47 protein-coding genes (1 of these 47 only partly in view) are annotated in these 57,103 nt (G+C 71.5%); 19 read left to right on the forward strand and 28 right to left on the reverse strand.

The genetic code is table 11. The annotated features are described in order from the left end of the window. A protein-coding gene (locus IPQ09_10235; protein ID MBL0194579.1) for a hypothetical protein crosses the window boundary here: on the forward strand, positions 1-91 show its 3' end. It extends 941 nt beyond the left edge of the window; 91 of the gene's 1,032 nt are visible here — the last part of the coding sequence; its start codon lies beyond the left edge, outside the window; the stop codon is at positions 89-91. Positions 92-118: 27 nt separating this feature from the next. Beyond that, positions 119-520, forward strand: coding sequence for a hypothetical protein (locus IPQ09_10240; GenBank protein ID MBL0194580.1), 402 nt, complete (start codon positions 119-121; stop codon positions 518-520). A 47-nt stretch (positions 521-567) separates the two neighbouring features. Here the strand turns inward: IPQ09_10240 and IPQ09_10245 are convergent, their stop codons facing one another. Further along, complete coding sequence (locus IPQ09_10245) at positions 568-1,728, reverse strand: patatin-like phospholipase family protein (GenBank protein ID MBL0194581.1); 1,161 nt, start codon at positions 1,726-1,728, stop codon at positions 568-570. 84 nt (positions 1,729-1,812) lie between these two features. Between IPQ09_10245 and IPQ09_10250 the strand changes: the two genes are divergently transcribed. Further along, positions 1,813-2,841 carry a DUF72 domain-containing protein gene (locus tag IPQ09_10250; GenBank protein MBL0194582.1) on the forward strand — a complete coding sequence of 343 codons (1,029 nt, stop codon included), beginning with the start codon at positions 1,813-1,815 and terminating at the stop codon, positions 2,839-2,841. A gap of 6 nt (positions 2,842-2,847) precedes the next feature. Here the strand turns inward: IPQ09_10250 and IPQ09_10255 are convergent, their stop codons facing one another. The 4 genes from IPQ09_10255 to IPQ09_10270 all read right to left on the reverse strand — a co-directional run bounded on the left by IPQ09_10255 (position 2,848) and on the right by IPQ09_10270 (position 6,576). Beyond that, positions 2,848-4,035, reverse strand: coding sequence for an MCE family protein (locus IPQ09_10255; GenBank protein MBL0194583.1), 1,188 nt, complete (start codon positions 4,033-4,035; stop codon positions 2,848-2,850). Between the two features lie 156 nt (positions 4,036-4,191). Continuing rightward, on the reverse strand, positions 4,192-5,013 hold the full coding sequence (locus IPQ09_10260; protein MBL0194584.1) for an ABC transporter permease: 822 nt from the start codon (positions 5,011-5,013) through the stop codon (positions 4,192-4,194). Beyond that, positions 5,010-5,987: an ABC transporter permease gene (locus IPQ09_10265; GenBank protein MBL0194585.1), complete on the reverse strand. Its 978-nt coding sequence runs from the start codon at positions 5,985-5,987 to the stop codon at positions 5,010-5,012. Before IPQ09_10265 ends, IPQ09_10260 begins: the two co-directional genes overlap by 4 nt. Next, complete coding sequence (locus IPQ09_10270; GenBank protein ID MBL0194586.1) at positions 5,980-6,576, reverse strand: hypothetical protein; 597 nt, start codon at positions 6,574-6,576, stop codon at positions 5,980-5,982. Before IPQ09_10270 ends, IPQ09_10265 begins: the two co-directional genes overlap by 8 nt. Before the next feature lie 349 nt (positions 6,577-6,925). On the opposite strand from IPQ09_10270, the gene IPQ09_10275 reads away from it, so the two are divergent. From IPQ09_10275 to IPQ09_10285, 3 genes are all read left to right on the forward strand, one after another. After that, positions 6,926-7,231 (forward strand): YfhL family 4Fe-4S dicluster ferredoxin, encoded by a 306-nt coding sequence (locus IPQ09_10275; protein MBL0194587.1) that lies wholly within the window; start codon positions 6,926-6,928, stop codon positions 7,229-7,231. 7 nt (positions 7,232-7,238) lie between these two features. Next, complete coding sequence (locus IPQ09_10280; protein MBL0194588.1) at positions 7,239-8,114, forward strand: hypothetical protein; 876 nt, start codon at positions 7,239-7,241, stop codon at positions 8,112-8,114. Between the two features lie 97 nt (positions 8,115-8,211). Then, on the forward strand, positions 8,212-9,966 hold the full coding sequence (locus IPQ09_10285; GenBank protein ID MBL0194589.1) for an amidohydrolase family protein: 1,755 nt from the start codon (positions 8,212-8,214) through the stop codon (positions 9,964-9,966). Between the two features lie 98 nt (positions 9,967-10,064). Here the strand turns inward: IPQ09_10285 and IPQ09_10290 are convergent, their stop codons facing one another. The 4 genes from IPQ09_10290 to IPQ09_10305 form a co-directional block, all read right to left on the reverse strand. Further along, the gene (locus IPQ09_10290) at positions 10,065-10,415 is read right to left on the reverse strand and encodes a VOC family protein (protein MBL0194590.1); all 351 of its coding nucleotides are present in this window, start codon (positions 10,413-10,415) and stop codon (positions 10,065-10,067) included. A gap of 556 nt (positions 10,416-10,971) precedes the next feature. Next, positions 10,972-12,267, reverse strand: a complete 1,296-nt coding sequence (locus IPQ09_10295; GenBank protein MBL0194591.1) for a hypothetical protein — start codon at positions 12,265-12,267, stop codon at positions 10,972-10,974. A gap of 145 nt (positions 12,268-12,412) precedes the next feature. Next, positions 12,413-13,297, reverse strand: a complete 885-nt coding sequence (locus IPQ09_10300; protein ID MBL0194592.1) for an enoyl-[acyl-carrier-protein] reductase — start codon at positions 13,295-13,297, stop codon at positions 12,413-12,415. 95 nt (positions 13,298-13,392) lie between these two features. After that, positions 13,393-15,174, reverse strand: coding sequence for a DUF4173 domain-containing protein (locus IPQ09_10305; GenBank protein ID MBL0194593.1), 1,782 nt, complete (start codon positions 15,172-15,174; stop codon positions 13,393-13,395). Between the two features lie 125 nt (positions 15,175-15,299). On the opposite strand from IPQ09_10305, the gene IPQ09_10310 reads away from it, so the two are divergent. Beyond that, positions 15,300-15,935: an AAA family ATPase gene (locus IPQ09_10310; protein ID MBL0194594.1), complete on the forward strand. Its 636-nt coding sequence runs from the start codon at positions 15,300-15,302 to the stop codon at positions 15,933-15,935. On the opposite strand, the gene IPQ09_10315 is transcribed toward IPQ09_10310, so the two are convergent. From IPQ09_10315 to IPQ09_10330, 4 genes are all read right to left on the reverse strand, one after another. After that, entirely contained in the window at positions 15,927-16,238 is a 312-nt protein-coding gene (locus tag IPQ09_10315) for a hypothetical protein (protein ID MBL0194595.1), read from the reverse strand. The genes IPQ09_10310 and IPQ09_10315 overlap by 9 nt on opposite strands. Positions 16,239-16,523: 285 nt before the next feature. Then, positions 16,524-17,213 (reverse strand): response regulator transcription factor, encoded by a 690-nt coding sequence (locus IPQ09_10320; GenBank protein MBL0194596.1) that lies wholly within the window; start codon positions 17,211-17,213, stop codon positions 16,524-16,526. Positions 17,214-17,325: 112 nt separating this feature from the next. After that, the gene (locus IPQ09_10325) at positions 17,326-18,468 is read right to left on the reverse strand and encodes a histidine kinase (GenBank protein ID MBL0194597.1); all 1,143 of its coding nucleotides are present in this window, start codon (positions 18,466-18,468) and stop codon (positions 17,326-17,328) included. Between the two features lie 110 nt (positions 18,469-18,578). Beyond that, positions 18,579-19,571: an esterase gene (locus tag IPQ09_10330; GenBank protein MBL0194598.1), complete on the reverse strand. Its 993-nt coding sequence runs from the start codon at positions 19,569-19,571 to the stop codon at positions 18,579-18,581. 154 nt (positions 19,572-19,725) lie between these two features. Here IPQ09_10330 and IPQ09_10335 point away from each other — a divergent pair, with 154 nt between their 5' ends. Then, positions 19,726-20,250: a hypothetical protein gene (locus IPQ09_10335; protein MBL0194599.1), complete on the forward strand. Its 525-nt coding sequence runs from the start codon at positions 19,726-19,728 to the stop codon at positions 20,248-20,250. A 6-nt stretch (positions 20,251-20,256) separates the two neighbouring features. On the opposite strand, the gene IPQ09_10340 is transcribed toward IPQ09_10335, so the two are convergent. Further along, positions 20,257-20,586, reverse strand: coding sequence for a hypothetical protein (locus tag IPQ09_10340; protein MBL0194600.1), 330 nt, complete (start codon positions 20,584-20,586; stop codon positions 20,257-20,259). A gap of 61 nt (positions 20,587-20,647) precedes the next feature. Further along, positions 20,648-22,639, reverse strand: a complete 1,992-nt coding sequence (locus IPQ09_10345) for a protein kinase (GenBank protein MBL0194601.1) — start codon at positions 22,637-22,639, stop codon at positions 20,648-20,650. 144 nt (positions 22,640-22,783) lie between these two features. Here IPQ09_10345 and IPQ09_10350 point away from each other — a divergent pair, with 144 nt between their 5' ends. Beyond that, positions 22,784-25,189: an ATP-binding protein gene (locus tag IPQ09_10350; GenBank protein ID MBL0194602.1), complete on the forward strand. Its 2,406-nt coding sequence runs from the start codon at positions 22,784-22,786 to the stop codon at positions 25,187-25,189. A 70-nt stretch (positions 25,190-25,259) separates the two neighbouring features. Here IPQ09_10350 and IPQ09_10355 read toward each other — a convergent pair whose 3' ends face one another. Continuing rightward, a complete protein-coding gene (locus IPQ09_10355; protein ID MBL0194603.1) occupies positions 25,260-27,047 on the reverse strand; it encodes a hypothetical protein in 1,788 nt (595 codons plus the stop codon). A gap of 610 nt (positions 27,048-27,657) precedes the next feature. Here IPQ09_10355 and IPQ09_10360 point away from each other — a divergent pair. The 6 genes from IPQ09_10360 (at position 27,658) to IPQ09_10385 (ending at position 32,371) form a co-directional block, all read left to right on the forward strand. Next, positions 27,658-28,080, forward strand: coding sequence for an OmpA family protein (locus tag IPQ09_10360; GenBank protein ID MBL0194604.1), 423 nt, complete (start codon positions 27,658-27,660; stop codon positions 28,078-28,080). Beyond that, positions 28,077-28,604: an AgmX/PglI C-terminal domain-containing protein gene (locus tag IPQ09_10365; protein ID MBL0194605.1), complete on the forward strand. Its 528-nt coding sequence runs from the start codon at positions 28,077-28,079 to the stop codon at positions 28,602-28,604. The genes IPQ09_10360 and IPQ09_10365 overlap by 4 nt, the downstream gene beginning before the upstream one ends. A 100-nt stretch (positions 28,605-28,704) precedes the next feature. Further along, complete coding sequence (locus tag IPQ09_10370) at positions 28,705-30,345, forward strand: oligosaccharide flippase family protein (protein ID MBL0194606.1); 1,641 nt, start codon at positions 28,705-28,707, stop codon at positions 30,343-30,345. Between the two features lie 16 nt (positions 30,346-30,361). Continuing rightward, positions 30,362-31,144, forward strand: a complete 783-nt coding sequence (gene xth / locus IPQ09_10375; GenBank protein ID MBL0194607.1) for an exodeoxyribonuclease III — start codon at positions 30,362-30,364, stop codon at positions 31,142-31,144. Positions 31,145-31,306: 162 nt separating this feature from the next. Next, on the forward strand, positions 31,307-31,828 hold the full coding sequence (locus IPQ09_10380) for a hypothetical protein (protein ID MBL0194608.1): 522 nt from the start codon (positions 31,307-31,309) through the stop codon (positions 31,826-31,828). 267 nt (positions 31,829-32,095) lie between these two features. Further along, complete coding sequence (locus IPQ09_10385) at positions 32,096-32,371, forward strand: hypothetical protein (GenBank protein ID MBL0194609.1); 276 nt, start codon at positions 32,096-32,098, stop codon at positions 32,369-32,371. A gap of 84 nt (positions 32,372-32,455) precedes the next feature. On the opposite strand, the gene IPQ09_10390 is transcribed toward IPQ09_10385, so the two are convergent. The 3 genes from IPQ09_10390 to IPQ09_10400 all read right to left on the reverse strand — a co-directional run bounded on the left by IPQ09_10390 (position 32,456) and on the right by IPQ09_10400 (position 36,695). Beyond that, the gene (locus IPQ09_10390) at positions 32,456-35,104 is read right to left on the reverse strand and encodes a thrombospondin type 3 repeat-containing protein (protein ID MBL0194610.1); all 2,649 of its coding nucleotides are present in this window, start codon (positions 35,102-35,104) and stop codon (positions 32,456-32,458) included. A gap of 107 nt (positions 35,105-35,211) precedes the next feature. Further along, positions 35,212-36,291, reverse strand: a complete 1,080-nt coding sequence (locus IPQ09_10395; protein MBL0194611.1) for a hypothetical protein — start codon at positions 36,289-36,291, stop codon at positions 35,212-35,214. Continuing rightward, entirely contained in the window at positions 36,288-36,695 is a 408-nt protein-coding gene (locus IPQ09_10400) for a DUF393 domain-containing protein (protein MBL0194612.1), read from the reverse strand. The genes IPQ09_10395 and IPQ09_10400 overlap by 4 nt, the downstream gene beginning before the upstream one ends. A 155-nt stretch (positions 36,696-36,850) precedes the next feature. Here IPQ09_10400 and IPQ09_10405 point away from each other — a divergent pair, with 155 nt between their 5' ends. Further along, positions 36,851-38,143, forward strand: coding sequence for an NAD(P)-binding domain-containing protein (locus IPQ09_10405; protein MBL0194613.1), 1,293 nt, complete (start codon positions 36,851-36,853; stop codon positions 38,141-38,143). Between the two features lie 26 nt (positions 38,144-38,169). Here IPQ09_10405 and IPQ09_10410 read toward each other — a convergent pair whose 3' ends face one another. The 6 genes from IPQ09_10410 to IPQ09_10435 form a co-directional block, all read right to left on the reverse strand. After that, positions 38,170-39,168 (reverse strand): dihydroorotate dehydrogenase-like protein, encoded by a 999-nt coding sequence (locus IPQ09_10410; GenBank protein MBL0194614.1) that lies wholly within the window; start codon positions 39,166-39,168, stop codon positions 38,170-38,172. Further along, positions 39,165-42,803 (reverse strand): pyruvate:ferredoxin (flavodoxin) oxidoreductase, encoded by a 3,639-nt coding sequence (gene nifJ / locus IPQ09_10415; protein MBL0194615.1) that lies wholly within the window; start codon positions 42,801-42,803, stop codon positions 39,165-39,167. The genes IPQ09_10410 and nifJ overlap by 4 nt, the downstream gene beginning before the upstream one ends. Position 42,804: 1 nt before the next feature. Next, positions 42,805-44,475: an NAD(P)-binding protein gene (locus IPQ09_10420; protein MBL0194616.1), complete on the reverse strand. Its 1,671-nt coding sequence runs from the start codon at positions 44,473-44,475 to the stop codon at positions 42,805-42,807. Between the two features lie 37 nt (positions 44,476-44,512). Beyond that, entirely contained in the window at positions 44,513-46,261 is a 1,749-nt protein-coding gene (locus IPQ09_10425) for an aminotransferase class V-fold PLP-dependent enzyme (GenBank protein MBL0194617.1), read from the reverse strand. 26 nt (positions 46,262-46,287) lie between these two features. Beyond that, a complete protein-coding gene (locus tag IPQ09_10430; GenBank protein MBL0194618.1) occupies positions 46,288-46,719 on the reverse strand; it encodes a CBS domain-containing protein in 432 nt (143 codons plus the stop codon). Between the two features lie 187 nt (positions 46,720-46,906). After that, positions 46,907-48,901 (reverse strand): YgiQ family radical SAM protein, encoded by a 1,995-nt coding sequence (locus tag IPQ09_10435; protein ID MBL0194619.1) that lies wholly within the window; start codon positions 48,899-48,901, stop codon positions 46,907-46,909. 142 nt (positions 48,902-49,043) lie between these two features. Here IPQ09_10435 and IPQ09_10440 point away from each other — a divergent pair, with 142 nt between their 5' ends. Beyond that, positions 49,044-50,828, forward strand: a complete 1,785-nt coding sequence (locus IPQ09_10440; protein ID MBL0194620.1) for an AMP-binding protein — start codon at positions 49,044-49,046, stop codon at positions 50,826-50,828. A 176-nt stretch (positions 50,829-51,004) separates the two neighbouring features. Continuing rightward, positions 51,005-52,030, forward strand: a complete 1,026-nt coding sequence (locus IPQ09_10445) for a hypothetical protein (GenBank protein MBL0194621.1) — start codon at positions 51,005-51,007, stop codon at positions 52,028-52,030. A gap of 82 nt (positions 52,031-52,112) precedes the next feature. Here the strand turns inward: IPQ09_10445 and IPQ09_10450 are convergent, their stop codons facing one another. Beyond that, complete coding sequence (locus IPQ09_10450) at positions 52,113-52,700, reverse strand: TetR/AcrR family transcriptional regulator (protein MBL0194622.1); 588 nt, start codon at positions 52,698-52,700, stop codon at positions 52,113-52,115. A gap of 291 nt (positions 52,701-52,991) precedes the next feature. Between IPQ09_10450 and IPQ09_10455 the strand changes: the two genes are divergently transcribed. Next, the gene (locus IPQ09_10455) at positions 52,992-53,624 is read left to right on the forward strand and encodes a 1-acyl-sn-glycerol-3-phosphate acyltransferase (protein MBL0194623.1); all 633 of its coding nucleotides are present in this window, start codon (positions 52,992-52,994) and stop codon (positions 53,622-53,624) included. 54 nt (positions 53,625-53,678) lie between these two features. On the opposite strand, the gene IPQ09_10460 is transcribed toward IPQ09_10455, so the two are convergent. Together IPQ09_10460 and IPQ09_10465 are read right to left on the reverse strand one after the other, a co-directional pair. Continuing rightward, positions 53,679-56,015: a PQQ-dependent sugar dehydrogenase gene (locus IPQ09_10460; protein ID MBL0194624.1), complete on the reverse strand. Its 2,337-nt coding sequence runs from the start codon at positions 56,013-56,015 to the stop codon at positions 53,679-53,681. A 49-nt stretch (positions 56,016-56,064) separates the two neighbouring features. Further along, positions 56,065-57,024 carry a hypothetical protein gene (locus IPQ09_10465; GenBank protein MBL0194625.1) on the reverse strand — a complete coding sequence of 320 codons (960 nt, stop codon included), beginning with the start codon at positions 57,022-57,024 and terminating at the stop codon, positions 56,065-56,067. Positions 57,025-57,103: the final 79 nt, after the last annotated feature.

A 57,103-nucleotide genomic window follows, 5' to 3' on the forward strand; every position in this document is an offset into this window, starting at 1 on the left:
TGGGTACCTGGAGCTCGCGGTGCTCGCGCTGTTCGCCGCCGAGGGGTCGCCACAGCCCCCGATCGACGCGCCCGCGCGTGTCGCGGCGTGAGCCTGAAGTGAGCGCCGAGGTCTCGCCTTGAGCGATCTCGCGGCGCGCTATCTGTTCGCGTTCGTGGCGACGCAGATCGTCGAGTGCCCGATCTACGCGCGCGGCCCGCTTCGCGGAGCGCGCCATCCGTGGGTGACCGCGTTCGGCGCGTCGCTCCTCACGCACCCGTTCGCGGCGCTCGCGCTCCCTGCGCTGCTAGGGCGCGTGGTCGAGCGCCCGGTGTGGGTGCCCGGCGTCACGGCGCTCACCGCGGACTTCGCGCTGCGCGTCGCGGCGTTCGGCCTCGTCTCCGAGGGCTTCGCGGTGCTCGTGGAGGCGGCGTACCTGCGCGCGCTCGGCGTCCCCCGCGCGGTCGGCTGGTCTCTGCTCGCCAACGGCGCGAGCGCCGGGCTGGGCGCGGCGCTCACGCTGACCTTCGGCTTCCCCTGACCCCAACGGCTCTTCGAGGTCTCTTCGGGCAGCGGGTCGCCTGGGCCTCAGCCGTCCTTCGCGGCGTCGCCGTCGGGCAGCGGCCCGCGCGCGAGCCACTCCCGGGCCGCGCGCCGGCCGGCCTCGTACATGTCGAGGAGCACCGAGCGCTCGAAGTGCAGGTACGAGCCAGGGCCGAAGAGCGCCGTGTCACCCGGGCGGATCGCCTGGAACAGCTCGACCCGGCCCCACGGCGCCGACGGCAGCCGGTCGACCAGATCGTTGCGGGTGAGCAGGAGCTTGCGGTCCACGTTGTAGGCGTTCTCGAGGAGCGTATCGACGAGGCGCTCGACCGACTCGCCGAACGACCCCATGCTCGCGCCCGAGCGCCCGTCCAGCTTGGTGACGAGCACGGGTAAGAGGCGCCGAGCCCCGAGCGCGACCGCCGGGGCCATGGGCGAGTTGACGAGCAGGCCACCGTCCCACAGGAGCCGCCCGTCGAACGGCACGGGGTTGAAGAGCAGCGGGATCGACGCGCTCGCGAGCACGAGATCGAGAGGAATATCTGGCACATAGCGATAGTGTGTGGACGCCGCCGCGGTCTTGCCCGGCGGGTGGTTCACGATGCGCACGACGCCGCCGCTGCGCACGTCGATCGCGTTCAGCGCGAGCCGGACGCGGCCCCGTGGCACGGTGGGGCCGCCGATCGCCTCCGCGAGCCGCGCGCGGAGCGGGCTCGTGTCGAAGAGGTACGGGGCGTCGAGCTCCTCGAGCAGCACGCTCACCGCGTCGAACCGGGCCGTCATCAAGATCTCGAGCGCCGCCGCCAGGATGCCGCTCGCCCGCGTGAGGTGGTGCTTCTTGGCGATGGACGCGAGCAGCACGAGCTCGCGCTTTCGCTCTTGAAACGTTCGCTGCGTGTCGCGGCTGGCCACCCGAGAGAGCGCGCGACGCAGCGAATCGAAGAAGGCCTCGTTCGCCACGATCGGCGGGCGCGCCGCGAGGTCGAGCCAGAACTGCAGCATGCGCTCGGGCGAGAGGCCCGCAGCGATCAGCGCGCCGTTGATGGCGCCGGCCGAGGTACCGCTCACCACGTCGGGCTCGCGACCGAGCCCCCGGGGATCGTCGCGCAGCACCTTCCACACGCCCACCTGGAACACGCCGCGGGCGCCGCCGCCCGAGAGCACGAGGCCAACCGGGCGGGCAGGATCGGCGGCGAGCGCGCTCATGCGCCCACCCTACACGAGCCGCCTGACCCGCGCACGACCGCGCAGCCGCTTGCTTCCCGCGCGAGTTTTGGCGACCGTGGTCGGATGCGGCGCAAGGCCTCCTCGCCTGACCAGCTCGGCCTCTTCGGCGGGCCCGCGGCCGAGGCGCCGGCGGCCTCCCGCGGCGCCCCCGCGCGCGCCCGCGTGACGCCGGAGGACCTCGAGCTCGCGGCGCGGGTGCCGCCGAGCGTGCGCTTCGGGACGAGCAGCTGGACCTTCCCGGGGTGGGGCGGGGTGCTCTACGAGGGCGCGCCGACGCAGGCCGCGCTCCTCGCGGGCGGGCTGCAAGCCTACGCGACCCACCCCCTGTTTCGCGTGGTCGGGATCGATCGCAGCCACTACGCGCCGCTCGACGCCGCGACCCTCGCGCAGTACGCGGCGGGGCTCCCCGCGGGCTTCTGCGCCGTGTCGAAGGTGTGGGACGAGCTCACGACGTGTGTGTTCCCCGCGCACCCTCGCTTCGGCGAGCGCGCCTCGCACGACAACCCGAGCTTCCTCTCCGCCGAGCGTTTCCTGACCGAGGTGCTCCCGCCGTACACGGCCGCGTTCGCGCCGTTCGCGGGCCCCTTCGTCTTCGAGATCCCGCCCATGCCGCCGGCGCGCGTGCCCGCCGCCGAGGTGTTCGCCGCGCGGGTCGACGCGCTCCTCTCGCGGCTGCCTCGCGCGTTCAGGTACGCGTTCGAGCTCCGCAACGAGGCGCTGCTGACGGGCGCGTACCTCGAGGTGCTGCGCGCCCACGGCGCCTCTCACGTGCTCAATCTGTGGACCGGCATGCCCACGTTGAGGCGTCAGCTCGCCGTGGCTGGGGTCGCCGCCGCGCCGTTCTTCGTGGTGCGCCTCATGCTCCCTCCGTTCACGCGCTACGACGTCCGCCGCGCCGATCTCGCGCCGTTCGACCGGCTCGTCGACCCGCAGCACGACGCGCGCGACGACGTGCTCGCGATCGTGCGCGCGGCCGGCGGGCGCGACGTGTTCGTGCTCGTGAACAACAAGTTCGAGGGGTGCTCGCCGGAGAGCGTGCGCGAGCTCGCGCGCCGCGTCGTGGGGGAGCTCCGGCCAGAGATCAGTCCGTGAGCGCGCTCACTTCGCCTCGGGCTTCCCGGGCGCGCCCGTGGGCGGCGTCACCGGACCGCTCGGCGGCGCCGCGTGCGGGCGCTGGTCGGTCTCCTTGATGCTGTAGCGGACCAGCGCGCGGAGCACCTGGTTGCGCTCCACGTTGCCCACGATAGCCTTCAGGTCCTCGTAGATGCTGGGGTCGACCAAGAGCCCGCCGATGGTGCCTTTGCCCGCGCGGACGCCCGCCATCACGGCGCGAAGATCGTCGCTCATGGCGCCCACGTTGGTGAGCACCTTCTGCGTGTTCGGGTCGCCGTAGACCACCGCGTGGGCGATGCCGGGTTGGGTGCGCACCGCCTCGAGGGTGTTGCGGACCTCGACGAGTGTGCCGGTGGCGCCCTGGGCCATCTTCTCGTCGTAGAGCAGCGTGTGGGCGAGGCCGGGGCCCGAGTTCACCCGGGTGGTCATCGTGTGGACGTCGGCCGTGGCGCCCGCGGCCTCGTGGCTGATGACGAGGAGGTTGTTGAGGAGCACGTCGACCTTCTTCGCCTCTTCCGGGTCGAAGAGCAGGCGGTGCGCGGCGCCGTCTTTGCGCGCGAACGCGGCGAGGATGACGTTGACCGAGGCGATCGAGCCCTTGATGTCGTCGGCGACCTTCTCGTTCGCGAGCGCGCCGGTGATGCGCTCGATGTTGCCGAGGGCGCGGTCGGCCTTCTCGCTCAGCGAGTCGAACTTCGCCAAGTACTTCGTGAGGTCGACGGGGTCTTCGGTGCGGAGCTGGGTGCCCTCGGGCGCCTTCGGGAGGCGCATGTCGCCCACCGTGAGCTCGATCATCTTGTCGCCCAGGAGGCCCTTGTTGACCACGCGCGCGATGGTGCCGCGCGGGCGATCGGGGTGCTTCTTGGCCTCTTCCTCCGACACGTCGGGGTCGAGGCGGATGCGATCGACCTCGTCGCGCACGAGGTTCAACGTGACGTGAATGCGCGTGTCGGAGGCGGTGCCCGAGTGCCCCACGTCGCCGACCGCGCCGATCTCCACGCCGCCCATGCGCACGGGCGCGCCCGGCCGGAGCCCCGCGACGTCGTTGAACGTGGCGTTGAAGCGGGCCTTCGACTCCCAGAGCCGGCGGTTGTCCCCGATCATGAAGACGAAAATGCCGCTAACGAGCAGCGCGAGGGACACGAAGATGCCGACTCGGACGTTCTTGGACATGGATCGAAGAAAGTAGGGAGAAGAGGGGAGAGAGGGGGGGGCGACGCCGGTGCGTGTGTCGGTGCGCGGGCCGGTGCGAAGGCGCGAACGCAGCTTAGCGAGATTCCGGGCGGGCGCGACGGATTCTCGCGGAGCGCCATGAAGCGACGCGCGCCCCTACCGCCGCTCGGGCCTCACAGCTCGCCCCGCGGCCAAGAGCGCCCCGCTCGTGAGGAACACCGCGACGGCCGCGAACATGAGCACGTGGGGGGCGCGCAGCATCGACGCGACGCCCTGATCGAGCGCGGCGCCGAGCGACACGCCGTCGGCCGAGCCGAAGCCCACGAACGACAGCGAGGCCTCGCTCAGCACCACGGCCGACGCGGACGAGCCAAGCTGCACGGCCACGGTGCCGAGGAGGTTCGGCACGACGTGTCGAAACACGATGGCCGTCTCGCCGAGGCCGAGCGCCCGCGCGGCCTCCACGAAGCCCGCTCCGCGCAGCACGCGGCCCTCGGCGAGAGCGAGCCGCGCGAACGGCGCCCAGCTCGTGAGGGCGAAGACGCACGCGAGGTGAAGACGCGTGGGGTGGCGCACCGCGGAGAGCACCGAGAGCGCGAGCAGGAAGCTCGGGAACGCCTGGAGGCCGTCACAGAGCTGCGCGACCGCACCCTCGAGGCGCCCGCGTCGCATGGCGGCCAGCGCGCCGAGGGGCGTGCCCACGAGGAAGCCCACGGTCGCCACGGTGACCGCGAGCAGCAGCGCGCGGAGGCACGCGCTCGCGAGGAGCGCCCCGAGATCGACGCCGCCCTCGCCGCACCCCAAGAGGTGGCCCGGCCCCGGCGGGAGGTAGGCCTCTTCGGGCGCCAGGCGGGTGGGCGAGGCGCCGGTGACGACGAGCGAGACCCCCGCGAAACAGACGAGCGCCGCGAGCGGTGCCAGCGCGAGGAGGCGCGCGCGCGCCGTAGAGCTCCCCTCCGATTTTGCGCCTCGGCTCACCGCAGCACCCGGGGGTCGACCGCGCCATGCACCGCCTGCGCGCCCGCCTGGGCCACCACGAAGAGCGCGCCGGTGAGCACGACCGCGGCCTCCAGCACGGGCAGGTCGCGCGTGGCGTAGGCCTCGAGGATGAGCGAGCCGAGGCCCGGGCGCTCGAACAGGCGCTCGAGGACGACCGCGCCGCCGAGCAGCGCGCCGAGCTGCGTGCCCACCACCGTGGCGATCGGCCCCACGCAGGCTGGCACCGCGTGGAGGAGCCACACACGCGCCCCGCTCGCGCCCTTCGCGCGGGCGACCGTGAGAAACTGCGCGCGCTCGAGGTCCTTCAGCGAAGCTCGCGTGATGCGGCCAACGTGCGCGAAGAGCGGAACGGAGAGCAGCGACGAGGCGAAGAGGAGCCCCGCGGCGCCGGCCTCGGGATCGCCCGGGAGGGGCACCAGGCGGAGCTTCGCCGAGAGCACGAACGTGAGCAGCGGCGCGAACGCGAGCAGCGGCGTGGAGGCGCACACGACGAGGAGCCGCTCCACGTGCCGCCGCCCGCGCCCGAGCCACGGGCCCGACGCGAGCACCGCGAGGCCGACGCCGAGCGCGGCGCCGAGCAGGACCGCCACGAGCGCGAGCGACGCGGTGGGCCCGAGGGCGGCGGCGAGGGCGGAGCGGACCGACGTGCCGGGCCGGCGGAGCGAGTCGCCGAGATCGAGCGTGACGAGGCGCCGGAGAAAGAGCGCATATTGCACGTAAAGCGGCTGGTCGAGCGAGAGCCTCGCGCGGAGCACGGCGCGCTCGTCGGGCCCGGCCAGATCGCCCAGCACGAGGGCGGCTGGATCCCCGGGCAAGAGGCGCAGCGACAGGAACACCGCGGTCGCCAGCGCGAGCACCACGACGAGCGAGCCCGAGACGCGCCGAGCGAAGGCCAGCGCCGCGCCGAGCGACCGGCGCCCGAGAGAGAGGCGCTTCGCCGCGCCCTCAGCCACCGCCGTCGGGGGCGTCGGTCGCGCTGTCGGTTGGGGAGGCGTCGCGCGGGCCCGCGTCGAGCGGCGCGGCGTCGATCGGGGGGGCCGCGTCGCCCGCGTCGGCCGGGGTCGGGCCGGGCAGGGGCGGCGCGGCGGCGGAGCAGACGGGGGCTACGGCGCTCAGCGCCGGGCTCGTGAGCGCGTCGGCCTCGCGCGGTACACACACGCGGCGCGACTGATCGGAGTCGAGCACGATGCCTTGGAGGTTGGGGCTGCGCGGATCGCGGCACACGTACCCGTCGCGGCAGTCCTTGTCGACCTCGCACGCCCGCATGCAGAAGCTCCGCGCCGTGCGCGCGATGGAGCGGTCGGAGTAGAGGCAGCCGGGCACGCGCCCGCCGAAGACCACGCACGAGGCCTCCTCGGGGCAGCCGTCGCCGACGCAGTTGAACACCGTGCAATAGCCGCCGGACTGGGAGGTGTCGCAGAGGCGATCGCCGCGCTGCGAGCAGTCGGTCGAGAGGACGCACGAGTCGCCGATGCTAGGCTGGCAGGCCAGGCCGAACAGGCCGAGCCCAAGCGTCAGCGCGGCCGCGAGGCGGCCTGGCATGGGCCAGGCTCGAGCCGCCCGCCGCGCGGCGTCCGCGGTGTGCGCGCGCGTGAGGGGCGCGGGGCCCCGCGCGGTGGCGCGGGCGACGTGGCGAGCGAGATTCGGTCGATGTGGGTCCACCATGCCTCCGGCGCGCGCGACCCTAGCGAAAAAGCGGCGTGAGCGGGAGTCTTCCGCGCGCCCAGGGCCCCGATCGGCTCGCACCTTCACTGGCATTGCCGAACGGCGCGTCGTGCTCTACGTTCCGCGCCCGTGGGCCCCTGAGCCCGACCCGAACCTCGGCCGTGGCGACGCTCCTCTGGGGCCCCCCTGGCCACCGCCGCCCCGGCGGCCCCGCGAAGGAACACGTATGGCGACCTACATCACCTCCGACTGCATCAACTGCGGCGCGTGCGAGCCGGAGTGCCCCAACGAGGCCATCAGCGAGGGCGACGAGATCTACGTCATCGACCCCGAGCTCTGCACCGAGTGCGTCGGCTTCTACGACCACGAGGCGTGCCAGGCCGTCTGTCCGGTCGAGTGCTGCCTCCCCGATCCGAAGCACCCCGAGGACGAGGCGGCGCTGATCGAGCGCGCCCTCCGGCTCCACCCCGACGACGCCGAGCTCCAGAAGCGCGCCGAAGCGAACGACTACCTCTCGCGGTTCCGCAAGTAGAGCTCGCGTGGGCCGCGAGGGTTCGGAGCGCTTCCACACGCGCGGCGCGACCCTCGGCGCGTGGGCGTCGCTCGCGTCGCTCGCGTCGCTCGCGTCTACAGGGTGCGGCGGTGGTGCGCCTCTGCTGCATCCTGCACGCACCTTGCCTCGCGGTGAGGTGCGCGTCGCCGGCGGGCTCTCGGGGCACTTCGCGCCGGGCGCGCTCGCGGGGCACCTGCGCGACGCGCGGGGCGCGGCCGCGGCCGATCCCCAACGAGCGCCCGGGGCGCCCGGGTCGAACCCCGAGTATGCGCGAGGCGCCCTCGTCGCCGCGGCCATCGCGCCCGGCATGGCGCCGTACGTGGGGGCGCGCGTGGGGCTCTCGAACGCCTTCGAGGGCGGCCTCACGTACACGGGCCGCGCGGTGCGCGTCGACGTGCGCCGCTCGTTCGACGACAAGGCGCTCTCGCTGTCGGTGGGAGTCGGCGGCACGGCGGCCCTCTACGGGCGCGATCCCGGCACGAACGCCCTGCCCGGGGTCGACCTTTCGGCGCTGAAGGGCTACGGCGCCGACGTGCCCGTGCTCGTGGGGTGGCAGAGCGCTGGCGGCATCTACCGAGTGTGGGGTGGCGCGCGCGGGGGCTTCGAACGCGACAGCCTCGCGCGGCTCTCCACCGAGCCGAAGGACGCGCCGACCACGCCCAGCGCGGCCCCGATCACCCTCGACGCGACCCGCTTTTACGCAGGCGGCGTGCTCGGCGTCGCGACGGGTGTGCGGCACGTGCACGTGGCCGTCGAGCTGCAGGTCGCCTACCAGGGGGCGAGCGGCACCTACAACGGCACCGACGTCTCGATCACCGGCGTGACGATCACGCCCGCGACCGCGCTCCTCTGGAGCTTCTGAGCCGCGCCGCGCGCGACGGCGTTCCCCGCACGGTCACCGCGCCATTCACGCCCGCGCCGGCGCCTCCCTGCGCTAACGTGCGCGCCGGAGGTTCGGCATGTTCGATCTGAAGATCACGGGTGGCGTCGTCGTCGATGGAACCGGGGCGCCGCGGCGCCAAGTCGACGTGGCGGTGAAGGACGGCGTCATCGTCGAGGTCGGCGCGTGCGAGGGGCCCGCGACGCAGACCTTCGACGCCAAGGGCTTGCTCGTCGTGCCGGGCTTCACCGACTTGCACACGCACTACGACGGCCAGGTGTCGTGGGACGCCGACATGGCGCCGTCGAGCCTCCACGGCGTCACCACCGCGGTGATGGGCAACTGCGGCGTGGGCTTCGCCCCCGTGCGCGCGGCCGATCGCGAGCGTCTCATCGCGCTCATGGAAGGTGTGGAAGACATTCCCGGCTCGGCGCTCGCCGAGGGGCTCAAGTGGGACTGGGAGACCTTCGGCGAGTACATGGACGCCATCGATCGGGTGCCGCGCTCGATCGACGTGGTCGCTCAGGTAACCCACGACGCGCTGCGCGTGTACGTGATGGGCGATCGCGCGTTCTCCGGCAGCGAGGCCACGCAGGCCGACGTCGACGCGATGCGCGCGCTCGTGCGCGAGGCGGTGGTCGCCGGGGCCGCGGGCTTCTCTACGGGGCGCACCGACAACCACAGGTCGCGCGACGGGTCGGACACGCCCGCGTCGGAGGCCTCCGCCGAGGAGCTCGTCGGCATCGCGGGCGCCTTCGAGGGCCTCTCCCACGGCGTGCTCCAGGCCGTCTCCGACTTCGACATGGAGCGCGGTCGCGAGCGCTTCGAGGCCGAGTTCGAGGTGCTCGCCCGCATGGCGCGCGCCGCGGGCGGGAAATCGATCTCGATCTCGCTCATGCAGCGCGATCTCGACACCACCCAGTGGCAGCGCATCCTCGAGAAGGTCGAGGGCTGCACCGCCGACGGCGTGCCGATGCGCGTGCAGGTCGGCGCCCGTGGCATCGGCGTGCTCCTTGGGCTCGAGGCCACGTTCCACCCGTTCATCGGCTTCCCCAGCTACAAGGCCATCTCGCAGCTCCCGCTCGCCGAGCGCGTCGCGAAGATGCGAGAGCCCGCCTTCAAGGCGCGCATCCTCACCGAGACCAGCGAGAAGATCGCCGGCGACGGCAGCAACGTGCCCCCCATGGCCGATCGCTTCCTCGCGAACCTCGACTTCATCTCGATGCGCATGTTCCGCCTCGGTGAGCGCCCGAACTACGAGCCCGCGAAGGAAGAGTCGCTCTTCGCCGAGGCGATGCGCTTGGGCAAGCCCGCGCTCGAGGTCATCTACGACGCGATCGTGGCGAACGACGGCCGCGAGCTCCTGTATTTCCCCGTGTACAACTACTCGGAGTTCAACCTCGACGCTGTGGGCGAGATGCTGGCACACCCGCTCGCGCTGCCCGGCCTGTCCGACGGCGGCGCGCACGTCGGCACCGTGTGCGACGCGAGCTTCCCCACGTTCATGCTCACGCACTGGGCGCGTGATCGTCAGCGCGGCAAGCTCACGGTGGAGCGCGTCGTCAAGATGCTCACCCACGACACGAGCCGGTATATCGGCCTCACCGACCGCGGCACGATCGAGGTCGGTCAGCGCGCCGACCTCAACGTGATCGACTTCGACCACCTGACCCTCACGCGGCCCAAGCTCGTGCAGGACCTCCCGGCCGGCGGCAAGCGCCTGCTCCAGGAGTCGCTGGGGTACAAGGCCACGTTCGTCCGCGGCGTGCAGACCGTCGCCGACGGCGTGCTCACGGGCGCCAAGCCCGGCAGGCTCGCGCGCATCGGCGCCTGACCGGCGAGCCGTCGAAGCGGTGCGAAAGAGTGAAGGCCCGCCTCCCACGGAGGTCGGGCCTTGACTCGTCGCGCGGCGCGGGTGCGCCGGACGCGCGACTACATCGAGCCTTCGAAGAGCCCAATCGTGGCGCCCGTGGGGTCTTGGATGACGCTGAAGGCGCCCATGCCGGGCACGGGCACCTTGGCCATCATCACCTTGCCGCCAAGCTCGGTGACCTTCGCGTTCGAGGCCTCGAGGTTCGCGACGACGACGAAGGTCATCCAGTGCGAGGGCACGCCGGGGGGCGGCGCCATGAGCGAGGCGACGTCGTGCTCGCCCGCGGTGAACACCTCGCTCTCGCCGCCACCGGCGAACGGCTTGTTCGTCCACCCGAAGACCTTGTTGTAGAAGGTCTTCGCGCCCGCGACGTCGCTCGTGCCGAGGGTCTCCCAGCAGAACTCGCCCACCTCGGGCCTGCCGGGGCCGTCGCCGGGGGTCTTGCTCTTCCACGCCGTGACGTGCGCGCCCGTGGGGTCTTGAGCGCGCTGAAGCGGCCCACGTCGGGGATGTCGTGCGGTGGAACCATCAGCGTACCGCCGGCCTCGGTGCAGCGCACCGCCGCGGCGTCGACGTCGTCGACCGCGCAGTAGCTCATCCAGAAGGAGGGCGCGCCCTTCATGTTGGGTGGGTGGCCCATGATGCCGCCGAGCTGCTTCTCGCCCAGATGGATGAGCGTGTAGATCATGCCGCCCATGTCCACCGGCTTGAGCGTCCAGCCGAAGAGCGCCTTGTAGAAGGTGCAGGTCGCGTTCACGTCGGTGGTGAGCGCCTCGCGCCAGACGAATCGTCCCGTGCTTGCCGTGCTTGCCATGTGTTCTCCCTCTGCTCCCGCGGTCCGCGGGGGAAGGCGACGGTAGCCAGGGAATGCATGCATGTACATGGTCACGCGGACGTTTGTGAGAGCCCTCCCACGAGCCCCACCTCGGTTCGCGCGCCCGCGCCCGATTTGTGTCGCGATGTCCGCTACTTGCCAGCGATCTCGGTGGCGATCTCTTCGGCCGTCCCGAGCACGGGGCTCGTGCCGTGCGCGAGGAGGACCTTGCTCCCTTCTACCCGCATCGTCGCGCCGCCGCGGCGCCGCGCCGCGTCGCTGAAGTCGAGCACCGAGACCGTGGCCTCGGCGCCCCCCTTCCTGGCGCGCACCGAGTAGCGGCGAAACCCGTTGTCCCGCTGCTCCTCCACGACGGGACTCGAGGGCGCGAACCCGAGCGAGCGCAGTCGCGTCAGCAGAGCGTTCGAGCTTGGGATGGGCGTCGCGAGCAGTCGCGACGCCATCACGTCGCCGTTGGCGCCAGAGACGATGATGGCCTGCTCGGCGCCGACGACGCCGCCCGTGCGCGCGAGATCGAACACGCTGAGGCGGACGCCGTCGGTGTTCCAGCTCGACCAGGTCCCGAACGGCTGCGAGAGGTACGTTCGGAACGCCACGGCGCCGCGGTCTTCGAGGACCGCCGTCACCTTGAGGGCGGGGTACTCGCCGAGCCCAGCCGGGAGCGCCCGGGGCCTCGACTCCGCGCTCGTGTAGCTGATCCAGATCCCGAGGTTCCGCGCGAGCGAGTCGGGGAGGTGGTTCCTCGCGTTGAACGCGCCGCTGGAGCCGCTCGACGCGCCCTGCACGACGTCGCGCTCGGCGACGACCTTGCCAGTGCGCTTGACCGAAATGACCTCTTTGCCCACGACCGAGCCCGCGCTCCCGTAGCCGCGCTCGCCGCCTTCGAAACCAAATGCGCAGACGATGGCCGCCGGGGACCGCGACACCACGAACATGTCAGCGGAGACGTGGTCTTCGGAGGAGTCTTGGTGCTCGCGGATCACGAGCAGGTACTTGAGGTCGCGAACGGCGTCGATTCTGCGCTCGTCCGGCGCGAAGACCTTGGCGCCGCTCCAGCGGCTCTTGCCAGCGTTCTGCGCGCGCAGGTCCAAGGTGCCTTGCAGGGGCGAGGGGTAACCCGCGAGGAGCTTCGCCCCGACGATGTCCGTGTCGTGCGCGCCGCCCGTGACGCTGAACGCGTAGCCGGAGGTGGGCTTGCACCGCGGCAAGGCGCGTAGGCCGCGCTCTGGCACCTTCGAGACGAGCGCGTTCGCGCGCGCGATGTCCGCGTCGATCGCCGCGAGGTCGGCCGCGCGCTCCTTCAGCAGGGTAGGCGCGCGCTTCGCGCACCCCGCGAGCCCGGCCAGCGCCCCGAGGAGCGCGAGCCCCCACCCGGTCTCCCGAGGTCCGTGCGCCCTCCTTGCGTGTCGCCCGAACGTTCCGCGCACGCCTCCTCCGGCCCTGATGCTCTCGCGCAGCGAACTGCGTAGCGAGAGGGAACCTCTCCCAGTAGCGTTAGGGGCCCCACCACCTGGTTTTGGGTCCCGGCCCAAAACAGCCAGGGTGCTTGTTTGCGGAATCACGATCGCCCAGTTAGACCGCCTTGCCCATGATCGAGTAGCCCTTGTCGACGTAGACGGTCGACCCGGTGATGCCCGCGCCGAGCGGGCTCGCCAGGAACGCGGCTGTCGCGCCGACCTCGAGCGCGGTGATCGCCTCGGGCAGCGGCGAGTTGGCCTTGGTGTAGTCGATCATGTCCTTGATGAAGCCGATCGCCGAGGCGGCGCGCGAGGCGAGCGGACCCGCGGAGATGCAGTTGACCCGGTGGCCCCACCTGCGGCCCGCCTCGAACGCGAGCAGGCGGGTGTCGCTCTCGAGGGCGGCCTTGGCCGAGCTCATGCCGCCGCCGTAGCCGGGCACGACCCGCTCGGCCGCGAGGTACGACAACGAGAGGAACGAGCCGCCGGGCTTCATCGTCGGACCGAAGCGCTGCACGAGCGAGACGTTCGAGTACGCGCTCGTGCCGATGGCCGAGAGGTAGCCGGCGCGGCTCGTCTCGAGGAGGGGGCGCTTCACCTCGGGCCCGTTCGCGAGGGAGTGGACCACGATGTCGACCGGGTGCTCACCGAGCTCTTCGCACATGCGCGCGACCACGCCGCCGATGGATACGTCGCCGTGCTCCCGGTACCGCTTGCTCTCGCGGGTCTCGGCGGGAATGGCATCGAGCGTGTCGAAGTCGGCGTCGAGCGCGTAAATTCGCTCGAATTCCAGCTTCGCGCCCGAAGAGAGGACCAGCGACTCGTCGAGCTTTCCGCGGCGCAGGAGGGTCGTGAAGATGCCGTACGCGGGCGGCCAGGTGCCCACGCACACGGAGGCGCCGGCCTCCACGAGGCACTTGGCGATGGCGAACCCGAAGCCCGCGTCGTCGGCCACTCCGGCGACGAACGCGCGCTTGCCCGTGAGATCGATGGGGAGCATGGGCGCGACTCTTGGTTTTCCGTGGGCGCGCCGTCAACGGGAAAGTAACTACGCGGCGCGCCCCGCGAGGCGCCGCCGTTCGGGAGAGCCGAGCGCTAGAGGTCGTCCGTGCGGCTCCGGACGCCTCCGCGGCCGCGGAAGTCGAAGCGCTCCTCGTCGTCGTTGGCGAGGCCGGCGAGCTTGCGGAGGGCGGCGAGCTGCGCGCGGGAGGTCGCGTCGCTCGAGAGTGTGTCGAGCGTGTTCGCGTGCCGCGCGAGCGCGTCCGCCGCGACCGTCTCCGCGACCGGGCTCGTGAAGAGCCCGCCCGAGACGTTCGCCGTGACCGCGCGGCGTCGCTCGCGGAGGAGGGCCGCCACGCCCTCGCGCACGACCGGATCGCGGTGCGCGAGCAGGGGCGTGAGCGCCGGCACGGAGGCGGCGCCGTTCGTCTTCTCGAGCACGTGGAGGAGAGGCGCGTACTGCCCCTCCGAGATTCGCGAGACGTTGAAGGACGTGGCGATGAGATCGGTCGGCGCCGCGACGAAGACCGCGAGGAACACGCCGAAGGCGTCGAGCTGGCGGTGGACGAGCCAGCCTAGCGTGAGCCTCGAGCGCACCATGTGCACGACGAGGCCGAGGCCGACGACCACGAGCGTGGTCCCGAAGATCCCGAGGATGCGGGCGGACGTGAGGCCGCTCACCTCGACATAGAGCTGGATGCGCCGAAGCGTCCCGAGCGCGAGCACGGCGTTCTGCGCGGCCCACACATAGGCGAGCCCGCGCGCGAGCTTGGCCCGCGGGTCGAAGTGGAACGCGCCCCGGAAAATGGCGCCGAGCACGACGGTCGAGAGCAGCAGCGCGAGGGTGAGCCACACGGTGCCGCGGTGAGCGTACTCCGTGTACCCGAGGCCGGCCGGGGGTCGCCCGGCCCAGAGCGACACCGCGTCGAGGGCGTTCACGGCGAGGAAGAGGCCGTTCAACACGAAGAGCGTGTTGCGCGCTGTCGAGAGGCTCTGCGGCGCGCACGCGTCGCCGAGGTCGATGGCCTCGTGGCCGCCGAGCCTCGCGACGAACGCCTGGCGGAAGGCGGGGCGCAGCAGCGCGGCGCCCGCGGTGAGGGACGCGAGCCAGAAGAGCGGCCGGACCGGCGAAGGCAGGGTGACGGAGCGGAGGAGCCTCGCGCCCCAGGCCTCGAGCACCGGGTTGGCGAGCACGAACACGCCACCGAACACGAGGAGTGCGCCGAGCGGCACGAGCACTGTGCCGAGCGCGAAGGAGGGGCGCTCGCTGGCGCCGCGGCCGCGGGCGAGGTTCCGGGCGCCGCGGGCGACCCCCACGAGGGCGTGGAACGAGCCGAGCACCGTCGCGCCCGCAGAGGCGAGCAGATCGGGGAGATACGTGCGCTTTGCACGGAGTGAGATCGCCGTCGCCACGAGGAGGAAGGTCGCCGTGAGGATGCCACCGAACGAGCCCTCCCAGCCCACGCCGAGCGCGACCGCGCCGAGGAGCCCGGCCGTGGTCGCGAAGCGGAGGGAGAGCCTCCGCCGTCGCGCGACCGCCACGAGCAGCCCGCCCGCGACGAGGAAGAAGAGCGTGAGCGAGAGCCCGCCGCCGAGGTGATAGATGAGCACGTCCGCGAGGGCGACGAAGAGCCCCAGGGCGACGAGCTCGGTCGGGCGCGCCGGGGTCGCCCGTCGCGCCACGGCAGGCCTCGGGGGGACCGCGCCCCGGTAGGGACCGAAGCCGGGGGGCGGCGCGCCATGCCATCCGGCCGATGGACCGTAGGGAGCAGGCGCCGCTTGGCCGGGCGTGAGCCGCGTGGGCCCGGCGATGGCGGCGGCCGATGGCGCGGCGTCGCCCGAAGGGAGGACGGACGAGGGAGGGAGGGGGAGCTGCATCCCCGTTAGACGCTCGGTGGACCCGCTCCCTGCGACCGCTCACGCAGGGCAAGGGACCGCTCACGAGCGGAACGCGACGCGGGTAGTCCGCGCGGGACGACCCCGCTGGTGTACAAGCTGGGCGCATGGGCGAGAACGGTTCGAACGGGCGCTGCCGCATCGTGCTGACGGGGGGGCCGGGCGGCGGAAAGACCACCGCGGCGGATCTCTTCCGTCGCGAGATTGGCGAGCGGGTGGTGGTGGTGCCGGAGGCCGCCACGCTGCTCTTCTCCGGCGGCTTCCCGCGCGTGAGCGGCGAGCTGGCTGGCGGGGCGGCGCAGCGCGCGATCTACCACGTGCAGCGCAACCTAGAGGACGTGCAGTCGATGCGCTTCCCCGACCGCATCTTGCTCTGCGACCGCGGGACCGCCGACGGCGCCGCGTACTGGCCTACGGCCAGCCCCACCTTCTTCGAGGCGATGGGCACCACCGAGCAGGCGGAGCTGGCGCGCTACGACGCGGTGATCTTCCTCGAGAGCGCGGCGGTAGGGGGGAGCTCGATCGAGGGAGGCAACCCCGAGCGCATCGAGACCAACGACGAGGCTGTGGCGCTCGATCGCAAGCTCTACGCACTCTGGAGCAAACACGAGCGCTTCGTCGTCGTGCCCCACAACCCGTCGTTCTTCAAGAAGATCACCCACGGCCTCGCGGCGATCGAGGCGCTGGTGGCCGAGCTCCACGCCGAGCTCGTCGAGGCTGGTTCCGTCGCGCGCTCACCCTGAGAATCGCGACGCAGGCCACGCCTCGACGTCGCTCACCCACGCGACGATGTTCGTCGTGGGGAGGTGCTCGGCCTCGAGCCGCTGGAGCAGCCGGGTGGCGCGGTCGGCGCCCATCACCGCGCGGATCTCGATGTTGCCCCCGTGCCACGGGTCGGGACGCACCCCGTGCTTGCCCTTGCCACGCACCTCGAGGAGCGACACGCCGACGCCCATACGACGGATTTCCGCCACGATCTCCTCTTCGGCCGACTCGGGCACGACGAGGGTCACGAGCTTCTGCGGGACCATGGCGGGCAGGTTCATGCCTTCCTCCCTTCGGTTGGGCGGCATAGGCACGCCGCTCGCCGGCGGCTCGCTTGCATGTTCATGCCCCGTTCGTAAGGCGCCGCTGGACCGAGCGCAAGCGCAAGCAGCCCGTTGATAACTCCCGTCGCCCGCGCGCCGCCGCATCGGCACGGGCTTCGTTGCGATCCTCCGGTGCCTGCTCACCGGCACGAGCAGGCTCCGCGAGCTCCTCGGATCGCGCCTTGCCCGATGCCGCGCGGACGGCGCGCGGGCTCGGTCGGTCTCAACAGGCTGCTAGCGGGCTCAACGGAGGCCGAGGCGGCGACGCAGCTTCCTGGCCGACTGGCGAGAAATGTCGACACGGAGCCCCGTGCGCAGATGCGCGACGTATCCGCCGGTCGCGAGCGACTCGAGCCTCTCCACGTGATCGAGGTTCAAGAGGGCGCGCCGGTGGACCCGCTCGAACGACGACGCAGGGAGCCGCTCCTCGAGCTCTTGAAGCGAATGATCGGTGAGCAGCTTCTTGTCGCGTGTGTGCACGGTCACGAGGCTCCCGTCGAACAGCGCGTGGCTGATGTCGTCGGGCGCCAGCAGCGTCACCCCGCCTTTCGTCGGGATCGCGAGCCTTCGCCACGTCGCCTCGGGCGCGGGCTCGGCCTTGGGCGGCCCGTCGAGGAAGCTCCGCGCGCGCGCGAGCGCCTTCTCGATGCGGGCCTCGTCGGCCGGCTTCACCACGTAGTCGACGGCACCCACGTCGAAAGCGGCGACCGCGTGCTCGGGGAAGGCCGTGAGGAACACTACGTAGGGGCGCTCCTCGGGCATGCGCGCCGTGGTCTCGAGACCCGAGAGGCCGGGCATCTGGATGTCCAGGATCGCCACGTCGACGTCCTCCACGCCGAGCGTCTTCAGCACCTCCTCGCCGCTCGAGCACTCGAGGACCACCTCGACCCCGGGCAGCTCGGACACGATCCTCGCGACGCGCTTGCGCGCCATGAGCTCGTCGTCGCACACGAGCACCCGGAGGGGCGCGCTCGCGCCGCTCACGACGCGCGCCTGCGGCGTGGAGGGAGCGAACGATCGACGGCAGGCGACGGGGCTCGAGAGCTCATGTGCGGCTGGACCTTTCGGGAGAGAGCGGGAGCTTCAGGGTGGCCACGGTGCGATCGCCGTCGGCGCGGATCGAGAACGCGCCACGCTCGGGGTAGGCGAGGGCCAGTCGCTTGTGGACGATGCCGAGGCCGGTGGAGCCCTCGCGCGGGCCTGCGAAACGGCCGGGATTTTCGACGCGGAGCTCGATCTCGTCGTGCTCGTCGCCCAGCACGCGAACGACGAGGCGCACCTCGCCGCGGTGCCCCCTCGACGGGCCGTGCTTCATCGCGTTCTCGGCGAGCGGCAGCAGCAGCATCGGAGGCACGGAGACCGCGGGGAGATCCGCGGGCACCTCGCGAACGTACGTGAACATCTCCGGGTCCCGCACGAGGTACATAGAGAAGAGGGCGTCGCAGAGCTCGAGCTCCTTCGCGATCGGCCACTCGTCCTCTTCGATGCCCGACATCACGGTGCGCAGCATGCCGGAGAGCTGGAGGATGGCGCGCTCGGCGACGCGGCCGTCGGCCCTGCACCACTCGGCGATCGCGTTCAGCGTGTTGAAGAGGAAGTGGGGATCGAGGTGGCTCTTCAGCGCGATGAGCTCGGCGTGGTCGCGGGCCCGCTCGAGCTCCTCGGCGCGCGCTCGCTCCCGGCGGAGGTTCTCCTCGAAGTCGATGTCGCGCGCGAGGCCCCAGCCGCCCACCCAGAAGAGCGCGACCTCGACGAGGAGGCTCGGGCGCGTCGTGAGGAACGTGGTGCCCATCCCCACGAGGTCGGAGAGCCCTCTCCCGATGCCTACGATGAGCGCCACGCCGACGCCGCCGTAGATGAGCGCGGAGCGCGCGGGGTTCGCGCTCTCGCGGCCCATCGGGAAGAGGTGGCGCCACAGGGTGGGAGCCACGACGAGGAACGTGCCGCACATCAGCGCACCGAGCAGCAGCGCGCCGGTCGCGCGGCTGTACACGTGCTGGATGAAGAGCAGCGGGACCATCACCACCACGATGGGCACCGCGCGCCTCGGTGCGAGGATGGCCGCCATGGTGCTCTGCAGCACGTTGGTCTCGGGCGGCAGGCGCAGCGCCGCGCGTCGCCTGCGTGGCGACGCGCTCGGTGCGTTGGCTGCGTTGGCTGCGTTGGCTGGGTAAGCCGCGTCGTCCACGTGCTTCAGCGTAGGGCGCGAGGCGGCGGCGTGGGCAGAAAACGGGGCGAGCGGTCGGCGACCGCCGGCGAGGGGCCCGCGCGGGCGCGCGGGAGCTCATCAACGGGCTGCTAAGGGCCGCGGCGCCCGTGCTCCTGGAAGAACGCCCACATCGTGGCGGTCGCGTCGACGTCGCGGTTCACGCGGCCCACCACGCGGGCCGGGAGGTACTGTTTGCCGCCAGGCCACGTGTGCCCCCCGCCCTCGAGCGTGTAGAGCTGCACGGACGTGTCTTCGGCGCACGCGGCGGCCTCCACGCGCGCCGTGGAGCCGTCGCCGGGATCCACGTCGGGCACGGCAGGGAGCGCCCGAGGTTCGCCGCAACGGCTCTGAGTGTAGAATACATGCATGGCGTCGCGCGCGGAGGCCGTGAGACCACGCTCGAACGGGCCGAGGTGGACCACACCGCCTTCGTACGGCACCAGCGGATCGGCGGTCCCGAGGAAGGCGATGACCGCGACCGGCCGCGCGAGCCGGCAAGTCGCCGCGAGCTCGGGGCCGAGCGACCCTGCGACGAGCCCAATTCCGGCGACGCGCGCCGAGCGCTCGCACGCGTAGCGCGAGGCCATGAAGGCGCCGTTCGAGATGCCCGTCACGTACACGCGGCGCAGATCGACGTCGGGATCGCGTCCAAGGGCGTCGAGGACGGCGTCGAGGAAGCCCACGTCGTCGACGTTCTCCTTCGCCGCGGTGGAGGGCACGCCCGCGCGGCCGTCGTTCCAGCCCCGGTCGACGCCGTCGGGGTAAGCCACCACGAAGCCCTCGCGATCCGCGAGCGCGGAGAACCCGGTTTGCGCGGAGACTCCCTCGGCGCGGCCGCCCCCGCCATGGAGCGAGAGCACCAGCGGCCGCCGCGCGGGCGACGGGCTCCTCGCGGGCGGGCGATGCACTCGAAAGTGACGCGCCCGCCCCCCCCAGGTGAGCGCGCGGGTCTCGTCGGCGCCCGGGCTCGCGGACGCGACCTCGCGCCGCGGAGCCTCGCCGCGCCCCCGACCGCACGCGAGGAGGGCGAAGGCGAGCGCGCCGGCGCAGAGCGCGGGCACGCGGACCTGTGGCTCGTTCATGGCGACACCCTGCCTTCGGCTCGGGCTCGCGATAGACCTCCGTTCGCCCCTTCGGGGCTCACTTCCACGGGAGCAGGAGTGCGCGCATGGGCAGACCTTACCACGGCGCGCGGAGTGCCGCCCGGCGGCCCTTTTTGGGCTATGCTCCCGCCCCGTGGCCGACCTTGACGCTCTCCGCACCCGTGTCGCGAACCAGGCTCACTCGGTCGCAAAGACGATCAACGAGGGGTTCGACGAGTTCCAGATCGGGGCCGGCGCCTGGCAGGTCGATCTGAACACCCCCGAGGGCCCGTCTACGGGCGGCGGCAAGCAGGCGCTCCAGCACCTGCGGCTCGTGCCCCAGCGACCCGGCTACCCGGCGCTCGTGGTCGGCGTGGTGAACGGCGTGCTCTCGACGGCCGAGCTCCGCACCTACGAGCACGTCGCCTTGCAGCACGAGGTGCGGTTCAAGAAGCCCCTCGAGATAACTCCTGAAGAGTACGACGATTTCCTGAAGAAGGCCGACGTCGTCCTGAACCTCGCGCGCATCCAGCGCACGCGCGTCGACGCCCCGCCGGAGCTCGTGGCCGAGGCCCGGGCGGCGCACGCGGCGGCCAGGAACGCGCTCGGCGTGCGCGCCCTCGTCGGGCTTGTGGTGGTCCTGCTCCTCGCGATGCTCGGGTATCGGCTCTTCGGCTGAGGTAGCTCAGCTGAACTGGCCCCAGTCGCGGGGGTGGCTCCATGCGTTCGGCTTGAAGTCCCAGCGAATGATCGCCGCCGGGTCGAAGGTGGTCTCGAGCTGCGCGATGGAGCGCAGATCGCCTGGGAGGATGGTGACGTTGAACGGGGGGCGCTTCGCGCCGACGTCCCATAGCTGATAGCGCGGTCGCGCGTCGTGCGCGCCCCGCAGCGGCCCGAAGTCGAGCGGGGCGCAGGTGACGACGCGCTCGCCGCCCGCCTTCGCGTGGAAGAAGGTGACGGTGACGTGGTGCTTGGTCTCGAGCGCCGCGAGGAAGGTGGCGTGGTCGGCGTGCATGGTGGGCGCTCACTTACCACCGAGCCCGGTCGGCTGCGCGAGGACTCGCGTGGCGGCCTCCTCAGCGATCGTCCCGCCCTCGCGGACCCCGCTGCTCTACGATCTCGACGATGCCCCCCTTGGCTGCCGGCGGGCTCGCGGCTGGGAACGCGCGCGGCGAGTGCTTCGGCCTGGAGGGAGCCGGCGGCACGATGATCTCCTTCTGGGGCATGGGCGTCGACGCGTCGGCGAACGCCCGGAGCTCCTGCGCGACGGCGTTGATCGCGATCCGCACCTCGCGCACCTCCCTCAGCACCTCTGTCGCGCTCGCGGGGCGATTGTCGGGCTCGACGTCGAGGCACCGCATGATGACGTCCGAGAGGCGCCGCGGCACGTTGGGCACGCGGTCGCGGACGGACGGGTAACCCATCGCCAGGTTCGCGGGGCGCTGCGGCAGCCCGGGCAGGACGCCGGTGAGCAGCTCGTAGAACGTCGCGCCCAGCGCAAACAGGTCGGACCTAAAGTCGGTGCGCCCAGTGAGCTGCTCCGGCGGCATGTAGGCGGGCGTGCCAGCGATCATCGTCTGCTGGCCCGTCATCTTCGCGCCGACGATCTTGGCGAGGCCGAAGTCCATGACCTTGATGCCGGTCTTGGTGCGCATCAGGTTGGACGGCTTCAGATCGCGGTGGATGATGTTCTTCCCGTGTGCGTACTCCACGGCCTCGAGCACCCGCTCGAACACGTCGAGCGCCTTCAACGGCGGCAGCGGCCCCTCGGCGGCGAGCGCCTCGTCGAGCGTGGTGCCCTCGACGAGCTCCATCGCGATGAACTCGCGGCCGTCGAGCGTGCCGATGTCGTAGATGGTGACGATGCCCGGGTGGCTGTGCGCCGCGGCCGCGCGCGCCTCGCGCTGGAACATACGGAACAGAGGGGACCCTGGGTCGAGATCCGGCGGGAGGAACTTGAGCGCGACCAGGCGATCGAGCCGACGATCGCGCGCCTTGTGCACGACGCCCATGCCGCCGCGCCCAAGCTCGGAGAGCAGCTCGAAGCGCTCCTCGGGGCCCGTTGGTGGCGGTTCGGCGGCAGCGGCCGGTCCGGCGACGCCGGCGCCAGGTGCGAGTGGCGAGGGTCCGGCCAGGGCGGTGGCCCCGACGATCTCCTCGGGGCTGAGCTTCCGCGTGGCGGCGTCGAGCTCCGTCTTCAGGGAGAGGGCGAGGGCGCCATCCCCGCGGGCCCGCGCACGCTCGGCGCGCCTGGCCAGCACCCGCTCGCTCCCCCCCGCCGCGAGCGTGAGGCGCTCGACCGAAGCCGCGTCGTCGAGCTCGGCGTGGAGCGCGGCCGCCATGTCGAACTGTTTGAGCGCGTTCTCGTAGACCCCGGCCGCCCGCGCGAGCTCGCCCGCCTCGTCGAAGGCCTTCGCGGCCTTCTCGTGCTGCCCGAGCTTCTGGGCGACCTCGCCCGCGCGCCGCCAGAGCTCCTTTCGCCTGCCGCCCTCGGGAGGCACCGCGAGCGCGGCGTTCTCCAGCATCGTGAGCGAGTACCCAAACGCCTCCAGCTTGTCGACCGCCGCGAAGGCGTCGGCGGCCTTCTCGTACTCCTCGGCGTCCTGCAAGAGCCTCGCGGCTCGGAGGTGCTCGCCCGCTTCGCGGAAGCACTCGGCGGCCAGGAGCTTGTCGGCACGCGCGGCGGAGCGCTCCAGCTGTTCGGCCGCCCGCATCGGCTCGCCGAGCTTGCGGAACAGCGCGGCCGCTTGGGCGTGCTCCCCGGCTCTCTCGAAAGCGTCGGCCGCGGCCTTCTCCTCGCCGAGCTTCAGCAGGGCCCTGCCGGCGCGCGCGTGCTCGCCGCCGCGCTCGTAGATGCGCGAGGCCTCGCGCAGCAGGCCGCGGCGCACTTGAAGGTCGCCCGCGGCGCGGTGGTCGCCCGCTGCCAGTGCCTCCCGGAGCTGCTCCTCGAGAGCGCGCTCGTCGCGCGTGGAAAGCCACCGGTAGCCCCACCGCGCGATCAACCCGACGAGCACGAAGAACAGGACCTTCGGGCCGTGGAGTGTAAGGGCGTCGATTAGGGAGTCCATCGCGTCAGCTTGGTTGGCGGTGGCCCCGCCCGCGTTCATTGGAGCGGTCGGTGCCCACTTCGGCAAACAAATTCGGTGCACGAGCGCGAGTCTTCGCCTCGCATTTTTGCTTCGCGTCGACCCGAAAAGCGGTAACCCGAGCGCATGGAATCAAGCCAGAGTGCCGCGCAGGAGGGCTCCAGCCTCGAAGTCGACATCGAGGGCCGCGCGGCCTTCTATTTAGGCCGCACCGAGGAGGGGGCACCCTATCTCTACCCGCACAAGCACCTCCTCACGCACAGCGTCGTGATCGGCATGACGGGCAGCGGGAAGACCGGCCTGTCGGTCGCGCTGCTCGAGGAGGCCGCGCTCGACGGCGTCCCGGCCATCGTGATCGATCCCAAAGGAGACATTGGCAATCTGCTGCTGACGTTCCCCGCGCTCGATGCGGCGTCGTTCGCGCCGTTCGTCCCCGAGGGCGAGGAGCCGGAGGCGGTCGCTTCGCGTTGGCGCGCGGGCCTCGCGGCGGGGCACCAAGACGGCGCGCGCGTCGCGCGGCTGAAGGAGGCCGCCGACTTCGCCATCTACACACCGGGGAGCCGCATGGGCATCCCGGTGTCGATCGTCGGCTCGCTCGCCGCGCCTTCGGCCGATCTCGCGGAGGATGGCGAGCTCTTCCGTGAGCGCGTGGCGACGGTCGCGACCAGCTTGCTCGGCTTGGTCGGCGTCGACGCCGATCCGGTCAAGTCGCGCGAGCACATCCTGCTCTCGACGCTGCTCGCCCAGGCGTGGCAGCGCGGCCAAGACCTGGATCTCTCCTCCCTCGTGCTGCGCATTCGGGAGCCGGGGCTGAAGCAGGTGGGCGTGCTCGACCTCGAGAGCTTCTACCCGGAGCGTGACCGGTTCACGCTCGCCGTGGCGTTCAATAACCTGCTCGCCGCGCCGGGCTTCGAGGCGTGGCTCGAGGGGGCTCCCCTCGACGTCGGCGCCTTCCTCCGCACGAGGGAGGGCAAGCCGCGCGTCGCGATCTTCTCGATCGCGCACCTCGGGGACGCCGAGCGCATGTTCTTCGTCTCGGTGCTGCTCGCGCAGGTCGTGGCGTGGATGCGCGCGCAGTCGGGGACGAGCAGCCTCCGCGCGCTCCTCTTCATGGACGAGATCGTGGGGTATTTCCCGCCGGTGAAGACCCCGCCGTCCAAGGCGCCGCTCCTCCTGCTCTTGAAGCAGGCGCGGGCCTTCGGTCTCGGCGTGGTGCTCGCGACGCAGAACCCGGTCGACATCGACTACAAGGGGCTCGCGAACTGTGGCACCTGGTTTCTCGGGCGCCTCCAGACCGAGCGCGACAAGGCGCGCGTACTCGAGGGCCTCGAGGGCAGCGCGCAGCTCGCCCCGGCGCGCCCCTTCGACAAGGTCGCCGTCGAGCGTACGCTCGCCGGGCTGCCCCCGCGCACGTTCGTCGTGCACGACGTGCGCGAGGACGGGCCGTTCCTCATGGAGAGCCGCTTCTGCCTCTCCTACTTGAAGGGACCGCTCCGGCGCGACGAGGTGCGCGCGCTCATGGCGACGCACCCCGCTCGGGTCGAGGCGCTCGCGCCGCCGGAGGCCGCCGCGCCGGGCGTCCCCGAGGGCGCGCCGACCGGGGTGGCCTCGGCGTCGGCGGCGACCACGCGCGACAAACCGGCGGTCTCCGACGAGGTGACCGAGGTGTTTCTCCCCGCGCAGGGCGGCGCGAGCGGCGCGGTCACTTACGCACCTGCCCTGGTCGCCCGCGTGTGCGTCCGCTTCGTCGACCCGAAGACCAAGCTCGACTACGCTCGCGAGGCCACGTTCGCGACCGCGCTCGAGGTAGACGGCCTCGGGCCCGACTGGACCCGCGCGCGTTGGTCGCCCCTGCGCGCGCAGGACCTCACCCGCGAACCCGTGCAAGATGCACGATTCTGCCCGCTCCCGAAGGAGGCGACGAAGCCCAAGAGCTACGCCGGCTGGCAGCGCGCCCTCGTGTCGTGGCTCGCCGAGTCACAGGGGGTCGCTCGCCCGTTTGCGCCGAAGTGGAAGCTGTACGGCGAACCGGGCGAGTCGGAGGGGGCCTTCCGCGGCAGGCTCGAGCTCCGCGCGCGCGAGGAGCGCGAGGCCGCGCTCGAGGCGCTGAACGCGAAGTACAGCGCCAAGTTCGAGGCGCTCCGCGAGAAGCTGCAGCGCGCGCACGCGGCGGTCGTCCGCGACGAGGCGGAGGCCCGCGTGCAAGGCGTGGGCTCGGCGTTCTCGGTGGGCGCGCAGGTCATGTCGCTCTTCGGCGCGCGCTCGCCGGGGCGGCGCATCCTCGGGGGTGCCGCGCAGGTCACCCGGCAGGCGGGAAAGCTCTCGCGCGCGCGCGATGCGCTCGAGCAGAAGCGCCAGGCGCTGGCCGAGCTCCAGGGCAAGGGGCAGGCGCTCGACGCGGAGTACCGCGCCGAGGCGGCGCGCGTGGCGGCCGCGACCTCGGCGGTCGAGGTCGAGTCCGTCCTCGTGCGCCCAAAGAAGACCCACATCGAGGTGCGCCTGTTCGCGCTCGGGTGGTGCCCGTTCGAGTGAGCCGCTGAGCGGGCGCGCAGGCGCGGCGCCATGTCGGGGAAGGGCCATTGCATGCGGAATGCACGCAATATCAGCGAGGCGATGGCCGCGGCCGGCGTAGGGCGCGAGGCGTCGCCGGCCGCGGGCAGGGTCGCTCGAACGCGTCGGTCAGCCCCTCGTCGGGGTGCGCCTTGCGTCGCTTCGCGATCGCCTTGCCGATCTCCGCGCGAGCCGCGTCGTCACCGTCGGCGCAGAGGCCCTCGCGGAGGTCCGAGAGGGTCGTGTCGGGGCCTCGCTCGGCGCGCCGCTCGGCGGCGCGATCGAGGTAGGCGTCGAGCTTCGTGAGGAACACGCGGGCGCGTGGCGCACCCCTCGCGCCCGACGCGAACGCGGGCACGGTGGCGACCGCCGACTGGACGGCGGACTCTCCGTACGCCATGAACCGCCCGAAGTCTCCCAGCTCGAGCGGGGCCCCGAAGAGCTCGCCGAAGCGCGCGAACACCGGGGTGGACACCCGCAGCGTGAGGGCGCGCGCCACGAGGTACGCGACGTCGCCGCGCGCCGCCGGGAGGTCCCGCGCGAGGACGCGGGCGTCGGACACGAGCCCATCGTCGCCTTCGCCGTCCAACGCCGAGGCCAGAGCGTCGATGGCGACCGGGAACAGTCGCGTACCGAAGAGGGCCTTCGCGGTGTGGAGCGGCGCTGAGAGCCGCCCTCCGCCTCGCGCGACCCGTGAGAACAAGAGCCGCGTGAAGGCGACGTCGTCCGCACGCAGGGCGTCCCGAGCGAGCGCGTCGAGGGCGACGGGCTCCGCCCGCGCGAGGCGATAGAGCTCGCCACCGCAGTACGAGCTCTGCGACACGGTGACGCGGTCGCCGTAGCGCACGCGCGCCTCGGGGCACACCACGAAGTGGAGCGCGGGGGGTGGGTCGACGCGACGGGTCCGCCAATCGGCGAGCAGCGTGAGCGCGACCTGGAGCCTGTCGAAGGAGGGGAGCACGTACTGCGCCGAGGGGGCGCGCGCGTCGGCTCGCGGGACGCGCGCGAAGCCCGCCCGCACCGCCGCGAGGGCCTCCCCCTCGTCGAGGTCGTGCAGCCCGGCGACGAGGAACGCGGAGTACGCGCGCTCGGCGCGCCGCAGGGGCGAGGTGGCCGATGCGCCGTCGAGAACCTCGGGCCGACGGTGCGCGAGGTCGCGAAACAGGTCGCCGCCCGCAGAGACCAGCGCGTGGCGGGCGTCGCGCGTGAGCGCGTCGTCGCCGTCGGCGCGTGCGACCTCATGGAGCCCGAGCAGTCGAAAGACGCGGTCCGCGCCGGCCGTGCCGTCGGGATCGTCGGGGCCTCCCCCGGGCGGAACGCGGAGCAGAGTGTCGAGGTAGGCCGGGCGCTCCGCACGAGGGACCTCGGCCGGCTCGCGCTTCGCGTAGCGTGCGCGGGCGAGCGCCTCCGCGCGTTCGCGGAGGAGGTGCGTGTAGTCTACACTTTGAAGCAGCGCCTGATCCGGGCGGCTGGAGCGTGCCTCGACCGCCTCGCCGTCGTCGGAGATCTTGGCGCGGTTGCGTCGCGCCTGCGGGTCGAGCCGGAACGTGATGCGGCGCAGGCGTCCCGCCGCGGCGGCGTACGTCGCGGGTGACGTGCGGCCGACCTCGTCGAGCGCGCGCGCCAGCGAGTCCATCGCGTCGGCGAGGCAGCCCTCTCGGCCCTCGCGGTCGCCGGGGAGGAGCGCGAGGTCGACCTGGATCTCGACTGGCCCGCCCGCGCGGGACAGCGTGACGGCCTCGAGCGTCTCGAGGGCGCGGCGCGCGCGCACGGCCTCCGGGTCGAACGGCACCCGCGCACCCCGCGCGTCGATGAACAGGATCGTGACGCGCGCGCCCACGCGCGGAGTCCTCGGCGTGCCGCAACTCGCCAGCGCGAGCGTCACCGCCGCGACGAGGGCGCGTGCCCCACGCGAGGCCTCATGCGCGCGGGTGGTGTGAGGGAGAGGGACTCCGCGTGGACGTGACCTCGGCATGGTGCGGCCCCACTTCAACCTCGCCAGGCCCACGGCTGTCCAGGCGGAAGCGCCGAGCCGCGCGGGAGTGGTTGGCGTCCGATCCGGTGGTTGCCCGCGCCGGTGAAGCATTTCGAGGGTGGCCCGTCCAAGCGACGCGCCCCCGCGGCCGGTCCACGGGGCCCGGGCTGGGCGGGGGGGTGGACGCGGGACCTTGATTGAGACTACCCTGCGCGCCGGTACATCACAGTTTCACTCAGAGGTGTCTGATGGCTTCATTCGGCTTTAAATCGAGGCTCTTGTCCGTGGCGCTGGTCGTTGCGGCCACGGGCTGCGGCGGTGTGACCGCGTTCCAGGGCAACGTGGGTGTTGCGGCGACCCCGCCCCGCCGCCGCCGCCGCCGCCTCCTCCGCCTCCTCCGCCTCCTCCCCCGCCGCTCGCTGAGAAGGCGCACCGCGTCGAGGTCGCCGCGAACCACATCACGATCGCGGACAAGGTGCAGTTCGAGCTGAACAGCGCCGTCATCAAGCCCGAGAGCTTCCCCCTCTTGAACGAGGTGGCCGAGGTCATCAAGAAGAACCCGCAGATCAAGAAGCTGGCCGTCGAAGGCCACGCGAGCGCGGACGGCGACGCGAAGCTGAACGAGAAGCTCTCGGACGATCGCGCGAAGTCGGTTCGCCAGTACCTGATCGACAAGGGCGGCATCAAGGGAGAGATGCTCACCGCGAAGGGTTACGGCGAGCTCAAGCCGATCGCCGACAACAAGACCCCCGAGGGCAAAGAGAAGAACCGCCGCGTCGAGTTCACCATCCTCGATGGGGGCAACATCGCCGCCGCGGCCGCCGCTCCTCCTCCTCCCGCCACCCCCGCCACTCCGGCCGTCGCCAAGCCCACGCTGAAGAAGAAGGTGACCAAGTGAAGACGCCGCGCATCGCTCGTACCGCAGCCGCCTCCCTCGCCTCGGTCGCCATGCTCGCCGCCCTCGGCGGGTGCTCCTTCGCCGTGCGCAGCCCGGACATGTACCGGGACGACACCGCGAAGGTGCTCGCCACGAAGAGCCCGGAGATCCAGGCCTGTTACGACGGCATCCTCAAGGGCAAGCCCGGGACCGCCGGCAAGGCCACCGTGAAGTTCAACGTCGAGGTCAAGACCGGCGCGTTCACCGACGTGGCCATCGACAAGGCGAACACCACCGTCCCCGACGACGTCGCCGCCTGCGTGACGCACGCGATGGCCGGTCTCGCGCTCGCGCCGGCGGACTCGAACAAGGGCGAAGCGACCTTCGTCTACGAGTTCACGGCGCCCGCCGCCGCTGCCCCCGCCGCTGCGGCCCCGGCGACCCCGGCCGCCGCCCCGGCTGCCGCCGCCCCGGCTGCCGCCGCCCCGGCTGCCGCCGCCCCCGCCGCGGTGAAGCCGCCGTCGACGGGCCTCAAGCTCAAGTAGCCGCCCAGAACACGGAGCGGACGCGACGATCTCTCTCGAGGTCGTCGCGTCTGTTTGTTTGTGCACGGTCGCCGTTGGGGAACGCTGGTAGAGTCGCCTCGTGAGCGAACGCGGAAGCGACCAGGGCGGCTTGGCCGAGCGCCAGGACCCCAGTGAACCTGCCGACGCGAGCGCGCCGTCGGCCGAGGAGCACGCCGTCGAGCCCGCGCCGCCGTCGGCGACGGCGTCCACGAAGGAGGCGAAGCGCAACCTGCGCGACAAGGCCGTCCGCGCCGCCGGCTGGACCATCGCCGCCGGTCTCCTCGCCCGCGTGCTCGGCATCGTCGGCTCCCTCGGAATTACCTATTTCCTCGACCCCGCGGCCATCGGCGAGGTCCAGCTCGCCGTCATTCTCTGCTTCACGGCAAACCAGTTCACCCTGCTCGGCTATGGGCAATATTTGGTGGCGAAGCCCGACGAGGGACCGGACACGGTGTTCCACGTCACCGTGCTCCACCTCGGGCTCGGCGCGGTCGCCTTCGCGGTCATTCTCGCGCTCGGGGTCCCGCTGGGGCACTGGTTTCATTCGCCCCTGCTCATGCGCTACCTGCCGTGGATGGTGGTCGCGGTCGCGTTCGAGCGGCTCTATTTCGTGCCCGAGCGCGTGCTGATTCGCGAGCTGGATTTTCCACGCGTGGCCGTCGCCCGCTCGCTCTCCGAGCTCACCTATTCGATCTCGAGCGTTGGGCTCGCGGTGCTCGGCTTCGGCGGCATGGCGATCCTCTATGGCAACATCGCGCGCGGCATCGTGCGGCTCTTCATCACATGGCGCTTCGTGCCGCGCGAGGCGTGGCTCACGCCCACGAAGCTCCGCATGGATGTCTACAAGCGCATCCTGCGTTTCGGCTTGCCCCTCGGCGTGAGCCAGGCCTTCGCCTTCGCCAACACGCGGTTCGACAACCTCGTGATGAAGCGCCTGTTTGGCGCCGACATCATGGGTCGCTACACGCTCGCGTACAACCTTGCCGACGTCCCCGCCGAACAGATCGGCGAGCAGATCGCCGAGGTGCTCCTGCCCTCTTTCGCCCGCATGACGCCGGAGGATCGCAAGAACGCCATCGTGCGCGTCACGGGCATCATCGCGCTTGTCATCTTCCCGGTCGCGGTGGGCTTCGGCGCCGTGGCGCTCACCGCGGAGCGCCTCATGCGCTCCAACTGGTTCGGCATCGGGAACATGCTCATGGTGCTCTGCGTGATGAGCATCACGCGGCCGCTGTGCTCGAAGGCGCACTCGTACTTGCAGGCCACGGACCGCACGCTCCGCATCACGCAGCTCGAGGCGTTCAAGCTCGTGGCCGTCATCTCCTGCATCTACGCGTTCTCGCGCTTCGGGCCGCTGTGGTCCTGTTTTGGCGTCGGCCTGGCCTTCCTCATGGAGCTGTCGCTCGCGTGGTACATCATGTCGCGGGGCGACAACATCCCGTACTCGGCCTTCTTCAAGCGGCTCCTGCCGCCGCTCCTCGCGTGCGTGCCGATGGTCGCGGCGGTCGAGGCGACGCGCCGGGGGCTCTTGCTCGTTCTGCCCGACCGGAAGCCCTTCGTCGTGCTCAGCCTCGCCATTCAGATGCTGGTCGGCGCGGTCGCGTATGGGGCGGGGGCGATGCTCCTCGCGCGCACGCAGGCCAACGAGTTTCTGGCGCTCACGCGCAGCGCGCTGCAGCGTCGTCGTGGCAAGGCCGAGCCCGCGCCCGCGAGCGGCTGAGGCTCCGGAGGGCGCCATGAAGATCGCGAGCTACAACGTGAACAGTCTCCGCGCTCGCGAGGCCCGTGTGCTCGCGTGGCTCGCGAAGGAGGCGCCCGACGTGCTCTGCCTCCAGGAGCTCAAGCTCGAGGAGGAGAAGTTCCCACACCTCGAGATCGCGGCGCTCGGCTACAAGGCGGCGGTCTACGGTCAGAAGACGTACAACGGCGTGGCGATTCTCTCGCGGCACGAGCTCACCGACGTGGAGCGGGGCTTCGGTGACGGGGCCGACGATCCTCAGGCGCGCTTCATCGCGGCCACCACCGGCGGAGTCCGCGTCATGTGCGCGTACATGCCGAACGGCGAGTCTCCGTCGTCCGACAAGTACGCCTACAAGCTCGCGTGGTTCGACCGCCTCACGCGGTGGCTCGCGCCGCGGCTAGCGGGAGGGAGCGGGGCAGGTCGCGCGCTCTTGCTCGGCGACTACAACGTCGCGCCGACCGATCTCGACGTGCACGATCCGGCCGCATGGGCTGGCTCCGCGCTGTGCTCGGCCCCCGAACGCGCGGCGTTCCAGGGGCTGCTCGACCTCGGCCTGGTCGACACCTTCCGCGCACTCCACCCGGAGGAGAAGGCCTTCTCGTGGTGGGACTACCGCATGCTCGGCTTCCCCAAGAACCGCGGGCTACGCATCGACCACGTGCTCGTCACGCGCGATCTGATGCCACGTCTCACCGCGGCGTGGATCGACCGCGCCGAGCGCAAGGGCAAGCAGCCGAGCGACCACGCGCCGGTGCTCGTCGAGCTCTCCGACACGTAGCCCTCGCGCTGCACGAAGCTCGGCGACGGCGAGACGTCGCCCCCAAGACGCGACGCGCGATCGGGCGCGCTCGGGCGCTCAGCGCGCGAGCCGCGATCGCGCCCATCGTCGGCCGCGCTCGGATTCCGGGAACCTCCGACGTTCCCCGGTGTCTCGGGCCCCATGCGCGCGGCGCTGCTCCTGCTCGGCCTCGCCTCCTGCGGCGCCCCACTCTCCTCCTCGAAGGCGGCGGTGGTCCCCGCCCCGCCACTGACTCCGGCGGCCGCCGCGAGCGCTCCGCCCGCGGTCGCCGCGATCGAGCCGCTCGAGGACCTCGCCTGCGAGAGGGTCACATTCCCCGCGGCGGGCGCTTCGGTGCTGATCGTCCCGGGGCCGACGATGACCCGCGCGCTCCTGCCCGTCGTACGCGCCGCCTGCTCGTGCACGCGCCCGGGCCAGCGCTTGCACCTGACGGCGGTCATCCTTCCCGAGGCGGGGGTCGTGCGCGCGAGCGCCCATGACGACGAAGCGCTCGACCGGTGTCTCCAGGCCACGCTCGAGGGGCGCTTCGCGCCGCCGTTCGAGATCGGGAGCGATTGCATCGGCTGCGGTCCGAAGCGCTTCCCCGGCCTCCGCGGCTCTGCGCCGCCCGCGCCCCTGGAGCCTTCGAGGATCACGTTTCCGTTCACGCTCGTTCATCTCTGAGTGGCCGAGCCGCGCGCGTCCTTCGTCGAGGGTGGACTTCCCCGCGCGATCCCGGCTGCCACCCGCGGATGAGGGGATGTCGACCGTGGCTCCCTGTTTCGCGCGGACCCGTGGCTGCCCGCATGGAGAAGGCGGTGGACGCCGGTGCCCGCATGCGGGACCATCGAGCTCATGGCTCTCCGACTCTGCGCCTCTTGTTCCCGCCATGTCCGCAGCAGCGATGAGGAGTGCCCTTTCTGCGGAGCGCGCTCCTCGGCGGCGGTTCCCGTGCCGGTGTCCCGCGCCACGCGCGCCGCGCTCATCTTCGGCAGCGCTACGCTCGTGGTGGCTGGGGTCGCCTGCGGCGGCACGACCGAGTCGCCGGACGCCTCCTCCGACGCGTCCCCCGTCCCCGTCCAGCCGCCGTATGGCGCGCCGCCTCCCCAAGACGCCGGACTCGACGTCGCCCGGCCTCCCGTCGACGCAGGAGCCGACGCCGACGGCGCCGTGCCGGTGCAGCCGCCCTATGGCGCCCCGCCGCCGGTCGACGCCGGCCGCGACTGACTCCATCGACGGGGCCGCATGTTCCGTCGCGTAATCGCGCGGCGCCCGTGTCGCGAGCCGGCGCGGGGCGTGGGCTCGCGCCAGTCAGGGCTTGACGATGTCGGCCGCGCCTCGAGGGTAGATCTTCCGGTTCGAGAACGAGAAGCCGCCGACGCCGACGACCTTGGTGAGCACCTGGCCCTTCAGGAATCCAGGGATGGGCTGGGGCGGCGGCGCGGCCGAGGTGCCCACGCCGTAGCGCGAGTAGATCTCGTCGTCGATGCGCAAGTTGCCTGTCACGACGAGCTCGTAGAACGGCCCCGTGTCGGGGTTGTCGTTCAAGATGGTGACGTTGTCGAGCTGGAGCAGCATGTTCTCCAGCCCCTCGGCGGAGGTGGCCGTGTTGCCGTACTCGGCGGCGGTCACCACGACCGGGCTGAACGGGAGCGTGGTCTGGTTGCCCGTGGTCTGCAGGGACGCGACCGTGATGGTGCTGATGCCGAAGACCTCGGTGTACACGCCCGTGACGGTGATCTCGTTGCCCACCGAGACCCCCGTCGCGAACGAGTCGGTGAGGAGCGTGATGCCCGAGAACGGCACGGGCGTGGCGTTCGCTTCCTGTAGCCAGAGGCGATCGCTCGTCTTCTTGCCGATGACCCTGCCCCCCGCGAGCGAGACGATCGTGCCCACCTTGGGGTGCTTCACGAGCGCCGGGTTGCGCACGTCGACGATGGTGCTCGCGCACGGGACGGCGCCCGGGTTCGCCTCGGAGCACCCGTCGCACGCGTCGCCGCGGCCGTCTTTGTCGGCGTCTTCTTGCCCCGCGTTCGCGAGGCGAGGGCAGTTGTCGAGCGCGTTGGGCACGCCGTCGCCGTCGACGTCGCCGGCCACGAGCTGCTCGCACTTCTGGGTGGGGTCGTTTGGGCAGACATCGCACGCGTCGCCGACGCCGTCCTTGTCGGAGTCGGCCTGCACCGCGTCGGGGTCGAGCGGCCGCACCGGGTTGAACACGTCGACGCAGTTGTCCGAGATGTCGGGGACGCCGTCGCCGTCCTTGTCTTCCGGGGTGATGCCCTTCGGGTACGCGCTCCGGAAGGGCACGCAGCTCGGCTCGTTCTTCGGGGGAGCGTCTTTGCAGGAGAACAGCGGATAGATGGCCTCGCCCGCGGTGCGGAGGGTCTCGAGGGTGTAGGGCGTCGTGGAGGTGCCCGCGTCGATGCACGCGCGCTTCTGCTTGCCACACACGCCGCCCGCCATCGCGGCGCAGCGATCGCCGCCGCTGGGCAGGAAGGGGCCCTGGGTGAAGAGCCCTTCGTCTCCGTACATCGCCTTGCCGCCGCGGAGCACGAGCGCCACGTCTTCCACGCCGCCTTCGAGCACGGCGCGGTGGTCTTTCGCCTTCGAGCCGTCGTAGACCGCGAGATCGGCGAGGTAACCCACCTTCAGCGCGCCAATGACCGTGCCCGCTCCCACGGCCGCCGCCGCGTTCTCGGTGACCATTCGCCACATGTCGGCGTCGGTGAAGTGTTTGCCGTAGTACTTCTGGTTGAGCTCGTCGGCGCAACGCAGCTCGCGCGACATGTTCATGGACCCCGACACGACCCAGTCGGTGCCGAGCGCGATGGGCACCCCCGCCATGTCGAGCATCACGATGGGCGCGGTGTCGCCGTAGAGGTCCACGTTGGAGCGCGGAGACCAGACGACGCTGGACTGCGATCCGCGCAACAGGGCTCCCTCCTTCGGGGTGGCCGCCACGGCATGGATGACCGCCGTCTGCGGCTTCAGCAGATCGTAGCGTCCCTCTTCTCCGGCGCACACGAGCTCGTTCTTCGCCTCGAGGTCGATGCCCTCGCCGATGTGCGGAAGGTAGCCGCCCAGCTGATCGACCGAAGCCGACGTGGTGCGGCCCGTGTCGTACTCGCAACCGGTCGGGCGGAGCTTGCCCGGCAGGGGGAACACGTCGGAGTCGGCGATCTGGATGGGCATCCCCTCCAGGGTCTGCGCGTCGTCGTCGGCGTTCCGCGCGAGGCCGGTGACCCCGCCGCCGCCCGCGATCGTGGTCGTCCCGCTCATGAGGTAGCGGAGCTCGGCGTACGCCTGGAGCGTGTTGTTGGCGCCGCTGGCGTAGGCGAGGCGTGGCCCACCCCGCGAGCCCTGCCAATCGGCGCGGTGGTAGTAGCGCGTCTGGCCGTGCGACACCGGCGCGTTGTTCGCGTACGTGAGGTGCTCGTGGGGGTTCACGAGGCCTGGCGAGACCACCCCGTCGGGGCAGGTCACGATCGACGCGTCGGCGTACGCGGGGGTGCTCGCGCAGTCGCACCCGACGCAGGCGATCTTGCCGTCCGAGATCAGCACCTCGCCTCGGTGGAACGTCTCGCCCGGGCCGAGGACCGTGCCCTGCACGACCACGTGCCCCACGCCGGTGCCGGTCTTGGTGACGGCGCACACCGCGCCGCCGGCGCCGGGGAACGCGGGGCGGCCGCACTCGGTCACCTTCGGCTGCGGGTTCTTGCTCGCGTGGGGCTCGACCTTCGGCGGGGGCACGAACACGCCGCTGTCGCCGTCAGGATCGCCGGCGTCGCGCCGACTGGGATCGACGGGCGTGTCACGCGTGTCCTCGCGGCACGAGGCGCCGGCCACCGCGCACACGACCCCCACCGTGCCGAGCGAGAGCCGCGCGCCGAGCGCGAGGCGCGACAGGAGGCGAGGCGCGAGCGAGGCTCGCGCGAGGCGAGCGGAGAGCGGAGCGGGCATGGGTCCTCGGAGGCTCAAGGAAAAGGGTCGCGGCGCCCGGTCGGGCGTCGGTCGGCCCATCATTGTGACCGGTTCGCGACCCCACCGCACGGAATCTCACCCGACCTTCAACGAGACGGAGCAGGAACGTGGAGCCGACCCAGGATCGCGGCGAGGCCTTCCTTCAGCGGGGGGCGCCAGAGCTGGAGGAGGTGGCCGCCGCCGCATACGTCGAGGCGCGCGCCGAGGTGCCCGGCGATGCGCTCGGCGTGGTCCACGCCCGTGATGGCGTCGAAGTCGGCGCCGATGACGAACGCGCGGTCGGGCGCCACGAGCGACGGGCGCGTGTAGGGGCTGACGATCGCGTTCGCGCGCTCGAACGCCGCGTGCAGCGCGCTCGCGGCCGCCCCCTCGCCGAGCTCCCCGTGGTCACGCGCGAAGTCGGCCACGGAGGCGAGCGGCACGACGGGGACGGCGAAGGCCAGGTCGCGCTCGAGCGTGGCGAGCAGCGCCGTCGTGTAGCCGCCGAGGCTCGTGCCGACGACGCCGACCCACGGCGCGCCGCGCGCCCGCAGGTGCGTGATGAGTACACGCAAATCGCGAATGATCTGCCGAAAGCCCTCGTTCGTGAGGGCCGGATCGGCGCTCGGGAACGGAGGTGGCCCGCCACCCCGCGCGCCGCGCACCGCGTGGTGGGGCAGCACGGGGAGGGCTACGTCGAGCCCGCGAGAGAAGAACCAGTCGACCGGGAACTTGCGGCTCTCGATGGCGTAGTGTCCGCCGAGATAGCCGTGGATGCACACGACCACGGGCCTGCCCGCGCCGCCGCTGAGGAGTCGCGCGCGGGCGGTGAGGTTCTCGCGGCGGGCCCGCATCGGATCGCGCATGGACGGGAGCCAGGCCGGCTCGTCGCTCGGCCACGAGAGCTCGAAGGTGCCTGCGTTGCGGTCGGTCGTCCGCCCGCGCAACGCGGCCACGAGCACCTCGTTGACCGGCGCTGGGGCGGGCGGCGCGAAGAACCCACGGGCGTCGCCCTCGAGCGCGGGCGCGTAGGCCTCGGCCGCAGCCTCCAGAAGTCCGAGGCGCTGGTCGGCCGACACCCCGAGCCGCGCGGCTTGGGCGCGGGCGCCGCGCAAGTGCACCGCGCTCACGACCGCGCGGTCGAGGGCCTTCGCCGCGACCCCAACGAACCTGCGACCCAGGCTCATGACAGGAACCTCTTCTTCAACTCGGGAGTGGGGACCCGGCACGCCTCGGTCTTGCCGAACCAGCGGTACCGGTTCCTGGCGATCAAATAGTACACGATGTCGCGCACGAACCAGGGCACGACCAAGAGCGTGGCGAACAGCGGCCACGGGAACGCGAGCCTCGCCGCGATGCGAAGGGCGGCGCCCGAGCCGTCGTGGGCGCGCCCGTTCGCTACGAGCACGATCGAGTCGGGATCGCTCTCCGGCAAGGCGATGCCGTGCTCCGTCAGCAGCGCGCGCCCGGCCTCCGACTGGATGGACGCGAAGCGAAGGCGCTCGTTCGGATCGCGATCGATCATGAAGTGGACCGCGCCGTTGCAGAGGTTGCAGACGCCGTCGAACAGCACCACTGCGCCCTCGCTCATCCTGGAACTCTGGCACTCCCCGGGCCGCTTGTCACCGCCCACGCTCGCGTCCCGACCCGCGCCGGCTGTAGACTCGTTCGAGGCGCGAGGCAGGCGCCCGCCCACGTGAGGCGAGCGCGAAGGGGACCGGAGGTGGGAACGTGAAGAGCGCGTGCTTGATTGGCGCCGGGTCGTCCGGGATCGCGGTCGCGAAGGCGCTCCACGAGCGCGGCGTGCCCTTCGACGCCTTCGAGGCGAGCGATCGGGTTGGGGGCAACTGGGTGTTCGGCAACAAGAACGGGATGAGCTCGGCCTACAAGGGCCTGCACATCAACACTTCGCGCGCGCGTATGGAGTACTCCGATTTCCCCATGCCCCCGGGCACGCCCCATTTCCCGCACCACTCGACGATCGCGGCGTATTTCGAGGCCTACATCGACCGGTTCGGGCTCCGCGACAAGATCGCCTTCGAGACCCGGGTCGCGCGGGTCGAGAAGCGCGGCCCCTATGCCTACGAGGTCGCGCTCTCCACCGGCGAGACGCGGCGCTACGACGCGGTGATCGTCGCCAATGGCCACCACTGGGACCCGCTCTGGCCCGAGCCGGCGTTCCCCGGAACGCTCGCGGGGCAGGTGCTGCACTCACACGACTACAAGGAACCGGCGCCCTTCGCGGGCAAGCGCGTCGTCGTGCTCGGGATGGGCAACAGCGCCATGGACATCGCCGTCGAGCTCTCGCACGTCGCGGATCGGGTGTTCCTCGCGGCGCGGCGTGGCGCGCACGTCGTACCGAAGCTCTTGTTTGGCGTGCCGCTCGACCAGGTGTTCACCTCGACCCGGGTGCCGCGCCGCCTGCGCCTCTTGCTCGGGGGCGCGGCGCTTCGCGCGGCTGTGGGCGACGTGACGCGGTACGGGCTGCCGAAGCCCGATCACGCGCTCGGAGAGGCCCACCCCACGATCTCGAGCCGAATCCTCGACCGCCTCGCGCACGGCGCCGTGACGCCCAAGCCGAACCTCGAGCGCCTCGACGGCGGCGAGGTGGTGTTCGTCGACGGCTCGCGCGAGCGGGTCGACGCGGTCATCTACGCGACGGGCTACAAGGTCACGTTCCCGTTCTTCGACGAGTCGTTCGTGTCGGCCAAGGACAACGAGCTGCCGCTCTACAAGCGGGTGTTCCATCCCGAGCACGAGGGCCTCGCGTTCGCGGGCCTGCTGCAGCCGCTGGGCGCGATCATGCCGCTGGCCGAGGCTCAGGGGCTGTGGCTCGCGGAGGTGCTCGCGGGCGCCTGCGCGCTGCCCGATCGGCGCGCCATGGACGCCGCGATCGCGCGCGAGCGGGCCCAGCTGCGCGCGCGCTACGTGCGCTCGAAGCGGCACACGATGCAGGTCGACTTCGACGAGTATCTCGAGGACGTGCACACCGAGATCGCGCGCGGACGGCGCCGGGCCGGGGCCGCCGCGCGCGGCTGATCCCCTCGCCGGCCCTGCCGGCGCAATCACCGGTGCGCGCCCCGCGCGCCCATCACGTTGAGGTAATTCGCCCGCTCGAACGCCGAGGGATCGCGCACACGGCCGTGGCTCATCGCGCCGCGCACCTCGCAGAGGTCGGTCGCGCCCCGGCTCTCCATCCACCGGGAGAGCCCCTGCACGAGGCGGTGCGCGTGCTCGGGGCCGTGGCGAAGGAGCGACGAAGCCACCATGACGACGTCTGCGCCGGCGAGGATGTATTTGATCACCTCTTCGGGGCCGTCCACCCCGCGCGTCGCCGCGAGTGACGCGCGAACCCGCCCGTGGAGCAGGCCTATCCACAGGAGAGGGAGGCGGATCTCGTCGGGCGAGCCGAGGTGCCGCGTCGGGAGGAGCTCGAGCCGCTCGATGTCGACGTCGGGCTGGTAGAAGCGGTTGAACAGCACGAGCCCGTCGGCGCCGGCCTCATCGAGCCGCGTCGCCATGTGGCCCATCGCGCTGAAGAAGGGGCTCAGCTTGAGCGAGACGGGGATGGATACTGCGCCCTTCACCGCGGCGAGGATATCGAAATAACGCTGCTCGACCTCGGCCCCCGAGACCCGCAGGTCGGCCTCCACCGAGTAGATGTTGAGCTCCACGGCGGAGGCGCCGGCCTGTTCGACCTGCTTCGCGTAGTCGACCCACCCCTCGGGAGACACGCAGTTCAGGCTGGCGATAATCGGGATATGAAGCGCCGCCCGCGCCATGCGGAGGAGCTCGAGGTAGGCCGTCGGGCCTACGCTGGGTACGTCGAGCTCGGGCAAGTAGCTCGACGACTCGGCGAAGCTCGAGAGCCCCGCGGACGCCACCTGTGAACGGGCCCGCTCCTCCTCGCGGAGCTGCTCCTCGAAGATCGAGAACATGACCACGGCCGAGGCGCCGCCGTCCTCGAGGCGCCTCATGCCGTCGAGCGTGGTCGAGAGCGGGGATGCCGCGGCGATCACGGGGTGGCGCAGCGCGAGGCCCATATACGTCGTGTCGAGCTTCACGGTCGCCTCCGGGCGCCAGCGTGGTGAGGGTCGAATGGCTGCACAGGGTGGAAATGGCTGCCGGCGCGGCTCGCCATCTCCTCGTAGGTCTCCCACTTCTGGTTGACGATCTCCTGCGCCAGCGCCAGGAGGCGCGCGCTCTCCTCGGGGTGGGCGCGCGCGAGCATCGTGTAGCGGAGCTCTCGCCGGGCGTACTCCGCGAGCGGGACGCGCGGGCGCGGCGAGTCGAGCACGAAGGGGTTCCGGTCGGTGTCGCGCAGCGCCGGATTGTACCGGAGCAGCGGCCAGTGACCGCTGCTGACGGCGAGGTCTTGCTGCTCGAGGCCTCGCGACATGTCGATTCCGTGGGCGATGCAGTGGCTGTAGGCGAGCACGAGCGACGGCCCGGGGTAGGCCTCCGCCTCGCGGAGGGCGAGGAGGGTGTGCTGAGGGTTCCCTCCCATCGCTACGCGTGCAACATACACGTTTCCGTAGGAGATGGCCTGGAGCGCCAGGTCCTTCTTCACCGACTGCTTGCCACCGGCGGCGAACTTGGCGACCGCGCCGAGGGGCGTGGCCTTCGACATTTGCCCGCCGGTGTTCGAGTACACCTCGGTGTCGAGCACGAGCACGTTCACGTCGCGCCCGCTCGCGAGCACGTGGTCGACCCCGGACGAGCCGATGTCGTAGGCCCACCCATCGCCGCCCACGATCCACACGCTGCGCCGCACGAGGTGGCCTATCACCGAGAGCAGCTCGCGGGCCGGCTCCGAGTCCAACGCGAGCAGCTTGGCCTTCGCCGCGGCCACCCGCTCGCGCTGGAGGCGGAGCTCGGACTCGGTGCGTTGGGGCGCCGAGGCGAGGTCGTGGACGAGGTCGTCGCCGAGCGTCGCGGCGAGGGACCGCAAGAGCCGCAGGGCCGTGGCGAGGTGAGCGTCGCCGGCGAGCCGGAACCCGAGGCCGAACTCGGCGTTGTCCTCGAAGAGCGAGTTCGACCACGCCGGTCCGCGACCGTCTGCGTTCGTGGTCCACGGGGTCGTCGGCAGATTCCCACCGTAGATCGACGAGCATCCCGTGGCGTTGGCCACGAGCAGGCGGTCGCCGAAGAGCTGCGAGAGGAGCTTCAAGTAGGGTGTCTCGCCGCAGCCGGCGCACGCGCCCGAGAACTCGAAGAGCGGCTCCAGGAACTGCGCTCCCCGGACCGACGAGAAGTCGACGCGAGCGCGATCGTTGACGGGCAGCGATTCGAAGAAGGTGATGTTCTCGCGCGCCGCGTCGAGCAGCGGCGCCTTGTCGGTCATCCCGATCGCCCGCGCGCCGCTCACGAGGAGGCTCCGCGCCGGGCACGCCTCGACACACAACCCGCACCCCGTGCAGTCCTCCACGTACACCTCGAGCGTGTAGCGGGTCTCGGGGAAGCCGCGCGCGCTGATGGGCGCCGAGCGGAAGGTGGCCGGGGCGTCGGCGAGGGCCGCCGCAGGGTAGAACTTCGCGCGGATCACCGAGTGTGGGCACACGAACGCGCAGTTGCCGCACTGCACGCACAGGTCGGGCTCCCACTTGGCGACCGAGTCAGAGACGTTCCGCTTCTCCCAGCGCGTGGTGCCTGAGGGATAGGTGCCGTCGGCCGGCAGCGCGGAGACGGGGAGGGAGTCACCGCGCCCCGCCATCATCGTCGCGGTGACGCGCCGCACGAAGTCCGGCGCAGTGTCGGGCACGAGCGGCAGCCGCACGCGCGTGGGCTCGTCGGCGAGCGCCTCGGGCACGGCGACCCGCGAGAGCGCGGCGAGGGTGCGATCGATCGCCTCCACGTTGCGCCGCACTGCCTCGCGGCCCTTCTTCGCGTAGGTCTTCGCGGCCGCCTCCTTGATCTTGGCGATCGCCTCGTCGCGCGGGAGCACCCGCGAGAGCGCGAAGAAGCAGGTCTGCATGATGGTGTTGGTGAGGGCCCCCATCCCTGCCTCGCGCGCCGTGCGATTGGCGTCGATGACGTAGAGCGCGGCGCCCCGCTCCACGATCTGCGCGCGGAGCCGCCGAGGGAGGTGCGCCCACACCTCATCGGGCGGATGGGGCGAGTTCAGGAGGAGCGTCGCGCCGCGCTGCGCATTCTCGAGTAGGTCCGTTCGCTCGACGAAACCCCACGAGTGACAGGCGACGAAGCTCGGCGAGCGAATCAGGTAGGGCGCGCGGATGGGCCGAGGCCCGAAGCGCAGATGCGACACCGTACGAGAACCCGACTTCTTGGAGTCGTAGACGAAGTATCCCTGCGCGTGGAGGGCGGTATTCTCGCCGATGATCTTGATGCTGTTCTTGTTGGCGCCGACCGTGCCGTCGGCGCCAAGGCCGTAGAATACGGCGCGTACCACGTCGTCGTGCTCCAGCTCGAACGTCTCGTCGTACGCGAGGCTCGTGTGGCTGACGTCGTCGTCGATGCCTATCGTGAAGGGGTGCTTGGGCGTAGGAGCGCGCAGGGTGTCCAGCACGGCCTTGGCCATCGCAGGCGTGAGCTCCTTCGAGCCCAAGCCGTAGCGACCGCCCACGATGCGCGGCATCGCGAAGGGGAGCGCCCCGCGGGCCGAGGCCTCGGCGAGCGTCGTCACCACGTCGGCGTAGAGCGGCTCGCCCGTGGAGCCCGGGGCCTTCGTCCGGTCGAGCACGGCGATCGCGCGCACCGTCGGCGGCAGCGCGGCGAGGAAGTGGGGCGCGGAGAAGGGCAGGCAGAGGCGCACGTGCACGACGCCGCAGCGGTCGCCCCCGCTCGCGAGGTGGAGCGCGGTCTCTCGGAAGGTCTCGGCGGCGGATCCCATGAGCACCGCGACCCGCTCGGCCTCCGGGTGGCCCTGATACTCGAACAGCGAGTAGCGGCGTCCGGTGCGCTCGCCGAGCGCCGCCATCGTCTCGGCGACGATCGTGGGCAGTCGGTCGTAGTAGGGAGTGACCGTCTCGCGCCCCTGGAAATACACGTCCGGGTTCTGCGCCGTGCCCCTCACGAACGGCGTGTCGGGCGAGAGCGCGCGGGCGCGGTGGGCGCGCACGAGCGCGGGATCGACCACCGCGCGGAGATCGTCGTCGGAGAGGAGCGAGACCTTGGAAATCTCGTGCGAGGTGCGGAAACCGTCGAAGAAATGAACGAACGGGACGCGCGCGCGGAGGGTCGCGGCGTGCGCCACGGCGGCGAGATCGTGCGCCTCCTGGACGGAGCTCGACGCGAGCTGGGCGAAACCCGTAGCGCGCACGGCCGCCACGTCGGAGTGATCACCGAAGATCGAGAGCCCCTGCGCGGCGATGGCGCGCGCTGCCACGTGAAAGACGGCGGGCGTGAGCTCGCCGGCGATCTTGTACATGTTCGGGATCATGAGGAGCAGCCCTTGCGACGCGGTGAACGTCGTGGTGAGCGCGCCGCTCTGGAGGGCGCCGTGCACGGCGCCGGCCGCCCCCCCCTCGCTCTGCATCTCGACCACCGAGGGCACGCTGCCCCACACGTTGGGGCGCTCCTCGGCGGACCACTGGTCGGCCAGCTCGGCCATCGTCGACGAGGGCGTGATGGGGTAGATGGCGCATACCTCGCTCACTCGGTAGGCGACGTGCGCCACCGCCTCGTTGCCCTCTAGCGTCACCGTGTCGGCGGGCGTCTGTTCGGGGGTCGGCGACGTCATTTCACGCTCCCTCTTCGGCGATGAGCTCGATCGCGTGGCATGGGCACTGTTCGAAACACACGGCGCACCCCGTGCATCGCTCGAAATCGAAGCGGTAGCGGCGGCCCACCCCCAGCTTCACGATGGCCTGCTCGGGGCACGCGGCGTAGCACCCGTCGCACTCGAAGCAGTTGCCACAGGAGAAGCAGCGCGCGGCCTCGAAGCGCGCCTCTGGCTCGCCCAGGCCCGACACCACCTCCTCGAACGCGTAGGCCGCGCGGAGGCGCTCGTCAGCTGACAGCGCTCGCTCGCGCCGCGCGTCGGCGTCGGTCGAAAACCAGGTGTGCAGCTTGTCGGCCGTGACGCCGGGGTGCTTCGGCGGTGGGGAGTGAGTGGTCCCCCGTAGGAAGGCGTCGATATGCTTCGCGGCCCGCTTGCCGTGCCCCACGGCGACCGTGACGGTGCGCTCGCTCGGCACCATGTCGCCGCCGGCGAACACCCCGGGCTCGCCGGTCATCATCGCGCTGTCGACCTGCACCGTGCCGTCGGGCTTGCGGAGCACCGCGGGGAGCCCGGAGAGGCAGGCGCTCTCGGAGTCCTGGCCGAGCGCGAGGATCAGCGCGTCGGCCTCCAGTGTCTCGAGCTCGCCCGTGGGCTGGGGCACGCCCCGGGCGTCGAGCGCCATGCGCTCTACATGTATCTGCGCGCCCTCGATGGCGTGGATGGTTCGTAGCCAGTGGATCTTGACTCCCTCGGTCGTCGCCTCTGCCGCCTCGGAGGGGTGCGCGGGCATGTGCGCGAGGTCACGGCGATAGATGATGAGCGCCTCCTCGGCGCCGAGCCTCCGCGCGGTGCGGGCGGCGTCCATCGCGGTGTTGCCGCCCCCGTACACCGCGACGCGTCGACCCAGGGTGGGGGCGCGCCCCTCGGAAGCGTCGTGCAGGTAGGTCACCGCGTCGAGCACCTTGCCCGCGTCGCGCGACGGGAGGTCGACGCGCTTGCTGAGGTGCGCGCCCACGGCGACGAAGACCGCGTCGAAGCGCCCTCGCGCGCGGGCTGCGGCGACGTCGTCGACCCGCGCGCCGAGCACGAAGCGGACGCCGAGCTCCTCGATTCGCCGCACCTCGGCCGCGAGCTCCGCGCGGGGCAGTCGGTACGCGGGGATGCCGTATTGGAGCATGCCGCCGGCCACGGGGGCACCGTCGCGCACCTCGACCTCGTGGCCCATTCGCGCGAGGTGGTACGCCGCGGAGAGCCCGCTCGGGCCCGCGCCAACCACCAGCACGCGCCGCCGCGCCGACCCGGGCGGCGGCGGCGGCGGCGGGTCGAGCTTCCAGCCCTTGGCGATCGCGCGGTCCCCAAGGAAGCGCTCGACCGCGTGCACGCTCACCGCCGCGTCGACCTCCGCGCGATTGCAGGCGCTCTCGCAGGGGTGATAGCAGACGCGGCCGTGCACGGCGGGGAGGGGGTTGTCGCGGACGAGCACGCGCCACGCCGCCTCGAAGTGCCCCGCTTGCGCGAGCCCGAGCCAGCCCTGGATGTCCTCGCCGGCCGGGCAGGCCGCGTTGCAGGGCGGCAGCCGATCGACGTAGCGAGGCCGCTGGGTCCGCGTGGCGCCCGTCCCGCGGGCGTGGCCGGACAGATCGGCCGGGTGGGTGTGGTCCTTCCGAAGTGGCGAGGGAGGCATGGTCATCCCCCTGCAACAGTGGCGCCAGCGAGGGCCGCCGCTGCTACGCGCGGAGCCGCATCGAGATGGGACCCTCGGGCTCCCCGACCAGCTCGCGCTTGATGTCGCTCGGCAGCGGGAACCAGCGGAGCGGCTCGGCGTCAGCGGGCATGATCGGGTCTTCGATCTCGAGGCGGTCCGCCTCGCGCTCGACCTCGGCCACCACACGCTGGGCCTCCGCCAAGTAGGCTCGCAGGGCCCACTCGGGCTCGGTGGCGCGCTGGGCCCGGTACGTCAGGTGCCCCCCTTGGTATGCGAGGTCGCGCAGGCTGAGCACCGGCGCGGGGCGGCCCTTGCGGTGCACCCACTGCCCGGTCTTCGGGCAGAAGCGGTAGTGCGGCACGAGCTTCCAGCCGTGCTCGGCGACGAAGGCGATGGCGTCGAGCAGGAACTCGAACACGGGCTCGGAGATGAAGTAGTTGAAGTTTATCCGCACCCAGCCCGGCTTCACGCCCTCGAGTCCAGCGAGGATCGCGCACTGGAACCGGCGCGACGTGCCCGAGTCGATCCCGAGCAGGCGGTGCCCGTAGGGGCCGGCGCAGGAGCACCCGCCCCGCGCCTGCACGCCGAGGAGATCGTTCAGGAGCGCCACCACGAAATTGTGGTGGAGATACCCGTCCTTGTGACGAATCATGAAGCTCACGATCGAGAGCCGCCACGCGCTCAGGTTGCCGAGCACGCGTACGTTCGGGTGGGCTCGCCAGTGCGCGATGGCGCGCGCGACGAAGGTCTCCTCGCGGTGGCGAATGGCCTCCCAGCCGACCGCCTCCTTGAGCTGGAACACGAGCCCGGCCCGGATGGCCTCGACGATGGCCGGGGTCCCGCCCTCTTCGCGGTGCACCGGATCGGCGTGGTACTCGTGCTCATCGGAGGTGACGAACGCGACGGTGCCGCCGCCCGGTTGGGTGGGCACGCGGTTCTTGAACAGCCGCTTCTTCGCGATGAGCAGGCCGGGGGTCCCCGGGCCACCGATGAACTTGTGCGGCGACACGAAGATGGCGTCCTTGTAGATGAGGTGGCCGTCCGGTTGGTCGTCGGCCATGTTCATCTCGATGCGCACGTAGGGCGCCGCGGCCGCGAAGTCCCAGAACGACAGTGCGCCGTGCTTGTGGAGCAGCGAGGCGACCTCGCGGGTGTTGGTGCCGATGCCCGTCACGTTGGAGGCGGCCGAGAAGCTGCCGATCTTGAGCGGTCGGCTGGCGAAGCGAACCAGCTGAGCCTCGAGGGTCTTGAGGTCGACGTGGCCGTCGGCGTCCTCGTCGATCGTGACGACCTCCGCGATCGACTCGCGCCAGGGCAGCTCGTTGCTGTGGTGTTCGTAGGGGCCGATGAACACCACGGGCCGCTCGTCCGTGGGGATCTGCGCGCGGAAGGCGTAGCGCGCGTCGAGATCGGCGGGGAGCCGGAGATTGAGCACGTCGATCATCTTGTTGATCGCGGCCGTGGCCCCCGAGCCGCAGAAGATCACGCAGTCCTCGTCGGTGCAGCCGGTCGCCGCGGCGATGATCGCGCGCGCGTCCTCCCGGAAGCGGGTGGTCTGGCGCCCCGTGCCCGAGGTCTCGGTGTGCGTGTTCGCGTAGAGGGGCATCACCTCGTCGCGGATGAAGTCCTCGATGAAGCCGAGCGAGCGACCCGAGGCCGTGTAGTCCGCGTAGGTGAGCCGGCGGGGGCCGTAGGGGCCGTCGAGCACGCGGTCGTCGCCGATGATCGATCGGCGGATGGTCTCGATGAGGCGCGCGCTGCTATCGGACATGACCCCAGACTAGCAGAAATCCAGCGTTAACGGCTCTCGTCGGCGTTCGCACCGTCTTCGATCACCTCGCCTATCGCCCCGAGCTCGCGGCCGAGGAGCACCATCACGTCGTCGGCGGTGACAATGCCGGTGACGCGCCCTTCCTTGTCGACGATCGGCAGGCGCCTCACGCCGCGCTCGCGCATGCGGAGGACCGCGGTCTCGAGCTCGTCGGTCTCGGAGACCGTGGCGGGGCCGTAGGTGAGCACGTCGGACACGCGGGTCTTGGCTGGTTCGCGCCCCTCGGCGACGACGCGCAGCGCCACGTCGCGGTCGGTGAGGATGCCGACGGGTAGCCCCTCGCGGATCACCACCACGCAGCCGATCTTCTCGTCGCGCATGCGCCGCGCCACTCCGATGATGGAGTCGGTCTCCTCGGCGGTGACGACGGTGCGGCGGAAGCGGGCGATCGACGACATGGGGGCTCCTTCGGGGTCTCGGGGCAGAGCGCGTTGCAGCCGCGATGCCAGCCGGCGCATCGTACTCGATCCAGGCGACGGTGGCGCTCGTCCCCACGGCGGTGCCTCGCGCTCGCGCCCCCCCGTCGCGCAGGGCTTGCGCGTTGCGCGCGCGCCTTGCGTCCGCGGCAGCGCGTCGGGCGACGAACTAGCGCCCCCGTCGCCCTCCGCCCGCCCCGGGCCCGCCGCGGGTCGGCGATCGCCGGGGCGTCGTCGTGCTCGAGCCGCACGGTCGCGTCGCGGGTCGCGCCGGTCCCCGGGACGCCGTCGCGCCATAGTCGGGCGGGACGAGGCAGTGCGGCGCGCGCCCGATGAGATCGGCGCGATCGGCCTTCACGAGCGCCTCGCGCGCGAGCGGCCAGTGCTGCTCGTCCCAGTAGAAGATGAGCGCCTTCATCATGCGCTTCTCGCGCATGTCGGTGGCGGTATACACGGGCTCGCCCGAGAGCGGATCCGTGCCGGTGTAGAACATGGTAGTGGCGATCGCCATCGGCGTGGGGATGAAGTCTTGCACCTGGCGCGGTCGCATTCCGTGCTTCTTCAAATAGAGCGCGAGCTCGACCGTGTCCGCCAGCGTCGAGCCCGGGTGACCGGTGATGAAATAGGGCACGAGGTACTGCTCTCTTCCGGCGTCCTCGCTCGCCTTGCAGAAGGCCGTCGCGAAGCGCTCGTAGCTCGTGATGGAGGGCTTCTTCATCTTCGCGAGCACCTTGTCGCTCGAGTGCTCGGGCGCGACCGAGAGCTGCCCGCCGGTGTGGTGAAGGGCGAGCTCGCGGATGAACTCGGGGCTTCGCTCCGCGAGATCGTAGCGCACACCGCTCGCGATGAAGGCCTTCTTCACCGTGGGCTCGGCGCGCACCTTGCGGAGCAGCGACACGAGCGGCGCGTGGTCGGTGACGAGGTTCTCGCAGATGCCCGGGTAGACACACGAGAGCCGCCGACAGCTCGCCTCGGTCTTCTCGTCCTTGCAGCTCATCTTGTACATGTTGGCCGTAGGGCCCCCCACGTCGGAGAGCACGCCTCGGTAGCCGTCCATGCGCGAGAGGGCGCGCACCTCGCGCAGCACGCTCTCTTCGCTACGGCTCTGGATGACCCGCCCCTCGTGCTCCGTGATGCTGCAGAACGTGCAGCCGCCGAAGCACCCGCGCATGGTCACGATCGAGTGCTTCACGGTCTCGTACGCGGGGATGCGCTCGGTGTACGAGGGGTGGGGGAGCCGCGCGAAGGGCAGGTCGTAGAGGCCGTCCATCTCGGCCTCGGTCAGCGGCGCCGCCGGCGAGTTGAAGTACACGGCCTGGTCGCCGTGCGGCTGGAGCATCGGCCGCCCGTTGCGGGGGTTGGTCTCGTACTGGAGCAGCCGCGACATGCGCGCGAACGCGGCCTTGTCGTCGCGGGCTTCCTCGTAGGAGGGCAGCACGAGGAGCTTCCCGTCGGTCGTGTAGCGGCTCACGTCGGCGAGGAGCGGCTCCCACTCGCGTCTGTTCTTCTTCACGTGCGCAGTGCCCCGCACGTCGGTGAGCGCCGACACGGGCTCGCCCGCCTGGAGCCTCCGCGCGATCTCCCACGCTGGGCGCTCTCCCATGCCGAACACCAGCAGGTCGGCCTTCGCGTCGAGGAGCACGCTGCGGCGCACCTGGTCGGACCAATAGTCGTAATGGGCAATTCGTCGGAGCGAGGCCTCGATGCCGCCGAGCACGATGGGCAGTCCGGGGAAGGCCTGCCGGCACAGGTTCGAGTACACGAGGGTCGCGCGGTTGGGGCGGGCCTCGGTCTTGCCGCCTGGAGTGTATTGGTCCTCGCCCCGGGTCTTCTTCTGCGCCGTGAGACGGTTCAGCATCGAGTCGAGGTTGCCCGCCGCGACGCCCACGAAGAGCCGCGGGCGCCCCATGCGCGCGATGTCGTCGGGGGAGTCCCACCGCGGCTGCGCGACCACGCCCACGCGGAAGCCGCGGCCCTCCAGGAAGCGCGCGATGAGCACGGGGCCGAAGGCCGGGTGGTCCACGTACGCGTCGCCCGTGACGATGAGCACGTCGAGCGCGTCCCACCCGCGGGCGTCGAGATCGGCGCGGGTCGTGGGGAGAAACCGCGGCGCGGTGTCTTGGGGGCGCTTCTTGCCCAAGGTGACCAAGGTGGGGGACGTCATGCGCTTCGGGTCGTAGCACGGCGCGCGGGGATAGCCCGTGGCGCTCGCCGCGCGCGCCGCCACGGGCCGCCCTGGGCCGCCGAGCGAGCGATGCGCGCGGAAACCCTCGCGACCACGGCCGAGGTCGCATACCCTCGCGGGCATGGGGAAGCGCATCAGCGAAGTGTTCGTGAGCAGGGTGGAGAAGCTCGGCGCGCGCGCCGCGCTGAAGGTGAAGCGAGGAGGCCGGTGGGTCTCGACCACCTGGGCGGGCTACTACGAGGCCTCGCGAAAGGCGGCCCGAGCCCTCATGCACCTCGGCATGGCCCCCGGCGAGTCGGTCTGCATCCTCGGGTTCAACTCGCCCGAGTGGGTCATCGCGAACATGGGCGCCATCCTCGCGAGCGGCGTGCCCGCCGGCATCTACACGACGAACAGCCCCGCGCAGTGCCAGTACATCGCGGCCCACTCGGAGTCGCGGGTCGCGTTCGCCGAGAACGACGCGCAGGTCGCGAAGTTCCTCGAGATCCGGGCCGAGCTGCCGCGGCTGCTGGCGATCGTCCAAATGACGGGCAACCCGCGCGCTGGGGTCGACGGCGTCCTCTCGTGGGACGCGTTCTTGGCGCTCGCCGACAAGACGCCTGTGGCCGACCTCGACGCCCGCACCGCCGCGCAGAAGGACAGCGACGTGTGCACGCTCATTTACACGTCGGGCACCACGGGCGACCCGAAAGCGGTGATGATCACCCAGGAGAACGCCGTGTGGACCTCCGAGACGCTCGCCGCGCAGCTCGGCTTCAACGCTGACGACGTGAGCCTCAGCTATCTGCCGCTCAGCCACATCGCCGAGCAGATGTTGACCATCCACGGGCCCATGGCGATCGGCTCGACGGTGTATTTCGCGGAGGGCCTCGAGGCCCTCCCCGACAACCTGCGGGAGGTGCGCCCGACGTATTTCCTAGGAGTGCCGCGCGTTTGGGAGAAGATGATGGCGAAGATGATGGCGGCCGGCGCCGCCGCGCCGCCCCTGCGCAAGAAGCTCGTCGCGTGGGCGAAGAAGGTGGGCCTCGAGGGCGGCTACGCCGAACAGCGCGGGGACACGAAGCCATTCCTCTACCCGCTCGCGAACAAGCTCATCTTCTCGAAGGTGCGCGAGCGCCTGGGGCTCGACCGCGCGCGCGTGTGCGTGACGAGCGCGGCGCCCATCTCGCTCAGCACGCTCGAGTTCTTCCTCAGCCTCGGCGTCCCGCTGCTCGAGGTGTACGGCATGAGCGAGTGCACGGGCCCGGCCACGTTCTCCACGCCCGAGGCCTACAAGACCGGGAAGTGCGGCGTGAAGGTGCCCGGCACCGAGCTGAAGATCGCAGAGGACGGCGAGATTTGCTACCGCGGCAAGCACGTGTTCAAGGGCTACCTGAAGAACGAGCAGGCCACGCGCGAGGCCATCGACGAGGAGGGGTGGCTCCACTCCGGGGACATCGGCACCCTCGACAAGGAGGGCTACGTCCAGATCACCGACCGCAAAAAGGACCTGCTCATCACCGCGGGCGGTGAGAACGTAGCGCCGCAGGTGATCGAAGGGGCGCTCAAGGCCATCCCCGTCGTGGGCCAGGCCGTCGTGCTCGGCGACCGGCGCAAGTTCCTGACCGCCCTGCTCACCCTCGACGCGGAGCGGGTGGTCACAGACGCGCAGCAGTGCGGGAGCTCGGCCCGCGACGTCGAGTCGGCTTCCACCGACCCGGTGTTCCGAAAGCACCTCGAGGGCCTCGTCGAGGGCGTGAACGCCACGCTCGCGCGGGTACAGACCATCAAGAAATTCGCCATCCTCCCCGGCGAGCTCACGATCGAGGGGGGCGAGCTCACCCCGACGATGAAGGTGAAGCGCAAGGTGGTGAACGAGAAGTACAAGGCTGAAATCGAGGCCCTGTACGAGGGCGCCGGCGACTGACGTACGTCGCGTTGTGGGCGGCGGCGAGGGGCCGGGTGGACGCGCGCGAGTTCACCTGGACCCGCAGCGGGCCTGGAGAGTGAACGCCGACCGCGGAAATGAGCCGCAAATTGGGCTCGACGTGGCTGGCACGAGGGTCGCAGAGGGGTGGTCACAACCCGCGCAAGGAGCCTCCTATGATTCGTTCGACCCGCCTGTCCCACTCGCTCTCGTCTGCGTGCGTCCTCGCGCTGGCGTCGCTGGCGTCGCTCGGCGCCTCCGGCTGCGCGGCGAACACGGGTGCGCCGGAGGCCGACGAGGAGGAGGTCGCGTCGATCGAGTCGGCGCTCGCGCGGGAGAACGGCGGCTTCACGATGGCCGACGAGCGGCCCGACTTCGGCGATGAGGAGATCTCCTCGCTCCCGGCGTTCGACGCGCTCGCTGGAGACAAGCCGGCCCTCCCGGGGGCCGCGCTCACGTACAAGCTCGTGCTGCTCTGGGGCCACCTGCCGAGCCCGCACGACGCGGACGACACCCAGGTGGTGCCGCAGAAGATCGACTGGACCGGCTCGGTGTCGGTGGACGCCGGCGTGGTGGGCGTGTCGAGCACGCTCCGCTTCGACGAGAAGGACGCGGTCGCGCCGCGCACGGAGCCGCGCACCGTCTCGTTCACCTCGCGCACCTACCCGGCGGTGGACGGGCTCGTCCTGCGCGTGGCCGTGCCGCCGGGAGGCGCCAAGCTCCACTTCAACACCGCGGCGATGAACGCCGACATCGACCTCACGTCGCTCGCGCGCGACGTGGGCGGAGTCAAGCCGCTGGGTGACGGCCGCAACGGCCTCGCGTGGGTGGGGTTCCCCGACGCCCCGGGCTGCTCCAACGGGTTCGCGTTCGGCCACTGGTCGCGCGTGAAGCCGGGCCTCGGCAAGCTGAAGGCCTCGATCTACGACGACGCGGGCACGCGGATTGGCCGCGCGAAGGGCATCTGGGGCCACGCCAAGCAGGCAGACAAGAACCTCTTCTTCGGCAAGTACATCACGAACGAGGGCGCGCATAAGGGCCTGTTCGGTGGCACGTATGGCGACGGGTCGCTCGGCGGGCTGTGGGGCAACCGGGCCGCGGGCGAAGGCGGCCGGCTGCAGGGCTTCTACAGCGCCGGCTACGACAAGACCGACGCGAAGGGCGTCTGGCTCGGCCGCTGGTCCGAGCCCTGCGCGCGCTGAGCGCCGTCGTCGTAACGTCGACATCGGGCGCCCCGCTCCACGAGCCGGGCGCCCGTAGCGCTTTTGCTCCGCGCCTCGCCGGTCAGTCGACGCGCAGCACGCCGCGGCAGAGGAACGCGTACATCTCGGCGACGATGCGATCCTGGGGGTAGTCGAGGCCGCGCATGACGACCTGGTAGAACAGCTCCTTCATCGCGCCCAAGGTGAGGAGCGCGAAGATGCGCACGTCGCCCGGGGCCACGACGCCGAGCGCCTGACCGTCGCGGTAGGCCTCCTCGAGGACGTTGCCCACCTGCTCGTAGAAGTTGAGCAGGCGGCGATCGAGGTCGGGGTCGAGGCCAACCGCGTCGCTGAGGAGGATCTTCGTGGTGGCGCGGTCCTCGAGCAGCGTGGCGACGATGTTCTCGATGTTCTCCTGGATCTGGGCGGCCACCGTGCGTGAGGGATCGGCGGGGTCCACCTTCACGAACGCGAGGCCGAGCCGCACGAAGGCGTGGTCGACGAGCTCCTCGAACACCGCGCGCTTGTCGTCGAAGTACGAGTAGAACGTGCCCCGCGCGACCCCCGCGGCCGCGACGATCTCGTCGATCTTCGCGGCGTGATACCCTCGCCGCGCGAACACCTCGCGGGCGTGAGCGAGGATCTGCTGGCGTCGCTCGGTCTTGTCCATTCGCGTGAGCGGCCGTGTCTACTCGGTCCGGTGTTCCACGTCACGTCCTTGCGGATGGGCTCTGTGCGCCGCGCCCCGGGGGGGCCGGCGGCGTGGGTCGTTCGGGTGGTCCTCTCGCTGAGTCCGGGCGGCGCGTGCGGCCACTTCCTGAGCGATCGCGCGCGTATGACGCACGCGTGACAGCGCCGCAGAGTGCCCGGGCCCACAATCACGCCCCATGAACCGGCAAGTGAGCCCCGCAGGGGCGAACGAAGGTCGATGGCGGGCCCGAGCCTCGGGCGAGGTGTCGCCATGAAGCGACGGCGTGGCGTCGCGTATTGGTTGGGTCGTGCGTGGCTCGGGGCCTTCGGCTGGCGGGTCGAGGGCGAGGCGCCGGCCGTGCGCAAGGCCGTGGTGGTGGCGGCGCCCCACACGTCTGCCTGGGACTGGCCATTTACCCTGGCGACCGCCGCGGTGCTCGGCGTGGAGATGCGCTGGGTGGGCAAGCACACCCTCTTCGAGAACCCGCTCATGGGACGCTTCATGCGCTGGACCGGCGGTCTCCCGGTGGACCGCGCCAAGACCAAAGACATGGTCACGAAGGTGGCCGACCTGCTCCGCGCGCACGACGATCTCTTCCTCATCGTCGCGCCCGAGGGCACGCGCCGCCGCGCCGACCGCTGGAAGACCGGCTTCTACTACATGGCCCGCGCGGCCGACGTTCCGGTGGTGCTCGGGTACCTCGACTACGCCAAGAAGACCTCGGGTCTCGGCACGCTCTTCTACCCGACCGGCGACCTGCACAAGGACATGCGGCAGATTCGTGCATTTTACAAAGATGTCACGGGCAAGCACCCGGAGCGCACGAGCGAGGTCTCGGTCGGCATGGAGCCGGCGCTGCGCCCCGGTCTCTTCGGGCAGACGCCGCGGTGGGGCACGGCGTAGCGAGGGCGGGCTCCCGTCGGGTGGCAGCGGCCCGTCGTAGCAGCGCGCACGCCGTCAGGGGGGGCACGTGGCGAGCGATCGAATCCAATCGTCGACGAGCAGCGCGCCTTGGGCGTCCACCTGCCGGGTCGCGAGCGGCGGCATGCGGCATGCGGCGGGTGCGCGCATTCGCAGGGACAAGAGCGACGTCGCCGGTTTGCTCGGATCGAGGACCTTCGCGCCTGCGACGCCGAGATCGCCCGCGACCGGGGTGGCCCCACACATACGGCTGCCGGCCAGGGTGGAGGCGTAGAGGAAATCGAAGTTGCCGCGCGCGGTACCGCCCGGCCGGTGGCAGTTCGAGCAGTTCGAGTGAAGGTACGAGCGCGCGCGCGCCTCCAAGCTTCCAGCTGAAGCTTCGAAGGGTGGGGGATAGGCCACGAGCGTGGCCGGGTCGGGCAGCGGTGCCGTCAAGAAGCCCGCGCGGTCCAGCGTCCGGAGCTGGTTCGAGATGCGGTTGGTGGAGGGGTACACGCCGTCGCCGTTGAGCTGCCCGAGCTCGAGCCCCAGGGAGCGGCCCGCCGCCGCCGTGTGGCAGCGGAAGCAGTCACCTCGGCTCGGGTAGGTCCACGCAGTGGTCCCCACGGTCTTGACCTTGCCGGCGGGCAGCAGGGTCGCGTCGGTCTCCGTGTCGTTCCACTCGTAGCTGTACCCACCCCACTCGCCGTCGTCGTGGCGAGCGAAGAGGCGAGTCTCCACGAGCTTGCCAGCGATACGGAAGCTCTTTGCCAATACCGTGCCGATGGGGAAGTCGAAGTCTCCCGACGCCGTGACGGTGATTTTTGCGCCGTCCGGGATCGCGAAGTAGCGCTCCTTCTCGGCCCCGTCGGACCAAAAGGGGCTGTTCGGCGAATAGGGAATCATCGCAGAGACGGGCAGCTTCGGGTTGCTCTTCTGGAAGCAGCCCGTGTCGGAGAGCTTCTCGGGAAAAGTGGTGGTCGCGGGTGGTCCGGGCTCTTCGTCGATCGCGTACACCTCGTTCGTGTAGGCGAGCAAGTAGACCTCCTTCGCGTCGTCTTCCACGATCGCGACGACGGGCTCCAGGGGGAAGTCCGGGACCTCTTGCGTCCACGACGCCACGCCCGTGGCGGGATCGGTGCGGAGCGAGAACAGCTTGCTGAGCACGTCGGCGAAGAGGACCTGTCCGACGCGCCCCGGCATTTTCGCGCCGCGGTAGACGGGGCCGCCGACGATCGCCACGGCGAACGCGTCGGCGTGGGGGAGCGAGACGATAGGGTCCTCGAGCCCCGCGGTGCTGCAGGTCGCGCCCGGCGGGAAACACTCAGGGCCCTCGCGCCGACTCCACCCGTAGTTGCCCCCCGCCACGACCTTGTTGAGCTCTTCCCAGGTGTCCTCGCCGACGTCGCCGACCCACACGTCCCCCGTCACGGAGTCGATGCTGAAGCGATAGGGGTTTCGGAAGCCGTAGGCGAACGTCGCCGGCTCGCCGCCCCCGGCCTTCCACGGGTTCCCGTCCGGAATGGAGTACGCGTTTGGCGGGCTCGGAGTGTCGACGTCGATCCTCAAGAGTTTGGAGAAGAAGGTGTCCTTGCGTTGCCCGTTGCCGAGCGGGTCGTTTTGCCCGCCCCCGTCGCCGAAGCTCGCGTACAGGAGGCCGTCGGGGCCGAAGTGCAGATCTCCCCCGTTGTGGTTCGAGGCTGGCTGCTCGAAGGGCCCCAGGACGATCGTCGGCGGCCCGAACGTGACCCCGTTGTCGGTGGACCGGAGGCGCACGATGAGGGACTCCATTCCCAGGACGCCGGCGCGCGTGTAGGACACGTACGCGAACCCGTTCTGGGCGAAGCGCGGGTGGAACGCGAGGCCGAGCGCGCCACCCTCGCCCTCCGTGTCCGTGTCGGGGAAGGTCGCGACCACGGTCTTCGAGGTCGCGCCCGGCCCGGCGACGGAGACGAGCCTGCCGCCGCGCTCGAGGAAGAAGAACCGCGTTCGGTCGCCCGGGATCTGGGCCATCGCCAGGGGTTCGACCAGACCCGCGCTCGCGAAGACGCGTGTCAGGCGCAGCGAGCGGGTCGGCGCGGCGGGCCGGGTCGGCAGCCGGCACGTGGGGTTCGCCGGGCGAGCGTCGAGGCCGAACGGCGCACGCGTGGGGCCGACCGCGCCGTCGCTCGTGTCGGGCTTGGCGTCTGCGACCGTCGCGTCAGCCGCGTCGGCCGCGTCGGAACCGGGCGGCGTCACCGTCGCGTCGGTCACGGCGCCGCCCTCGGCCGCGCCGCCGTCGCCGCCGCCCGGCGCGGTGTCACCGCACGCGCCCGCCGTGCCTGACGCGACGACCGCCGCGAGGAGGGGGCCTGCAACCCGAAGACCGGCACGTCGGTGAGCACTCGCCCGCATCCGGAGAGGCTTTCACGGAGCGCCTGCGTGGACAACGCGTATTGCGGTGTCAGTAGGGCGCGCGGTTGATCGTGAAAGGCTGGGGCGCGGTCGACGACACGGTGACCTGGATCGGCTGCGCGGCGCCGCCGGGCTCGACCTCCACGCGGAGGATGTTCTGCTCGGCCCACGGTCGGTCCATCCGCCACACGTGCCCGTCGCCCATGAGGTGCAGCACCGGCTTCCCCCACGCGCCCACGGCCGCTCGGTAGCGTGTCATGAAGGGCGCGTGGTTCGCTGTGGGTTCGGCGTGCGCGAAGAGCACCATCGCGTACGCGGAGGCGCCGTGCAGCGCGAGTTGGGTATCGATCCACGTGGCGTCGTCGGCGAGCCGAGTCGCCCACTCGGCGGCGTCGTGCACGCGCCCACCGACCAGGTTGATCCCGATGAACAACACGCCCTGATCGACCCACGCGAAGTTCTCGTCGCGCGTGGCCTGTCGAGCCACGACGGGCGCGGCAGGCCAGAGAGACTCGAAGCGCCCGAAGGAGCCGGTCCAGTAGCCCCACGCGGTGTCGGGGTCGGCGCAGTCGTTCCACTCGTTGTCGCCGGGGATGATGAACGTAGGCGCCGTGAGCGCGCGGAGGAAGCCCGCCACCTTCAGGTACACGGCCTGGTCGCACGCCGTGGACCCCGACTTGATGTCACCGACGTGCACCATGAACGAGGAGGGGCTCAGCATGTTGTGGGCGACGATCTGCGCCTGGAGCGTCGGATCGTCGGCGGCGGTGTAGGGCACGTCGCCCATCACCGAGAAGACGACGGGCCTCGGCGGCCCAGCGTCGACGACGACGTCGGGAGCCGCGTCTTGGGCGTCGAGGGCGGCGTCGGGGGTCGCGTCCGGGGCTGCGTCCAGGGCATCGGGCGCGTCGGGGGCGGCGTCGGAGGCGCCCGGGCCCGCGTCGCGCGAGCCGTCGGTCGGCGCGTCCGCGGGCGCCGGCGCGTAAGCGTCGAGTGGAGAGGGCGTCACTTCGGCGGCGTCCGCGCCGCCCGGGGCAGGGAGCGGCTCCTCCGTTCCGCACGCGCTCGGCGCGCCGAGCGCGACGCCC

It is taken from the genome of Myxococcales bacterium, assembly GCA_016720545.1.
Taxonomy (GTDB): domain Bacteria; phylum Myxococcota_A; class Polyangia; order Polyangiales; family Polyangiaceae; genus JAAFHV01.

What these genes read in the sequence shown, in the direction of transcription:
- IPQ09_10275 (MBL0194587.1), top strand. Translation starts at nt 6,926, where the DNA reads ATGGCGACCTACATCACCTCCGACTGCATCAACTGCGGCGCGTGCGAG.
- IPQ09_10445 (MBL0194621.1), top strand. Translation starts at nt 51,005, where the DNA reads ATGATTCGTTCGACCCGCCTGTCCCACTCGCTCTCGTCTGCGTGCGTC.
- IPQ09_10350 (MBL0194602.1), top strand. Translation starts at nt 22,784, where the DNA reads ATGGAATCAAGCCAGAGTGCCGCGCAGGAGGGCTCCAGCCTCGAAGTC.
- IPQ09_10300 (MBL0194592.1), bottom strand. Translation starts at nt 13,297, where the DNA reads ATGCTCCCCATCGATCTCACGGGCAAGCGCGCGTTCGTCGCCGGAGTG.
- IPQ09_10395 (MBL0194611.1), bottom strand. Translation starts at nt 36,291, where the DNA reads ATGAGCCTGGGTCGCAGGTTCGTTGGGGTCGCGGCGAAGGCCCTCGAC.
- IPQ09_10440 (MBL0194620.1), top strand. Translation starts at nt 49,044, where the DNA reads ATGGGGAAGCGCATCAGCGAAGTGTTCGTGAGCAGGGTGGAGAAGCTC.
- IPQ09_10340 (MBL0194600.1), bottom strand. Translation starts at nt 20,586, where the DNA reads ATGCACGCCGACCACGCCACCTTCCTCGCGGCGCTCGAGACCAAGCAC.
- IPQ09_10390 (MBL0194610.1), bottom strand. Translation starts at nt 35,104, where the DNA reads ATGCCCGCTCCGCTCTCCGCTCGCCTCGCGCGAGCCTCGCTCGCGCCT.
- IPQ09_10400 (MBL0194612.1), bottom strand. Translation starts at nt 36,695, where the DNA reads ATGAGCGAGGGCGCAGTGGTGCTGTTCGACGGCGTCTGCAACCTCTGC.
- IPQ09_10345 (MBL0194601.1), bottom strand. Translation starts at nt 22,639, where the DNA reads ATGGACTCCCTAATCGACGCCCTTACACTCCACGGCCCGAAGGTCCTG.
- nifJ (MBL0194615.1), bottom strand. Translation starts at nt 42,803, where the DNA reads ATGACGTCGCCGACCCCCGAACAGACGCCCGCCGACACGGTGACGCTA.
- xth (MBL0194607.1), top strand. Translation starts at nt 30,362, where the DNA reads ATGAAGATCGCGAGCTACAACGTGAACAGTCTCCGCGCTCGCGAGGCC.
- IPQ09_10270 (MBL0194586.1), bottom strand. Translation starts at nt 6,576, where the DNA reads ATGCCAGGCCGCCTCGCGGCCGCGCTGACGCTTGGGCTCGGCCTGTTC.
- IPQ09_10430 (MBL0194618.1), bottom strand. Translation starts at nt 46,719, where the DNA reads ATGTCGTCGATCGCCCGCTTCCGCCGCACCGTCGTCACCGCCGAGGAG.
- IPQ09_10425 (MBL0194617.1), bottom strand. Translation starts at nt 46,261, where the DNA reads ATGTCCGATAGCAGCGCGCGCCTCATCGAGACCATCCGCCGATCGATC.
- IPQ09_10320 (MBL0194596.1), bottom strand. Translation starts at nt 17,213, where the DNA reads ATGGCGCGCAAGCGCGTCGCGAGGATCGTGTCCGAGCTGCCCGGGGTC.
- IPQ09_10420 (MBL0194616.1), bottom strand. Translation starts at nt 44,475, where the DNA reads ATGACCATGCCTCCCTCGCCACTTCGGAAGGACCACACCCACCCGGCC.
- IPQ09_10455 (MBL0194623.1), top strand. Translation starts at nt 52,992, where the DNA reads ATGAAGCGACGGCGTGGCGTCGCGTATTGGTTGGGTCGTGCGTGGCTC.
- IPQ09_10250 (MBL0194582.1), top strand. Translation starts at nt 1,813, where the DNA reads ATGCGGCGCAAGGCCTCCTCGCCTGACCAGCTCGGCCTCTTCGGCGGG.
- IPQ09_10310 (MBL0194594.1), top strand. Translation starts at nt 15,300, where the DNA reads ATGGGCGAGAACGGTTCGAACGGGCGCTGCCGCATCGTGCTGACGGGG.
- IPQ09_10245 (MBL0194581.1), bottom strand. Translation starts at nt 1,728, where the DNA reads ATGAGCGCGCTCGCCGCCGATCCTGCCCGCCCGGTTGGCCTCGTGCTC.
- IPQ09_10285 (MBL0194589.1), top strand. Translation starts at nt 8,212, where the DNA reads ATGTTCGATCTGAAGATCACGGGTGGCGTCGTCGTCGATGGAACCGGG.
- IPQ09_10380 (MBL0194608.1), top strand. Translation starts at nt 31,307, where the DNA reads ATGCGCGCGGCGCTGCTCCTGCTCGGCCTCGCCTCCTGCGGCGCCCCA.
- IPQ09_10450 (MBL0194622.1), bottom strand. Translation starts at nt 52,700, where the DNA reads ATGGACAAGACCGAGCGACGCCAGCAGATCCTCGCTCACGCCCGCGAG.
- IPQ09_10315 (MBL0194595.1), bottom strand. Translation starts at nt 16,238, where the DNA reads ATGAACCTGCCCGCCATGGTCCCGCAGAAGCTCGTGACCCTCGTCGTG.
- IPQ09_10330 (MBL0194598.1), bottom strand. Translation starts at nt 19,571, where the DNA reads ATGAACGAGCCACAGGTCCGCGTGCCCGCGCTCTGCGCCGGCGCGCTC.
- IPQ09_10305 (MBL0194593.1), bottom strand. Translation starts at nt 15,174, where the DNA reads ATGCAGCTCCCCCTCCCTCCCTCGTCCGTCCTCCCTTCGGGCGACGCC.
- IPQ09_10435 (MBL0194619.1), bottom strand. Translation starts at nt 48,901, where the DNA reads ATGACGTCCCCCACCTTGGTCACCTTGGGCAAGAAGCGCCCCCAAGAC.
- IPQ09_10460 (MBL0194624.1), bottom strand. Translation starts at nt 56,015, where the DNA reads ATGCGGGCGAGTGCTCACCGACGTGCCGGTCTTCGGGTTGCAGGCCCC.
- IPQ09_10255 (MBL0194583.1), bottom strand. Translation starts at nt 4,035, where the DNA reads ATGTCCAAGAACGTCCGAGTCGGCATCTTCGTGTCCCTCGCGCTGCTC.